51 protein-coding genes and 1 pseudogene (1 of these 52 running past the window's edge) are annotated in these 57671 nt (G+C 66.6%); 28 read left to right on the top strand and 24 right to left on the bottom strand.

Annotation, left to right across the window (positions count from 1 at the left end; genetic code table 11):
- Window positions 1-285, top strand: the 3' portion of a protein-coding gene (locus tag LJE61_RS10145) for a sigma factor-like helix-turn-helix DNA-binding protein (RefSeq protein WP_296914543.1). Its footprint begins 18 nt before the window's first position; only the last 285 of its 303 coding nucleotides appear in the window; its start codon lies off the left edge, out of view; its stop codon occupies window positions 283-285.
- A gap of 440 nt (window positions 286-725) precedes the next feature.
- A pseudogene (locus LJE61_RS15385) lies at window positions 726-2041 on the top strand (IS1634 family transposase).
- A 546-nt stretch (window positions 2042-2587) separates the two neighbouring features.
- Here the strand turns inward: LJE61_RS15385 and LJE61_RS10130 are convergent.
- From LJE61_RS10130 to LJE61_RS10080, 11 genes are all read right to left on the bottom strand, one after another.
- Window positions 2588-2977 carry a type II toxin-antitoxin system death-on-curing family toxin gene (locus LJE61_RS10130; protein WP_296914552.1) on the bottom strand — a complete coding sequence of 130 codons (390 nt, stop codon included), beginning with the start codon at window positions 2975-2977 and terminating at the stop codon, window positions 2588-2590.
- Window positions 2974-3201 carry an AbrB/MazE/SpoVT family DNA-binding domain-containing protein gene (locus LJE61_RS10125; RefSeq protein WP_296914555.1) on the bottom strand — a complete coding sequence of 76 codons (228 nt, stop codon included), beginning with the start codon at window positions 3199-3201 and terminating at the stop codon, window positions 2974-2976. The genes LJE61_RS10130 and LJE61_RS10125 overlap by 4 nt, the downstream gene beginning before the upstream one ends.
- 139 nt (window positions 3202-3340) lie before the next feature.
- The gene (locus tag LJE61_RS10120; RefSeq protein ID WP_296911540.1) at window positions 3341-3553 is read right to left on the bottom strand and encodes a hypothetical protein; all 213 of its coding nucleotides are present in this window, start codon (window positions 3551-3553) and stop codon (window positions 3341-3343) included.
- The gene (locus LJE61_RS10115) at window positions 3550-3684 is read right to left on the bottom strand and encodes a type II toxin-antitoxin system HigB family toxin (RefSeq protein ID WP_296911539.1); all 135 of its coding nucleotides are present in this window, start codon (window positions 3682-3684) and stop codon (window positions 3550-3552) included. The genes LJE61_RS10120 and LJE61_RS10115 overlap by 4 nt, the downstream gene beginning before the upstream one ends.
- 565 nt (window positions 3685-4249) lie before the next feature.
- Window positions 4250-6058 (bottom strand): ABC transporter ATP-binding protein, encoded by a 1809-nt coding sequence (locus LJE61_RS10110; RefSeq protein ID WP_296911538.1) that lies wholly within the window; start codon window positions 6056-6058, stop codon window positions 4250-4252.
- A gap of 637 nt (window positions 6059-6695) precedes the next feature.
- Complete coding sequence (locus tag LJE61_RS10105) at window positions 6696-8450, bottom strand: ABC transporter ATP-binding protein (RefSeq protein ID WP_296911537.1); 1755 nt, start codon at window positions 8448-8450, stop codon at window positions 6696-6698.
- Between the two features lie 312 nt (window positions 8451-8762).
- Window positions 8763-9344, bottom strand: coding sequence for a DUF2796 domain-containing protein (locus LJE61_RS10100; RefSeq protein WP_296911536.1), 582 nt, complete (start codon window positions 9342-9344; stop codon window positions 8763-8765).
- 475 nt (window positions 9345-9819) lie between these two features.
- On the bottom strand, window positions 9820-10272 hold the full coding sequence (locus tag LJE61_RS10095) for a transcriptional repressor (RefSeq protein WP_296911535.1): 453 nt from the start codon (window positions 10270-10272) through the stop codon (window positions 9820-9822).
- Between the two features lie 4 nt (window positions 10273-10276).
- Window positions 10277-11137, bottom strand: coding sequence for a metal ABC transporter permease (locus LJE61_RS10090; protein WP_296911533.1), 861 nt, complete (start codon window positions 11135-11137; stop codon window positions 10277-10279).
- Between the two features lie 3 nt (window positions 11138-11140).
- A complete protein-coding gene (locus LJE61_RS10085; RefSeq protein WP_296911531.1) occupies window positions 11141-11947 on the bottom strand; it encodes a metal ABC transporter ATP-binding protein in 807 nt (268 codons plus the stop codon).
- Window positions 11944-12792: a metal ABC transporter solute-binding protein, Zn/Mn family gene (locus LJE61_RS10080; protein WP_296911529.1), complete on the bottom strand. Its 849-nt coding sequence runs from the start codon at window positions 12790-12792 to the stop codon at window positions 11944-11946. The genes LJE61_RS10085 and LJE61_RS10080 overlap by 4 nt, the downstream gene beginning before the upstream one ends.
- A 428-nt stretch (window positions 12793-13220) precedes the next feature.
- Between LJE61_RS10080 and LJE61_RS10075 the strand changes: the two genes are divergently transcribed.
- Window positions 13221-13904 (top strand): hypothetical protein, encoded by a 684-nt coding sequence (locus tag LJE61_RS10075; RefSeq protein ID WP_296911527.1) that lies wholly within the window; start codon window positions 13221-13223, stop codon window positions 13902-13904.
- Window positions 13905-13918: 14 nt separating this feature from the next.
- On the opposite strand, the gene LJE61_RS10070 is transcribed toward LJE61_RS10075, so the two are convergent.
- Complete coding sequence (locus tag LJE61_RS10070; RefSeq protein WP_296918297.1) at window positions 13919-14515, bottom strand: TMEM165/GDT1 family protein; 597 nt, start codon at window positions 14513-14515, stop codon at window positions 13919-13921.
- A 606-nt stretch (window positions 14516-15121) separates the two neighbouring features.
- On the opposite strand from LJE61_RS10070, the gene LJE61_RS10065 reads away from it, so the two are divergent.
- From LJE61_RS10065 to LJE61_RS10050, 4 genes are all read left to right on the top strand, one after another.
- Window positions 15122-16222, top strand: coding sequence for a thioredoxin family protein (locus LJE61_RS10065; protein WP_296918295.1), 1101 nt, complete (start codon window positions 15122-15124; stop codon window positions 16220-16222).
- A gap of 383 nt (window positions 16223-16605) precedes the next feature.
- Window positions 16606-17346, top strand: coding sequence for a PilZ domain-containing protein (locus LJE61_RS10060; RefSeq protein WP_296911521.1), 741 nt, complete (start codon window positions 16606-16608; stop codon window positions 17344-17346).
- Between the two features lie 205 nt (window positions 17347-17551).
- Window positions 17552-17839: a hypothetical protein gene (locus LJE61_RS10055; protein WP_296911519.1), complete on the top strand. Its 288-nt coding sequence runs from the start codon at window positions 17552-17554 to the stop codon at window positions 17837-17839.
- 259 nt (window positions 17840-18098) lie between these two features.
- Window positions 18099-19439, top strand: coding sequence for an MFS transporter (locus tag LJE61_RS10050; protein ID WP_296911515.1), 1341 nt, complete (start codon window positions 18099-18101; stop codon window positions 19437-19439).
- 95 nt (window positions 19440-19534) lie between these two features.
- Here LJE61_RS10050 and LJE61_RS10045 read toward each other — a convergent pair whose 3' ends face one another.
- Both LJE61_RS10045 and LJE61_RS10040 read right to left on the bottom strand, forming a co-directional pair.
- Window positions 19535-20911: a four-carbon acid sugar kinase family protein gene (locus LJE61_RS10045; protein WP_296911512.1), complete on the bottom strand. Its 1377-nt coding sequence runs from the start codon at window positions 20909-20911 to the stop codon at window positions 19535-19537.
- Window positions 20912-20922: 11 nt separating this feature from the next.
- Complete coding sequence (locus tag LJE61_RS10040) at window positions 20923-23172, bottom strand: phosphoketolase family protein (protein ID WP_296918293.1); 2250 nt, start codon at window positions 23170-23172, stop codon at window positions 20923-20925.
- A gap of 548 nt (window positions 23173-23720) precedes the next feature.
- Here LJE61_RS10040 and LJE61_RS10035 point away from each other — a divergent pair.
- Window positions 23721-25019: a spore maturation protein gene (locus LJE61_RS10035; RefSeq protein ID WP_296911508.1), complete on the top strand. Its 1299-nt coding sequence runs from the start codon at window positions 23721-23723 to the stop codon at window positions 25017-25019.
- A 174-nt stretch (window positions 25020-25193) separates the two neighbouring features.
- Here the strand turns inward: LJE61_RS10035 and LJE61_RS10030 are convergent, their stop codons facing one another.
- The gene (locus LJE61_RS10030; RefSeq protein WP_296911506.1) at window positions 25194-25673 is read right to left on the bottom strand and encodes a ribonuclease toxin HepT-like protein; all 480 of its coding nucleotides are present in this window, start codon (window positions 25671-25673) and stop codon (window positions 25194-25196) included.
- A complete protein-coding gene (locus LJE61_RS10025; protein ID WP_296911504.1) occupies window positions 25663-26028 on the bottom strand; it encodes a nucleotidyltransferase family protein in 366 nt (121 codons plus the stop codon). Before LJE61_RS10025 ends, LJE61_RS10030 begins: the two co-directional genes overlap by 11 nt.
- Window positions 26029-26443: 415 nt before the next feature.
- Here LJE61_RS10025 and LJE61_RS10020 point away from each other — a divergent pair, with 415 nt between their 5' ends.
- The 9 genes from LJE61_RS10020 to fdxB all read left to right on the top strand — a co-directional run bounded on the left by LJE61_RS10020 (window position 26444) and on the right by fdxB (window position 32936).
- Entirely contained in the window at window positions 26444-26650 is a 207-nt protein-coding gene (locus LJE61_RS10020; protein WP_296911502.1) for a hypothetical protein, read from the top strand.
- Window positions 26651-26657: 7 nt separating this feature from the next.
- Window positions 26658-27446, top strand: a complete 789-nt coding sequence (locus tag LJE61_RS10015) for an IclR family transcriptional regulator (protein WP_296911500.1) — start codon at window positions 26658-26660, stop codon at window positions 27444-27446.
- Between the two features lie 260 nt (window positions 27447-27706).
- Window positions 27707-29191, top strand: a complete 1485-nt coding sequence (gene nifE, locus LJE61_RS10010) for a nitrogenase iron-molybdenum cofactor biosynthesis protein NifE (RefSeq protein ID WP_296911498.1) — start codon at window positions 27707-27709, stop codon at window positions 29189-29191.
- Window positions 29184-30575 carry a nitrogenase iron-molybdenum cofactor biosynthesis protein NifN gene (gene nifN, locus LJE61_RS10005; RefSeq protein WP_296918291.1) on the top strand — a complete coding sequence of 464 codons (1392 nt, stop codon included), beginning with the start codon at window positions 29184-29186 and terminating at the stop codon, window positions 30573-30575. The genes nifE and nifN overlap by 8 nt, the downstream gene beginning before the upstream one ends.
- A 178-nt stretch (window positions 30576-30753) precedes the next feature.
- Window positions 30754-31239, top strand: a complete 486-nt coding sequence (locus LJE61_RS10000; RefSeq protein WP_296911494.1) for a NifB/NifX family molybdenum-iron cluster-binding protein — start codon at window positions 30754-30756, stop codon at window positions 31237-31239.
- On the top strand, window positions 31236-31706 hold the full coding sequence (locus tag LJE61_RS09995; protein WP_296911492.1) for a SoxR reducing system RseC family protein: 471 nt from the start codon (window positions 31236-31238) through the stop codon (window positions 31704-31706). The genes LJE61_RS10000 and LJE61_RS09995 overlap by 4 nt, the downstream gene beginning before the upstream one ends.
- 192 nt (window positions 31707-31898) lie before the next feature.
- Window positions 31899-32372 carry a NifX-associated nitrogen fixation protein gene (locus LJE61_RS09990; protein WP_296911490.1) on the top strand — a complete coding sequence of 158 codons (474 nt, stop codon included), beginning with the start codon at window positions 31899-31901 and terminating at the stop codon, window positions 32370-32372.
- A gap of 5 nt (window positions 32373-32377) precedes the next feature.
- Window positions 32378-32596 (top strand): CCE_0567 family metalloprotein, encoded by a 219-nt coding sequence (locus LJE61_RS09985; protein ID WP_296911488.1) that lies wholly within the window; start codon window positions 32378-32380, stop codon window positions 32594-32596.
- Between the two features lie 25 nt (window positions 32597-32621).
- Window positions 32622-32936 carry a ferredoxin III, nif-specific gene (gene fdxB, locus LJE61_RS09980; protein WP_296911486.1) on the top strand — a complete coding sequence of 105 codons (315 nt, stop codon included), beginning with the start codon at window positions 32622-32624 and terminating at the stop codon, window positions 32934-32936.
- 88 nt (window positions 32937-33024) lie between these two features.
- Here the strand turns inward: fdxB and LJE61_RS09975 are convergent, their stop codons facing one another.
- Window positions 33025-33699: a YiaD family glycine zipper/OmpA-like lipoprotein gene (locus LJE61_RS09975; RefSeq protein ID WP_519972643.1), complete on the bottom strand. Its 675-nt coding sequence runs from the start codon at window positions 33697-33699 to the stop codon at window positions 33025-33027.
- A gap of 174 nt (window positions 33700-33873) precedes the next feature.
- On the opposite strand from LJE61_RS09975, the gene LJE61_RS09970 reads away from it, so the two are divergent.
- The 10 genes from LJE61_RS09970 (at window position 33874) to mfd (ending at window position 50102) form a co-directional block, all read left to right on the top strand.
- Window positions 33874-34455, top strand: coding sequence for a DUF2878 domain-containing protein (locus tag LJE61_RS09970; protein WP_296911482.1), 582 nt, complete (start codon window positions 33874-33876; stop codon window positions 34453-34455).
- Window positions 34456-34793: 338 nt separating this feature from the next.
- On the top strand, window positions 34794-35456 hold the full coding sequence (locus tag LJE61_RS09965; protein ID WP_296911480.1) for a DUF6134 family protein: 663 nt from the start codon (window positions 34794-34796) through the stop codon (window positions 35454-35456).
- Window positions 35453-35992 carry a lipocalin family protein gene (locus tag LJE61_RS09960; protein ID WP_296911477.1) on the top strand — a complete coding sequence of 180 codons (540 nt, stop codon included), beginning with the start codon at window positions 35453-35455 and terminating at the stop codon, window positions 35990-35992. Before LJE61_RS09965 ends, LJE61_RS09960 begins: the two co-directional genes overlap by 4 nt.
- A gap of 276 nt (window positions 35993-36268) precedes the next feature.
- Window positions 36269-38071 (top strand): thiol reductant ABC exporter subunit CydD, encoded by a 1803-nt coding sequence (cydD, locus tag LJE61_RS09955; protein ID WP_296911475.1) that lies wholly within the window; start codon window positions 36269-36271, stop codon window positions 38069-38071.
- Window positions 38068-39804 carry a thiol reductant ABC exporter subunit CydC gene (gene cydC, locus LJE61_RS09950; RefSeq protein ID WP_296911473.1) on the top strand — a complete coding sequence of 579 codons (1737 nt, stop codon included), beginning with the start codon at window positions 38068-38070 and terminating at the stop codon, window positions 39802-39804. The genes cydD and cydC overlap by 4 nt, the downstream gene beginning before the upstream one ends.
- Window positions 39805-40012: 208 nt before the next feature.
- Complete coding sequence (locus LJE61_RS09945) at window positions 40013-41824, top strand: alpha-amylase family protein (protein ID WP_296911471.1); 1812 nt, start codon at window positions 40013-40015, stop codon at window positions 41822-41824.
- The gene (locus LJE61_RS09940) at window positions 41821-42645 is read left to right on the top strand and encodes an HAD-IIB family hydrolase (protein ID WP_296911469.1); all 825 of its coding nucleotides are present in this window, start codon (window positions 41821-41823) and stop codon (window positions 42643-42645) included. Before LJE61_RS09945 ends, LJE61_RS09940 begins: the two co-directional genes overlap by 4 nt.
- A gap of 588 nt (window positions 42646-43233) precedes the next feature.
- Window positions 43234-45138: a PhoX family protein gene (locus LJE61_RS09935; RefSeq protein WP_296911467.1), complete on the top strand. Its 1905-nt coding sequence runs from the start codon at window positions 43234-43236 to the stop codon at window positions 45136-45138.
- Window positions 45139-45918: 780 nt separating this feature from the next.
- Window positions 45919-46476: a hypothetical protein gene (locus LJE61_RS09930; protein WP_296911465.1), complete on the top strand. Its 558-nt coding sequence runs from the start codon at window positions 45919-45921 to the stop codon at window positions 46474-46476.
- 143 nt (window positions 46477-46619) lie between these two features.
- Window positions 46620-50102, top strand: coding sequence for a transcription-repair coupling factor (gene mfd / locus LJE61_RS09925; protein WP_296911463.1), 3483 nt, complete (start codon window positions 46620-46622; stop codon window positions 50100-50102).
- Between the two features lie 21 nt (window positions 50103-50123).
- Here mfd and fur read toward each other — a convergent pair whose 3' ends face one another.
- On the bottom strand, window positions 50124-50546 hold the full coding sequence (gene fur, locus LJE61_RS09920) for a ferric iron uptake transcriptional regulator (protein WP_296911461.1): 423 nt from the start codon (window positions 50544-50546) through the stop codon (window positions 50124-50126).
- 142 nt (window positions 50547-50688) lie between these two features.
- On the opposite strand from fur, the gene LJE61_RS09915 reads away from it, so the two are divergent.
- Window positions 50689-51180, top strand: coding sequence for an outer membrane protein assembly factor BamE (locus tag LJE61_RS09915; RefSeq protein ID WP_296911459.1), 492 nt, complete (start codon window positions 50689-50691; stop codon window positions 51178-51180).
- 13 nt (window positions 51181-51193) lie between these two features.
- On the opposite strand, the gene LJE61_RS09910 is transcribed toward LJE61_RS09915, so the two are convergent.
- The 6 genes from LJE61_RS09910 to rlmE form a co-directional block, all read right to left on the bottom strand.
- Window positions 51194-51511: an RnfH family protein gene (locus LJE61_RS09910; RefSeq protein ID WP_296911457.1), complete on the bottom strand. Its 318-nt coding sequence runs from the start codon at window positions 51509-51511 to the stop codon at window positions 51194-51196.
- The gene (locus LJE61_RS09905) at window positions 51504-51938 is read right to left on the bottom strand and encodes a type II toxin-antitoxin system RatA family toxin (protein ID WP_296911454.1); all 435 of its coding nucleotides are present in this window, start codon (window positions 51936-51938) and stop codon (window positions 51504-51506) included. The genes LJE61_RS09910 and LJE61_RS09905 overlap by 8 nt, the downstream gene beginning before the upstream one ends.
- A 2-nt stretch (window positions 51939-51940) precedes the next feature.
- Window positions 51941-53326 carry a sodium-dependent transporter gene (locus tag LJE61_RS09900; RefSeq protein ID WP_296911452.1) on the bottom strand — a complete coding sequence of 462 codons (1386 nt, stop codon included), beginning with the start codon at window positions 53324-53326 and terminating at the stop codon, window positions 51941-51943.
- A 285-nt stretch (window positions 53327-53611) separates the two neighbouring features.
- Window positions 53612-54976, bottom strand: coding sequence for a phosphoglucosamine mutase (gene glmM / locus LJE61_RS09895; RefSeq protein WP_296911451.1), 1365 nt, complete (start codon window positions 54974-54976; stop codon window positions 53612-53614).
- A gap of 18 nt (window positions 54977-54994) precedes the next feature.
- Window positions 54995-56911, bottom strand: a complete 1917-nt coding sequence (gene ftsH / locus LJE61_RS09890) for an ATP-dependent zinc metalloprotease FtsH (RefSeq protein ID WP_296911449.1) — start codon at window positions 56909-56911, stop codon at window positions 54995-54997.
- Window positions 56912-56994: 83 nt separating this feature from the next.
- The gene (rlmE, locus tag LJE61_RS09885; RefSeq protein ID WP_296911446.1) at window positions 56995-57615 is read right to left on the bottom strand and encodes a 23S rRNA (uridine(2552)-2'-O)-methyltransferase RlmE; all 621 of its coding nucleotides are present in this window, start codon (window positions 57613-57615) and stop codon (window positions 56995-56997) included.
- Window positions 57616-57671: the final 56 nt, after the last annotated feature.

Raw genomic sequence — 57671 nt, 5'->3', positions numbered from 1 at the left:
GCATCCTCCCCTGCCGTACGGGGCCAAAGCCAAGCCAAATCGGCGAGTTGCGACTCACCAGCGCTTGGGTTCTCCGATCCTCGTCTCGACGATGAAGGCGAGCCGGCCCTTCCGGTGCAGGTGTTCTGCACGCTGGAGGAGGTCGCTGCCGAGATGGGAATTCGCCGCGAGCAGGTGAGAGTCATCGAGCAGCGGGCGTTACGCAAGTGCCGCGTCTACTGCGAGGCCCGCGGGCTGCGCCTGGAAGATCTTCTGGCGGTATTTCCACTCGGCGGGTGCCCATAGACCTTACGAGTCGCGACTGCTCTGCCTTGACTCGGGTGGTGCTAAGCGCGGCAACCGGTCGAAGGGAGACGCTCCAAGCCGCACCGGTCGTTGGCCGTGACGCGCACCGTTGCGCCCAAGGAGAATCAGCTGCCGCGGTTCCACTGTTCCATCTCCTTGCGGTTGCCTTTGTCCAAAAGAGCGCGCCGAACGAAGGCGGGCAGAATGCGGCGGCGTACCGGGGTCTGCGCCAACTCGGCATCCTGCCAATCCAGCTCCTCAACATGGGCCCATCTTTGTCATTTGGGCCGTCCGCTGAGCCCGAAATCCCCGAATTCTGCCAGCGCGGCCAGAACCGATACTCGACAAATCAATTTGTTGGCAACCGCGGGGCGCGTGTAGTGCCATAATAGCTTGGTATTGCCCCTTGCATTGCCCTGCGCGTCAGCTACGGGAGTGGCATGTTCATCCGCCGCACCACCATCAAGAGCCGGGAGAGCGGTGAGCGCTACTACAGCTACCGGCTCGTCGAATCGGTGCGGACCGCCAACGCCGGGCGCCAGTTCGCGGTGCCACGCGATCAATGGGGTGCGCTTGCGCAGCGCATCGAGGCCCTTCTGGGGGGGACAGCTCGACCTCATGGCCGATGGCTTGGAAGCGGCCTGGGAGGCGCTGGCAGCGGAGTTCGCGGCGCGCATCATTCGCCGCCGCGGGCAGACGCCCCCGCCCGGGAAGCCGCCCCCGGCGGGCGACTTCCAGCGGGTGGATCTCGATCGCGTGGAGCTCATCCGCCCGCGCAGCGGCGGCGCCGAGCATGTCGCCCTCGAAGCCCTGCGGCAACTGGCGCTCGATGCCAAGCTCTGCGCGCTGGGATTCAATCGCCACCGAGGAGAACATCGAGTGGCTCAAGACCCAAGGCTGTCCCTATCGCGTTGTCAGCCGTGAGCGCAACAAGCACTTCGACCCCGAACAGGCCACCGTGATCCGCGACGAGCCCGGCGTGCGCATCAGCGTCCAGCGGGTGATCGATGAGACGACCGGGGAGGGGCGTCTGTACTGTCATTCCACCGCCCGCGAAGGCAAGGAGCGGGGCATCGCCGAACGCTTCTGCACGCGCCTGGAGGCGGAGCTGCAATCCCTCGCCGAGGGGCTGCACCTGCCAGGCCGGGTCAAGGATTACGAGAAGGTCCTGGTGCGCATCGGGCGACTGCGCCAGCGCTATTCCCGCGTCGCCCGCTACGATGAGATCCGTCTCGAGAGAGACGAGGCCACTGGCCGCGCCAGCGCCCTGCAGTGGCAGCGTCTGGTCCCCACCGAGGGCATCCTCCCTGGGGTCTATTGCCTACGCACCGATCGCAAGGACTGGGATGCGTCCACGCTGTGGCACACCTAAACCATGCTCACCGACATCGAGGCGGTGTTCCGCTCCTTGAAATCCGAGCTGGGTCTACGCCCGGTCTACCAGCAGCTGAGCAAGCGCGTCGACGCACACCTGTTCATCTCGGTGCTGGCCTACCACCTGGTCCATCCCGTCCGCCTTCAGCTCAAGGGCAAGGGAATCCACTCCAGCCGGGAGCGCCTGCGCAACCAACTCGACGGCCAGGAGCGTGTCACCGTCGTGCTCCACCGCGAGGATGGCAAGATCTGCCATATCCGCAAGGCGACCCGTCCGGAGCCCGATCAAATAGCCATCTACGATGCGCTGGGCCTACCAGCTTTGCCTGGCAAGACCGAGAAGGCGCTGGTCGACCCCAGCGCGGGCGGTCCTCTTGCTTGAACAGCAGTGCAATCGCCGTTTCCCAATTCGCGTCGGGTATCGCAGGGGGCGGTGAGGCACGAACCGCACCATTGCCGGGTTCGGCGAGTCCTTCGGTGCGGCTCGCAGGCACACCGCACCCTACATTGATTTCCAGAGGCTCCTCGGCTTGCACGCCGTCGCTCAGATAGAAGGGCGCCTCGAGCACGGCGAGCCAAGGCCGGTTGTGCCGATTGAGACGCAAGACGGCCGGGGGTACCTGCTGTTCGCTTTCCAGCTCGAGCAGCAGGGGCTCGGACGGGTAACCGAGGGCCGCCAGAAGCTGCGAATGCCAACTCCAGAGGTCCGTGTCCTCGGCGCGGGCCCGAATCTCGGGGTCCGGATACTCCAACGCCTGGGTCTTGGCGCGGAAATAGAGATCGGACACGGCCTGGAGCCTGCGTGGCACGGACTGGGAGCCCTGGGCCTTCCAAGCCTTGACCTGATCCGCGATTTCATTGGCGAACTGCTCCGCGAGGTAGTGAGCGGCGCAGTATTCGCCGACGTTCTGAATGGCGTTGTCGAGGCTCAAGGTTTCACTGTCACGTTGTCCGCGAGCCAGCGCGCGAATGCCTGCTCGCTTAGGGCGCCCGACGCCAGATCGAGGACGGCCCGAGCGGTGGCAGCCTCGCTGCCGGTAAAGCGGCAACCGTTACGGACGAGAAAGATGTAGGCGAGCATGAAGCCAACCCGCTTGTTCCCGTCGATAAAGGGATGGTTGCGCACGACGCCGGCAGCATAGGCGGCAGCCAACTCGACGAGGCCGGGACTCCCGTAAGCTTGGAGCTGTCGCGGCCGCGCCATCGCCGATTCCAGCAGTCCCCGATCCCGAACACCGGACAATCCGCCGAAATCGGCCACCAGCCTTTCGTGCAAAAAGATTGGGAGGTCGTCGGAGAGCCAGACCGGCTCCGTCACTTGGCCAGCTCGCGCAGGGTATTGCGGTACTTTCTGATGCCCTCCTCCGCGATCTCCATCTGCCGCTCGAACTCGGGATCATAGGGGGTCAGTCGATAGCCGCCTTCCGGGGCCTCGGTCAAGATCAGCTTGTCGCCGTCACCAAGATGCATGCGATTGAGCATCTCCCGCGGCAGCCGCACGCCCAAGGAGTTGCCGACCTTGACGATTTTCAGTTGGACCATGCTGACCTCCAAGGTGGTTACTACTGTACCCACAAGCAGGATCGCATCTTCCGAGCCACTTGGCAAAGCCCCGAGACCGGCGCCGCCGCGCAACGCATCGGGGAGAGGCCATTGGTATGGCCTGCCCCGCTCGCCTTGCCTAACGCGCCCCCTCGATGTCGAGCACCAAGCGCGTCGCAGGCTCATCCGTCGCGCGGAGGTGTGCGTTCTTCCAGTTCTCCTCGCGATCGTGCAGATACTTCTGAAGCTCTTCGAGCCGGGTGCGCAGGCGGGTGGCGCGCTTGCCCTCAGGTGGCAGGTCCTTGAGCTGCTCCTCAATGCGCGCGCCCCAACGCCGGAACCACTGATTCAAACGACCAGGCGATACCTGTTTCCGCACAGATTGAAGACCATACGACCATCTTCAAGAATACTCGAACTACGAAAATCCGCCTTGACGTCAGCGGGGTCGCCCAATCGGCCTGGCGTGCGGCTCGTTACCACGCGAGGGCGGGTTCTCTTGCGTCCGTGAACGCGGGCTTTTCATCACAAGGCGCCTTCAGCACGGACAGAGCGATGACGCGCATGGGCCCAAGCTAGTCCCGCGATCGGACCGGGGCAAGCACCGGTGGATGATTCCGATTACCGTGACCATTGCTCCGGCGCCCCGGGACAGTGGGCGCGGAGCGCCGGAGCCATGCATCACACCGCGGAGCGGATGCGACGAGCGGCACCGGGGGACCGCGCTCCAACGCTCGGGAGAATGGGCGCGGAGCGCCGGATCGATGCGTCACACCGCAGAGCGGATGTGACGAGCCGCTCTCGCTGACCTTCTCCGCTGCCACGCTTCGGCGTGGGAGTGCCGTGCAGACGCTCTGCGTCCCGTTCCGCGGGTCTTGACGCGCCGCGTCGTCGCTTACCCCCGCGCGGAGTTGTGGGAGCAAGCGCTTGGGGGGTTGCTGGAGCTGTCGTCCGGTCTCGTCGACTCGCATGATTTCCCTGAGGCGGTGGGCGCCTGACCGGGGTCGGTCGCACCGCGAAGCGCGCCTCCCACAGCGGCCCCCCATGCCTAGCGGCCGTGGACGGCCTGGGCCATCCTGCGAAAGTCGGCGTTGCTGGCGGCGAGGCGCTCATAGTCGCCCTGCCCGGTCAGTTGCCCCTGGTCGAGCAGATAGATGCGGTCACACTCCCGCACCGTGGTGAGTCGATGGGCGATCAGGATGACGGTCTTGCGCCGGGCGAGGTTGCGCACGGCATCCATCACCGCTTGCTCCGTGAGGTTGTCGAGGGCGCTGGTGGCCTCGTCCAGGATCAACAGCTCCGGGTCGTGGTAGAGGGCGCGGGCGATGCCCACGCGCTGGCGCTGACCGCCGGAGAGGCGCACGCCGCGCTCGCCGACGGGGGTGTCGTAGCCCTGCGGCAGCGCTTGGTTGACGAGCTGGTGCAGATTGGCGATCCGCGCCGCGCGCTCGACCGCTTCGTTGTCGATCCGCTCCGGCGGGACTCCGAATGCGATGTTGGCGCGCACGCTGGCATCGGCAAGATAGATCTGCTGGGGGACGTAGCCGACGGTCGCCTGCCAGGCACGCAGGTTATCAGCGGTGATGGGGGTGTCGTCCACGGTGAGCGACCCGGCCTGCGGCGTCAGCAACCCGAGAATGACGTCCACCGTGGTGGTCTTGCCGGAGCCGGTCCTGCCGACCAGGCCCACCGTGGCGCGGGCGGGGATCTCGAGACTCAGATCGCGCAGGGCGGGCTGCGGGCTGTCGGGATAGCTGTAGGTGACCTGCTCGAGCCGGATGCGCTCTTTCAACCCAAGCGGCCGCGCGCGCTCCAGCGGCAGACCGGTGCCGTCCTCCGGGGCCAGGTCCGTCAGGTCACGGTGGAGGCTCTCCAACGCCGGGGCGGAAAACCGCAGGGTCACGAGCTGAGCATAGGCCCTCTGGAGGGCTGGCATCAGCCGGTAGGCGCCGAGGGCGTAGACGGCCAGCACCGGCAGGGCTTGATCCAAGCCGCCGGGACGTGTCATCAGATAGATCACCGCCAGCAGGAGTCCGCCGAAAGCCAGCGCCTCGAGCACGAAGCGCGGCATTTGACCGACAACGGACTGCATCGCCTTGGCCTGCGCGAAGCGCCGGGCGGGCTCCTCGAAGCGCACCAGGAGCGGGCCCTCCAGCCCGCCGACCTTGACGTCCTTGATGCTGCCGAAGGTCTCCTGGACAACCGCGTAACGTTCCCGATTGGCGGCCAACCGTTCAGCGCCGACGCGGTGCAGATGGCCGCGCAGAGCGGCGTAGATGAGCCCGTAGGCGCCGCCGACGCCGACCGCCACACCCAGAGCGAGGAGCGGATCCGCGAGGATCAGCAGGATGGTGACGGCGAGCACGACGGCGCCTTCCGAAATCAGGAGGATCGCGGGATACAGGGCGCCGCCGATGACCTGCTCGGTCTCCGAGAGGATGGTCTTGCCGAGGTCGGCGCTGTGGCGGCCCAGGAACCAGTCGTAGGGTTGGCGCAGGTAGTCGGCCATCAGCTTGCGGCCCAGGCTGTACTTGCGCATCTCGCCGAAGCGCACGCTCGCATAGGTGGTGAGCGCCCGGAAGGCCGTGGAGATCACCAGGGCCAGAAAGACGAGGACGCCGAGCAGCAGAAGAAAGGCTTGGGGGTCGGTGAAGCCGAGCCGGCCGTAGGCGGCGGCCAGGTAGGCGTTGGTTTCCACCACCGCGGGGTCGGCGACGACAGACATGAACGGCATCACCGAGGCGACACCGAGCATTTGCAGCAGGCCCATCACCAGGATCATGACCAGAAGGATCACGGCCTGCCGGCGTTCCGTGGCGTTGAGGAGCTGCCAGAGCCTTTGGTAGGTGACGAACATCGGGGCCTCGGTCCGTGAATCCTGGGTCTGCTCGGTTGAACCTGTTGCTTCGCCTGGTCCGGGGTGCTGTGTGGGCCGCACGCTCGCGCTGAGCGCGCTGATCCTGAAGATGGCCCATGCGGGCGGTCGCCATGCCCTGGACCTTTGGGGCACCCCTGGGCGTGTCGCGGATCTCGGGGCCGGAGATGCACAGAGCCCGCCGGGCTCGGGGTCGCACGTTGCCTGAATGCGTCTCGCGAAGCAACTCGCGGTGGCTCTTGCTAGATGAGGCCAAGACGGCATCGTCACCCGCAGCGCCGAGCGCCAGACCCAGGCGTCGCACCGCGGAGCCGGTGCGACGAGCGGGCGGGGCGGCATGGCGGGAGGGCGCTCCCAGGACCCAGCCTGCCGCTTGGGCCCCACTCCTGCGCTCCACCCCTCCGCCGCCCCCGCGTTCCGCCCCACCCCCTCGCTCCTAGGCTCCAGCGTGGGAGTGTCGGGCGGACGCTCCGCGTCCTCTGCACAGGACTTGAGGCAGAGCGCCCGACGCTGGCGTCGCACCGCGGAGCGGATGCGACGAGGGGCAGGGTGGGGGGAAACCGGCCGACGTCGCATCGCAGGTCGCCGGATGCGGCACGATGCGCTACACCTCTGCGCCCTAAGCGGGGTGGGCTTGGATCGGGTCGTCCTGCTCGCTCCCGCCCTCCAGCGTGGGAGCCGCGGGCGGGCGTTCGGACACCTTGCCTTGGGCCACGAGCAGCACGCGGTCGGCCAGGGCGAGGCTGGCGGGGCGGTGAGTGATGAGGATGACGGTGCGCTGCTCGAGGACCGAGCGGCAATCGTGGATGAAGGCGAGCTCGCCGTCTGGATCGAACATGGCGGTCGCCTCGTCGAGGACCAGGATCGGCGGGGCCTTGAGGAGGGCGCGGGCGAGTGCGATGCGCTGCCGCTGGCCGCCGGAGAGCCGGATGCCCTGGTCGCCGATGAGGGTGTCGTAACCCTGAGGCAGACGCCGGATGAAGGCATGGGCCTGCGCCGACCGCGCGGCGGCCGCAATCTCGTCCAGTGTGGCCTCGGGGCGGCCGTAGGCGATGTTCTCGCGGACCGTGCCGTTAAGCAGCAGCACCTGCTGGGCCACCAGGCCGATCTGACCGCGCAAGCTGGCGATGCTCACGCCGCGGATGTCGGTGCCGTCGATGAGGATCCGGCCGCGCTCGGGATCGGCGAAGCGCATCAGCAGATGGATCAGGGTGCTCTTGCCCGCGCCGTTCTCGCCGGTGAGGGCGACGGTTTCCCCTGGGCCGATCTCCAGGTCAACCCCCTCCAGGACCTTGGCCCGCCCCGGATAGCCGTAATGCACGGACTCGAGCCGGATCCTGCCGGCCACCGGCGGCAGCACGGGGGCACCGGCATCGTCCGGCTCGGGGCGCACGGCGAAGGCCTCGAGCAGGCGGCTGGCGGCCCCGCGGGCGGTCTGGACGCTGCCGTAGACCCCCGCGAGACCGCTGATGGGGCGCGTCAGCAACATGCCGTAGAGGAGCACGCTCACCAGGTCTGAGGGCCGGAGCGCGCCGGACTGCAACTGCAGGGTGCCGAGCGCGAGCAGCAGGAGCAGCCCCAGCCCCGCAAGCAGGTGGACCGCCGGGGAGAGAATCGACTCGATCAGCAGCTGACGCTTGGAGATCCGCATCAGTCTGGCGTTGCTGCGCTGGAACCGGTCCGACTCGTGCGCCTCGCGGGTGAATGACTTGATGGCGGGGAGCATCCCGATGTTTTCCTCGAGGGTGGCGAACATCTCGGCATGGGAGCGCACCCATTCGGAGGAGAGCGGTCGCAGGCGCCGCCCGATCAGCTTCATGGCGAGGAAGAAGAGCGGGACCAGGACACCCGCCAGGGCGGCGATCAGATGGCTGATCCGGAACAGGAAGTACAAGGCCCCGGCGAAGGTGATCAGCAGCGGCAGCAGGCTCACCAGGGTCCCGGTCACGAAGTTGCTGATGTGTGCCGCATCATTGCCCAGGAGGGCGAGCACCTCGCCGCGGCGCCGCTCGTGAAAGTAGCTCAGTGGAAGGGATTGCAGATGGTCGTAGAGGCGCGTGCGCAGGCCGGCGAGCATGGTCTCGCCAGTGCTGCCGAGCAGGTAGCGGTTGCCGAAGCTGAGCCCGCTCTGCGCCGCAAGCAGGACGGCCCAGAAGGTCAGGAGCGCCGCCAGACCGACCGGCAGGGAGGCCGGGGGATGCAGGAGCAACTCGGTGAAGCGGCCTGCGATCCAGGGATTGGCCAGGGCGATCGCGCTCTCGCCGATCAGCAGGGCCACGGCCAGCGCGAGCACCCGCCGGTGGGGCGTGACATAGGCAAGCAGCCGCGCGAACCGGGATCGTGCAAGCAGACGTCGGAGGGGTGCAGTGATCATGTTGGGCCGCGAGCAGGACCTCGACCGGGCGGAATCGACAGCGGATGGTCTCGACCTCGCCCCAGGGGCGGCAGGTCATGCGGGACGGGAGAGCCCGGTTTATCGGGCACTGTGGGATGGCATCCCCAAGGCGACAAGAACGTCCGGGCCGGACCGCAAGGCCGCGACCCATGTTGCCCGGGCCAGAGCCGGGAGGGGGATGCTGGAGCGGTCAAGCCAGAGCGAGGCGGCGGCGCCACGCTTGGCCCAGAACGCCCGACCCATGCTTCGCACCTCGGGGTGGTTGCGCCGACCTGGAGTCCTTGGCACGGTTCAGAGGGGGACAAAGCTCATCACGGCCTGGCGCGGGGTCAGCTCGGCACCGCCCTGCCCTTCGGCGGTGACGTAGTGCACCAGGACCCGCTCCAGGGCGGGGAAACCGGCGAACAGACCGAGCGCGGCCGAGCCCAGCTCGTCCGGACGCTCGCATTCGAAGCGATAGCTCACATGGAAGTCGCCGTGCGCGTCCCCGCCGTCGTGGCTTCCCTGATCATGCGCGTGCGCTTGCCCGGCCTGGGCGAAGTCGGCGTCGACCTCAGCCGTCTCGAGCCGGCAGCCGGCCTCGGTGTTGAAGCGGATCATCGCGTCCCCGGCCATCAGGTTCTCCTTGGCCAGGTTGAAGGTTTCGCGCTCGGCGTCGCTACGCGGTGCGCGCTCGAAGCCGATCAGCCCCGCCGCGGCGGCGATCAGCTCGACCACCACGCTGGAGCCCTCGGCCGCGACGTTGAGGTGTCCGATCCCGTGCACATGCGCGCCCTGCTGGCCGGGTCCGGCGCCTTCCGCCTGAGCGCTGGCGGCGCCGAGGGCGATGAGGATGCCGGCGATGGAGCCGACATTGAATTTGAGTCGGGTCATGATCGGTCTCTTGGTGTGCTGGTTGCCGGTTGTCGGGCCAGGCGGAGCGCCTTCGAGCCGCCAGCGATCGGCCGCACCTCTCCTAGCCTGGATGCGGCGCAGCGGAATCCAGGTCTCGGCTCGCGCGCACGCCCCAGGCTACCATGTCGCTGCCACGCTCCAGCCCACCATTTCGCTGGCACGCTCCAGCATGGGCGCGCCGGGCGGACGCGCCGCGTCCCGGCACGCCTATCGACGCAGAGCGCCCGCACCTGCCCCGACGCCGCAGCGTCGGAGCCAGAACTGCTCTCGGACTCAGCACCGGGCAGCACCGCCGCCCTTGGCGCAGAGCGCCCGACCCAGGCGTCGCACCGCGGAGCGGTTCGACGAGCGGTCCAGGCTTCGCCGCGGCGCCGGTCGTCGACCCACGGTTCACCTGGATTGCGCTCCGCTTCATCCGGGCGACGGACACCGGGATGGAGGCGCAACCGGGCCTTCACCTCCCCTTCTCCGCGCAACCGGCGCAGGTCCCGATCACCTCCACGACGCGCCGCTGGGCACGAAAGCCGGTTTCGCGGGCGGCGGTGCGCAGGCTGCGGGCGATCGCTTCGTCCTCGATCTCGGTTACCTCGCCGCAGGCGTTGCAGATGAGGAACTGGCTGGAATGCGGGTGCTCGGGGTGGTTGCAGCCGACGAAGGCGTGCAGGCTCTCGAGCTTGTGCACCAGCCCCTGCTCGAGCAGGAAGTCCAGCGCCCGGTAGACGGTGGGTGGAGCCAACGCCCGGGAGCCATCGCGCATGGCATCCAGGATCTCGTAGGCGCCCAGCGGGCGCGGCGAGGCGCAGAGGATCGACAGGACACGGCGCCGTTGGGCGGTGAGGCGCACGCCGCGGCCTTGACACAGCACCTCGGCGCGGTCGAGTACCTGGTTGACGGATGTCGCCTCCATCCAGCTATCTCCCCGGTTGGGCCGCAACCGCGCTTCGCCCCGCCCGCCGCCGGGTGAGGAGCCGGCTGAGAAACGCAGACACCAGATAGACGCTCCCGGCGAGCAGGATGATCGTCGGCCCCGCGGGCAGGTCCGGCCCGAAGGAGAGCGCCAGACCGGCGGAGGTGAAGACCCCGCCGAGCAGTGTCGCGACCACCATCATCTTACCCAATGAATGCACATAGTGACCGGCGATCGCCGCGGGAAGGGTCAGCAGCGCGATCACCAGGATCAGGCCGACAACCTGGATCAGCAGGACCACGGTGACCGCGACGAGGCAGAGCAGCAGCAGATAGAAGAAGGTGACGGGAACGCCGCGCAGCCGGGCGAACTCCTCGTCAAAGGTGACGGCGAGGAGCTGTCGGTAGAAGAGGAGCACGGTCAGCACCAGCAGGAGGTCCAGCCCGGCCATGACCCACAGCGCACGCCGCGGGACCAGCAGGATGTTGCCGAAGAGGAAGCTCATGAGGTCGGTCGAGTAGCCGGGCGTCTTGGCGATGAAGAGGATCCCGATGGCCATGCCGATCGCCCAGAGGGCGCCGATCAGGGTGTCTTCCTGGGCGTGCCAAGCGAGTCTCACGAGACCGATCAGCAAGGCCGCGAGGACCGCAGCGGCCAGTGCGCCGAGCAGCGGGTCGAAGCCGAAATAGAGCGCTGCGCCCATGCCGCCGAGCACCGAGTGGGCGATGCCGCCCGCCATGAAGGCGATGCGCTTGACCACCACGAAGGTGCCGATCACACCGCAGCCCAGGCTGGCCAGGACCCCGGCCAGCAGCGCCGTTTGCAGGAAAGGGTGTTGGCCGAGGGCCTGGATGAACTGCTGCATCGTTCAGTCCCGGTGGAGCGCCGTGCCCGGCCCGGTCGCGGCGTGCGCGACCTGCCGGACGTTGTCGCCATAGAGCTGGTGGATGAGGTCGCCGTCAACGACGTCGGTGCGGTGACACACCAGGGTGCGGTTCAGACAGGCGACGCGATCGACATAACCCGAGATGAAGGCGATGTCGTGCGAGACGACCAGGATGGTCAGGCGCGCGTTGAACCGGGCCAGCAGGTCGAAGATGTCGCTCTCGATGCGCTGGTCGATGTTGGCCGTGGGCTCGTCCAGGATCAGGATCAGTGGCTCGGCGACGAGGGCACGCGCGAGCAGGACCCGCTGCAGCTGTCCTCCCGAGAGGGTGCCGATGCACCGCCCCGCGAGGTCCAGGGCCTCGACCTCGGCGAGCGCGCGGCGCGCGGCAGCGCGGTCCGCCGCCCGGTACCAGCCGAGCACCGGGCCGAGCCCGAGCCGGCCCGTCAGCACCACCTGCTCGACCGAGATCGGGAAGTCGCGCGGGAAGGTCGGGAACTGGGGAACATAGCCGACCCGCCGCACCCCCTGGGGGGGTGGCCGCCCGAGCACCCGGATGCGCCCGCGCGTCGGCTGGAGGAGTCCGAGCACCAGCTTGAGCAGCGTGCTCTTGCCCCCGGCATTGGGGCCGACCAGACCGACGAACTCGCCGGCCCGGATCTCCAGATTCACGCGCTCCAGGACCGGTGCCTCACCATAGGAGAAGCTCACGTCCTCGATCCGGATCACCGGGTCCGCGAGCCGCTCCGGCGCGGGCATCGCGGGCGACGCCGGGCGTGCGGCCGTCATGGGTGACCGGCCTCGGCGATCAGCTCGGCGACGCGCCGCATGTTCGCGAAGTAATCTCCCGCCAAGGGGTCAATTGCGGCGACCCGTCCGTCGATCGCCTGCGCCACCCGCTCGGCAGAGGCCGGATTGATCTGCGGCTGCACCAGGACGACCCGGATCCCGTCACGGCGGGCCTGATCGATCAATTCGGCCAGGGCACGCGCCCCTGGCTCCTTGCCTTCCTTCTCGATCACAACCTGCTCCAGGCCATAGTCCTGGGCGAAATAGCCCCAGGCGGGGTGATAGACGAGAAAGCGGCGCCTCTGCAGCCCCGCCAGTCGGTCGCGAATCGCGGCGTCGAGGGCGTCCAGATCGGCAGCGAGGCTTTGGTAGTTGGCCGCGAAGTCGGCGGCGTGATCGGGTGCCAGCTCGCTCAGGACATTGCGGATCCGCGCACCCATGATCTTCACCACCCTGGGGCTGGTCCAGATGTGCGGGTCCAGCTCGCCGCGGTCATGTCCATGGCCGCCGGGGCGCAGCGCGATCCCCTCGCGTGCATCGAGCACGCGCATGCCCGGATTCGCCGCCCGGAGGCGCGTCATCCAGGCGTCCTCGAAACCGAGGCCGATGCGTACATAGAGTTCGGCCCCGGCGAGCGCCGCGATCTGGCGCGCGGTCGGCTCGAAGGCGTGGGGATTCTGCCCGGGCCGGACCATCGCCCGCACACGGACATGGTCGCCCCCGACGCGCGACACGAAGGTCTCCTGAGGGACCACGCTGACGAAGACCGAGAGCGGGCCGGCGGCCGCCGCCAGGCCCGGAAACAGCACCAGCAGGAACAAGATCAAGGGTCGGCGAAGCAGCATGGGTGGAGCGCCCGCTCGGACCGCGCGTCCGCGCGTGTTTGTGTTTGGATCAGATATGTTTGGATACGATATAACGTCCCGCCCGCGGTTGCCAGCTTCCGGTCTCGCTCCCCCTCCCCTCCTCGCTGCCACGCTCCGGCGTGGGAGTGTCGTGCGGGCGCTCAGCGTCCGGTGCGCGGCGGTCGAGGCGCACGATCGGCCCCGACTCCGACACCGGGGCAGCGCCGCCAGGGCCAGCGGCGGCGGGGCTTGGGAGCCGGCGCCGGGCGGCGGCAACGCAGGGGCGCGGAGCGCCCGACCCCCGCGTCGCACCGCGGAGCGGATGGGCCCAGGGGCGCAACGGGTTGGCAGTTCACGTATGATCGCGGGGCCGTCCCCATCAGCCCGAGCCCTTGCCAACCCAACCGGTCCCGGTCGCCAGCCCCGTCATGTCCATCTCCTCACAACTGCTGTGGGCAGTCGGCCTGAGCCTCTATGTGCTCGCCGTCCTGCTCCTGACACGGATCCCCTACGCCGCCATGGTCGCCCGCGGGATGGAGCCGATCCGCGCGGTCTACTACACCCGCAAGATCGTGCACATGCTCGCCGGCGGCGTGGGCTCTGTGATGGTCCCCTTGGTCTTCAGCGACCCCTGGTACCCGCTGGTCTGCGGGCTTCTGCTCACCCTGCTGACCTATGGCGCCCATGCGACCGGGCTGCGGTTCTATTGGTTCCAGACGGCTGAAAACCGCAACGACGTCAAGTTCGCGCTGATGTGGGCGGTCTCCGTATCCCTCCTCTGGTGGGTGCTCGACAACCCCTGGCTCGCGATCCTCCCGGCGCTCTACATGGCGTTCGGCGACGGGGTCACCGGGGTCGCGCGCAACCTGCTGGTGCGCCGCCGCTCAAAAAGTCCGATCGGCAACCTCTTCATGCTCATCGTGTGCGCGCCCCTGGGCTGGATCATCGGCGGGCTCGCCGAGCCCGCGATCCCGATCTGGGGCCTGATCTCGGCGGTCGTGGCGACCTGGGTCGAGCGCTACGAATTCGGCCCGATCGACGACAACGTGCTGATCACGGTCGCGGCGTCCACGGTGCTCCTGCTCGGGACCTGGCTGGGCCCAATGGCCTGACCGGGTGCCGCGGATCAGAACACCCGGCTGAGCGCGAACCCGGCAAGCAGGAGAAAGAGCGCACCGCTCAGCTGATGGAGCCGCCGCAGCGGCATGACCTGCAGCAGTCGACACCCGACCCAGACCCCGAGCGCAGAGGTCAGTGCCAGGGCGAGGGTGGCGCCGAGCCAGATGGCGAGGGGCGGCAGGGCGGCCGCGAGACCGGCAACCGCGAGCTGGGTCTTGTCCCCCATCTCGGCCAGCAGGATCATCGAGAAGGCCGCCAAGAGGATGCCGCGGTGGCTCCAGCTCGGTCCGGATGCCTCCCCTTCGCCCTCGCCGGAGCGCAGCGCCATGACCCCGAAGACGGCGAAGAGGGCGGCCGCAAGGCCTGCCACGACCCGTTCCGGCACCCACTGCGCCAGCGCTGCCCCGAAGACCACGGCGAGCGTGTTCAGGACCATGAAGGCGGCCACCGCCCCGAGCAGCACCGGCCATCGCCGGTGACGGGCGGACAGGGTCATGCAGACCAGCTGGGACTTGTCGCCGAGCTCTGCGAGCAGGATCACGCCAAAGGTCGTCGCGGTGGCCGACAGCGCATGGGGCGCGGGCAGGAGGGCGATCTCGGTCACGGCCTGATCAGGCCCGGAGTGCCCTCGACGCCTCGCGACGGGGCCAGAGCGGCGGCCGGCGCAGGGACGTTCGGTCCGGCGAGGCGACGGCGACTGAGTGGCCGTGGCGATGGTTCGGGCGGGGTCCTGGCGTGTACACGGAGAATATCGAGTCGTGGCAGGCGGCGACGGTCGAAAAGACGGCCCGGCCATCGGCCTGGGGCGGCGTGCACGGGCGCGTCGAGCCAGCCGCATGAACCTAGCGGGCGGCCGCCCCGCTGTCAACACCTCCCTGCGCCCCCTGCGGGACAGCGGCGCTTGTCCCGCAGGGGGCGGCTTTGCAGGAAGCCGGGCGGCCGGTTAGGATCGTCGCGCCACTGCATAGCGGAGGAGTCATGTCCGATGATGGCTGTCACACCCCGACCCATTGAGGAAGCGCTGAAGCATTCAGCGCCTGCCGCGAGGGGCAGGATGCCCCGCCAGTGTCAGTCGCGTCAGCGGCTGACAGTGAAGGAAAGCGGAAACCGCGTTTTCGCTCTCCGTACCGATGGTCGGCCAGGATGGCCGATCCATCAGTCTATAAAGCTCAGGATGCCCCGCCAGTGTCAGCCGCGTCAGCGGCTGACAGTGAAGGAAAGCGGAAACCGCGCTTTCGCTGTCCGTGCTGATTGGCGGCCGGGATGGCCGGCCAATCAGCGTCTCCTCGAAAGATTTGCGCTGCTCGGCGCGCTGCTCTTCGCCTGCGCGGCGCAGCCCGCCCTGGCCGAGGGGCAGGCCGCGCCCGGCGAGGTGACGGGCGCCAAGCTGCTCAGTCACCCAGGCTGGTTCAAGGAGAGCTTTCTCGACCTCACCGAGGACGTCAGCGAGGCAGCGGACGAGGGCAAGCACGTCATCCTCTTCATGGAGATGAACGGCTGCCCCTACTGCTACAAGATGGTCCAGGAAAACTTCGCCAACGCGCCTTACCGGGACTTCATCCAGGCGCATTTCGACGTCATCGCCCTGAACACCAAGGGCGATCGCGAGGTGGCGGTGACCGAGGAGATGTCGATGACCGAGAAGGAGGTCGCCGATGTCTATCAGGTGCGCTTCACCCCGACGCTGATCTTTCTCGATGAATCAAACAAACCGGTGGCGCGCGTGAGCGGCTATCGCAATCCCGATGACTTCAAGGTCGTCCTGGACTATGTGCAGAACAAGGCCTACCGGCACCAGAGCCTGAACGACTTCGCCGCGGCCAGACTGGCGGCAGCCGTCTACAGCTTCCGCGAGCATCCGATGATCCGGTCCGTAGACGACCTCAGCGGCGTGGTCGATCGCCCGCTCGCGGTCCTGTTCGAGGATGCCGCCTGCGTCGCCTGCGATGCCCTGCACGACGGCCACCTGGCCGACCCGGAGGTCAGGCGGATCCTGGGCGGACTCACGCTGGTCCGGCTCGACACCGACTCCGAGACGCCCATTGTCGACCCCATGGGCAACCAGACCACACCGAAGGCATTGGCCGAGGCGCTCGGCATCCAGTACCGGCCGAGTATCGTCCTGTTCGACCGCGGCCGCGAGATCACGCGGATCGAGAGCATGCTCTACCGCTACCATTTCGCGGGCGTCCTGGAGTATGTCGCCGGCCGCCACTACGAGCGCTATCCGGACAGCCCCTTCGACTACATCGACGTCAAGACGGCCGAATTGACGGCCGCGGGCAAAGACGTCGCGATTGCCGACGAGTGAGGCGGCCGGAGAGCGGGTGCGGCCGCTCCGCGACGCGCGCGGGGCCGGATGTGACGAAATGTGTCAGAATCGGTCGAGTCGTTGGCATCGAGGCGACGCTGAGCGGCCGGCGATCGCATACGATGGATCGCACAGCCATGTTTTAAAAGCTATATATTTTTTTGGCGCGCGTCGTGCATCTAAGTGAACGGGCGCCGAGGGGCTCAGGACCGCTCGCCAGGCCGGATCCACCGGCGGATAGGGACGGCGCGGCACGGCCAGTCTGGCGATCGACCCTGGCTCCGGCCCGACTCACGGACGAACCTCTCATCAAGGACGGCCCGCTGATTGAATCCAGGGACGGATTCAGTCAGCATCTATCTGTCGAATGACGGGGTACCAGGATGGCGACACCGAGCCCAGATCAATCCAGCCAAGACCGGCGCTCCCACCGGCGACTCGGCACCGGCATCCAGATCCGCGTGGCCCTGCCCGGGTCCGCCGAGTCCATCGCCGCCGAGAACCGCGACATCTCCTGGGGCGGCGCACAGTTCCTGACCTCGGATCCCGCGATCCTGGATGCGGAGCAGGTCACCCTGACCTTTCCTTGGGGGACCAGCCGTTCGTTTTCCGCCGATGCGCAGGTGGTCCGACGCGAGACACTCGAGGATGGAAGCATCCGGGTAGGCGTCCGCTTCTGCGGCCTCTCGACGCAGAGTCATCGGCGCCTCGAGAAGCTGCTCCATTTGCTTGCGAAGACCGATCCGGAGGCCCAAAGGGTGCAGGAGACGGTTGAGAAGGCGCCGCTGGTGAAGGTGCTGGAGGTCCTCTTCACCGAGATCGACGAGGTCCGCCACGTCCTGAAGCAGATCCGTGACGGACGGCTCTCGGTGACGGTGTTCGGGGCCTATCAGACCGGTCAGAGCATTGTCTTTTCGATCGCCGGCACGAAAGATTTTCCGAACCTTCGACTGCGGGCGCGTGTCAATGCGCAGGAACCCGTGCATGTCGCCAGCAGTGACTGGGCTGATCTGGTCAGCCTGGACCTGCGCTTCGAGCACTCGCTCGATGATCTCGCGCGCTATGTCGGCCGCCGTCTGCTGGCGCTTCCGACGGGGCCTCGGCTGGCCGACGCGACGGCATGATCGGCCCAGCGACTGCACGCGGGTGGGAACGAGGTGGACACTGGTTCGTTGGCCATCCTGGCCAGCATCAGCGCGCCTTCCGAGCGACGCGACCCTCGGAAGGCTCGGTTTTCGGGCATTGAGGTGCCTGAACACGCCGGGGCCTCCCGCCCCGGACGGGCAACGCTGAATACGTCAGCGCTTCCCTAGCGGATCCACCTTCCACATGGGCCGCCAGCACGGAGAGGATGCCGACATGGTCTCGGTTCTAGAAACCAGGTTTCCACATTTGATCGAGCGAATCGAGGCATGCTGGGGCGACCCGGATCGATTCGAGGGCATCTTCTCGGAGCTGCTCCTAGACAAACGCGGCGGCCGCAGCGGCTGGCCACTCGATGCCTGGGTGGAGCTGAATCTCCTCCAGGAGGTGCACGACGCGGCCTATGGCCTCTCCAAGCGGCGTCCCGATCCGGCGGGCGGTCTCTTCGGGCAGAACTGGTCCTTCGCCGGTTGACCGCAGGGACAGAGGTCGTACCGGCGTCTCGCGGCACCCGTGCCCGCCGGCGCGGGATCCTCACCTCCTCGGTCCTTCTCTACCTGGCACTGGCGGCACGCCCCGACTGGAGTTCGGACCGGCCGCTGCGAGACCTCATCGACGAACCTGCGCTGATCTGCCTGCTGCTCTGCGTCGCGGTGCCCGCGTACCTCTGGCGCTCGCCTCTCGTCGCGGATGTCCTGCGGGACTGTGCGGATCACATCTGGCGGGATCGAACATGACGACACGCGTGCGTGCATCGAGGCGCGAGATTTTCGGTTGGGCGATGTACGACTTCGCCAACCAGGCCTACACCCTGCTCATCATCACGGTCGTCTTCGGTGACCTCTTCACGCGGGTCATCGTCGGGGATGCCCCAGACTACCGGGTCGGCAATCTCCTGTGGAGCCTCGCCCTCTCGACCAGCTATCTGCTGGTCGTGGTCTGCTCGCCGGTGGCCGGGGCGATCATGGATTACACCGCGAGCAAGAAGCGCTTCCTGTTCGCAAGCTATCTGCTCACCGTGCTCGGCACCGCCGCGCTCTATTTCGCCGCCCCCGGCTATGCATGGATCGCCGTGGTGTTCCTGATCGTCTCGAATTTCGGCTTCTCCATCGGCGAGGCCTTCATCGCGAGCTTTCTGCCCGGACTCGGGCCGCCGGAGGACCTGGGCAAGATCTCCGGGTTCGGCTGGGCGCTCGGCTATGTCGGGGGCATGGTCTCGGCCGTCTTCGTGCTCCTCGTGCTCGGCGAGGTCAGCGCGGAGAACTTCGATCACATCCGCTGGGTGGGGCCCTGGGCCGCCGCCTTCGTCCTGGTCGCGGCCATTCCGACCTTTCTCTGGGTGCGCGAGCCCGGGCGGCCGCGCACCCTCCCTCCCGGCATCGGCTATCTGGGCATGGGGCTCGCCCGCGTGCGCCAGACCCTGGCGCACCTGCGCACGCATCGCGACCTCGCGATCCTGCTGGTGTCGGTCTTCTTTTCCATGAGCGGGATCTATATCGTCATCTCCTACGCCTTCATCTACGGCGCCCAGGTGATCGGCTGGGACGAATCGGTGCGGACCCTGATGTTCGTGCTGGTGCAGATCACCGCAGCGGTGGGCGCGTTCGGGTTCGGCTTCATCCAGGATCGGCTGGGCGCACTGCGCACCTACGCGATCACCCTGGTGATGTGGATGGTGGCGATCGCGCTCATCTACCTGACACCGATCCTGAGCGATCTGGCCCGCGACGGCCTGGGCCTCGACTGGCCGGCCCAGTACATCTTCCTGGTCGTCGGCTGCGTGGCCGGGCTGAGCCTCGGCGCCTGTCAGTCCGCCACGCGGGCCCTGGTCGGCCTGTTCTCGCCATTGTCACGCGCGGCCGAGCTCTTCGGCTTCTGGGGTCTGGCGCTGAAGCTGGCCGGAATGTTCGGCTTGCTCGCCATCGGGCTCCTGCAGGCCCTGGTCGGGCTGCAGACGGCGATCCTCTTCTGTGTGCTGCTGTTCGCCACGGCACTGGTCGTGGCCTTCGGGGTGAACGAGAGACGCGGCCGCGCGATCGCCGAGGCGCACGACGCCGGACAGGTCGTCTGGTAGGCCGCGTGGCCTGCTTGTGATCGTCTTCGCCGGAAACGGATCGTGGCTTCGGCATCTCCTGGACCCGACGCATCGGGCGATGGCGGTCAGCCCTGTCAGTCGTCCCGAGGGGCGTCAATCGATGGGTCGCCCGGGGATCCCTGTGCCTCCCCCGCGAGGATCCGATAGACCTCGGCGAGGGCCTCGTCGCCGCCGACATTGCCCGGAAAGATGACCACCGGCAGGCCGGGGAAGCGCGGGTGGTCGTCCGGACAGCGGACCACCGAGCAGCCGGCGCGGATCTGGCCGAGGACGCGCGCGGTGCGCAGGGCCAGGCCCTCGCTGAGGGTGTCGTTGGAGGTGATGCCGCCCTTGCTGACGAGGAAGCCGATCTCCTGCGGCAGGTTCCGCACGATCCTGACCAGGAAACGGGAGACGCACTCACCGAAGGCAAGCCGCTCGGCCGCGCTGGGGAACCGGCGCTCCCCCCGACTGGTGAAGAGGACGGCGCCCCGATCGGCGTGCTGGGCGGTCTCGAGCCGGGCGAGCAGGTCCTGCAGCAGGGCATCCTCGTCGGCGAGCAGACGATCCAGCTCGATCTCGATCGGGATCACGTCCGTCTCCGCGACGAGATGCCGGAGCTGCCGGGTCGACTTCTCGACATGGGATCCCATCAGGACGACCCCGGGGCGCGCATGACGGACATAGGTCGACATAGCGGCGGGCGGCACCGGTTGGGGCGGGAGACCCGCCAGCGCGGTCAGAAGGCTTGCGGCGCTGCGGAACAGAAACCGCTTGCCCTCCCCCGTCGCGTCCAGGACCTGGCGGGCAAAGCCGTCGAGGTCCGACTGGCGCTCGGCGTCCACCACACAGCAGGCATTGCCCTCCAGGGCGCGCAGGCGCGCGCCGAGATCGCCTCGGACGGCCCCCAGCCCGAAGCGCTCCACCGACCGTGCCAGGATGCGCCCGCCGGTCTTCTCCTCCACATAGTCGGGCAGGAAGGCATGCCGGAAGCCGAACACCGAGTCGCGTGCGAACTCGGTCTCGTTGACCGGCACGGGCACGCCCTCGACCATCAGATAATGCACCGCGTCGCGGGTGATGCGTCCGCCCTCGAAGAAGGCCGGAACCAGGAAGTGGGCATCGAAGGGGCCCAGCTCCTCGGCGATGACATCGGTCTCCACCGGATAGTGGCCGCGCAGGGTGGAGTCCGAGCGGCTGACGATCAGCGGCCGGATCAGCTCACCGTCGGCCGCGAGCCGCTCAAGTGCGGCACGCAGATGGACGCAGATCTCGCGCGTCACCCGCGCCGCATCCGCCGCGCTCATGCCGCGGGTGTTGCTCAGCACGAAGCAGAGCGGGGAGGCGTCGGTCAGGGCCTCGACCAGCGTCTCGGGGTCCCAGCGCGTCAGCAGGAGACAGCCGTGGACGGTCTGGGACCCCGTGGGATCGTCGTCGATGGCGATGACCTTGGTGGTCGGCATCGGGGACATGACCGGCGTCCTCATCCGTCGGCGCTGCCCAGCGCCGACCGGCCCGCGGCGAGCAGGTCGCGGGCACGCTGCTCCAGGGCCTCGGCGGTGATGCCATTGTAGGCCATGATCTCCGCGGGGCTGGCGGTGGTCTCGCCGCGCTGCCAGCCGATGAGGTCGCGCGCGGGGGCCCGGCTGCGCAGGAGTACCGGCTCCAGTGCCAGCGTCCCGCCGCCGCTCACCCCGATCAGGGCATCGCCGTCGAAGAGGGCCCGGAAGTCGGCATCCCCCATGAAGCGGTCGTCGGGCTCGGCGGCGTGGCGCCAGGCGACATCGCCGGGGCGATAGAGTCGGCGCGGGTTGACCACGGCGACGACGCGCACCCGGTAACCGGCGGCCTCCAGTCGTTCCTTTGCCGCGAGCACGGGCAGCACGACCATGTCCCCGGTCACGGCAAAGACCAGTGTGCCCGCCGCCCCATGTCCCGAGTCGGCGAGCGCGATGGCGCCCGCCTCGACGGCCTCGCGCGCCTGCTCGGGGGTCGAGTAGACCGGCAGCGCCGACTTGGAGGCGATGATGCTGATGCACTTGTTGGACTGCCCCGCCGCCCAGGCATAGGCCGCCTGGATCTGATTGGCGTCGGCAGGATAGAGCAGATAGACATTGCCGTTGCGGATCTGACCGCCGATGTAGTTCTCGATCTCGGGGCGCTGATGGGTCCAGCCGTTGCGGCCCTGCTCCAGCGCGCCGGCGGTGAACATGGAGATCACGGCCGGGGTCTTGCGTCTGAGCTCGGCCATCGCCTGGCCGACGGTCTGCACGATCGGCCAGCCGTTGATGGCGAAGCTCTCGTAGGACAACCACAGGGACCGCCCGCCGAACAACGCCAGACCGGCGGCGAAGCCGGCGCAGGCGTCCTCGCTCAGGGGCTCGTAGACCTGGCCCGAGGGGGACTGGTTGTAGACCCCGTCCTCGGTCGGATGGCGGATCTTCAGGGCCTCGTTGATGACCTTCATGTTGGAGGCCTCGTTGCCGTCGGCGTTGGCCACCACAAAGAGCGGGTCGCGCCGCCCGAGCTCAGCGACCATCTCGGCCATGGCGCTCGCCGGCACCGCCTGCTCACCCACTGCGAAGTCGCGGGTCGGCAGCGCCCCGATGTCGCCGGGGAGGCGCTCGGACTCGGTGACGGCGGTCTCCCCGGCCGGCCCGCCGCCGGCCCGCCGCATGTTGGCACGCACCAGCGCCCAAGCCTCAGGGGCCAGGGCACCCCGCTCCAAGGCGGCCGCGATGTTGGGCTTGGTCGCGTTGTCGCCGGGGTAGAGGTTGTGCGACTTGGCGCCCTGGGCGTGCACCCCTGCCCCTTTCAGCTGCTTGACGATGAAGGCGGTCAGGGTACCGCCGAGCGAGGAGGTCTCCGCCTCCTGCAGCCCCTCGAGCACCGCGCGGGTAAAGGCGAGACGCGCGGACTCACCGAACAGCGTGCTGTCGACATAGTCCCCCGTCTGCCCGGCGTCGTCATAGGCCTTGGCGTCGACCAGGATGACCCGCTCGAAGTCGTGCGCACGCCAGTAGTCGAGCATCCGGGCGTTGTCCATCAGCGAGACCATGGAGTGGTGCTCCTGGCTGAAGCCGTTCCAGATCAGCACCGGCAGGAAATTGGTCACCTCGGGATAGGCGGTGTGAAAATGCTTGAAGGCCGAGAGGATGTAGGGCTCGCCCAGCCCGCCGTCGCCGATGGTCACGGGAAAGAGCGTCTCGCGGTGCAGATAGGCAGCGGCCATCGCGAAGTGCTGGCCTTGACCAAGGGGTCCGGCCGGGGCGAGCAGACCGGGAATGGCGCCCGAGAGGTGCCCGAGCAGCCCCTCGCGCTCGCGGAAGCGCGTCTGCAGCTGGTGCATGTCGGTGATGCCCATCGCCTCCAGCGAGCCGTCTAGAAACATGGCGCTGTAGAAGCCGGGCGCGTGGTGGCCGACCTCGGTCAGGATATTGGTGTGGCCGAGCATGACCAGCGCGGCATAGGCATCGGCCGAGCTGGCGAAGCCCCCCGGGTGCCCGGACGCCTTGGAGGCACAGAGCTGGAGCGTGGTATAGCGCAGCGCATCCGCGATCAGACGGGTCTGATAGACCGCCGTCGCGTCGATCGCCTCGATTCGATGGGCACCCTCGGCGATCGCCGGGCGCGCGCCGAGCCGGTCGAAGTCGGGCGGCAGGCTGCCGAAATGGAGCACCCCGTTGCAGAATCCGGGTGCGGTCTCGAGGGGCGGGGTGGCGCTTGCGGTCATGGGGCTCTCTCCTCTGCTCTCGCCGACGGTGTCGTCGACCGTGGGCCGGGGGTCCGGCGTTGGGGCGAGAATAGGCACGAGCCGGTATTTTCGCAATAGAGAACCTATTTCGCCATACGTAATATTTTCCTCCCCGCGCTCGAGCGCGCTCCAATTCAGACGCTTCCCGGCCGGTTTTCGGCATCGCGACGGCGATATTGGATTTCGCGATCCGGGGTCCTCGACGTCCCATGACCTTGCATCCCGATCGGATGACGGACGCGTCGTCCGTTGCGACACTTGAGGCGACGCCGATTGATTGGCCGCGCCGGCCAACAATCGGCACGACACAGCAAGACGCGTTGTCGCTGCTCCTTCCGATGCGGTCGTTGAGGCGACCGAGCACGGCGGCACCTGCGCGTTGCGCGGGAGGCGCCGATTGGTTCGGACCGAGCTGCACGGCACCGGCTGCGAGGTACCATTGCAGCCGCAGCTTCCGCGGTGGCCGCAAGATCGTACGAGGTCGATCGCGAATAAGCGCTATGCAGAGCATCCTGGAGCCGGTCTAGATGAACGCCATCTTTTTCGGGATCGTCCTGATCGCCTTCCTCACCACGGCCTGGCGCGAGCTGAGCGCGCCACCGGTCGGGGACGAGCCGACCGCGATGGCAGTGCTGTCGAGCGAGATGCTGGGGGCGGCGAGCGGCGCGGTGGAGCTGGCGCTCGGCCTGGTCGGCGCCATGACGCTGTTTCTCGGTCTGATGAAGGTCGCGGAGGCAGGCGGCCTGCTCACCGTCATCGCGCGCCTGATCCGTCCGCTGATGACCCGCCTGTTCCCCGAGGTCCCCCCGGACCATCCTGCGATGGGTGCGATGATCCTCAACCTGTCGGCCAACTCGCTGGGTCTGGGCAATGCGGCCACACCCTTCGGCATCCGCGCAATGCAGGAGCTGGACAGGCTCAATCCCCGGCCGGGCACGGCGACCGACGCGATGGCCCTGTTTCTCGCCATCAACACCTCGGGCGTCACCTTGCTGCCGACCGGCGTGATCGCCCTGCGTGCCGCAGCCGGCTCGGACGATCCGGCCGCGATCCTGCCGACCACCCTGTTCGCGACCCTGTGTGCCACTGCGGCGGCGATCCTCGCCGCCCGTCTCTATCAACGCCTGGCACCGCTCGGACCGCCGGGTCGGGTCGCGGCTGCGCCGCAGCGGCCCGACGAACAGGAAGCCTCGGCAGGCACCGATCTGACGGCAGACGCGGGGGCCTACCCGGTGTGGGTGTCGATTCTGGCGCTGGGGGCGGTCGTCGCCCTGATCCCGGCCGCGATCCTCTGGGGTGAGCGCGTCTCGCCCTGGATCATCCCCTCCCTGATGCTGGGGTTCCTCCTCTTCGGGGCGCTGCGCGGCGTGCGGGTCTACGAGATGTTCGTCGAGGGCGCGCAAGAGGGTTTCCAGGTCGCCCTGCGGATCATCCCCTACCTGGTGGCGATCCTCGTGGCGGTCGGCATGTTCCGCGCGAGCGGCGCGATGGACGTCATGGTCGGCCTGCTCGGCGGCCTCACGGGCCGCCTCGGACTGCCGGCCGAGGCCCTGCCAATGGCGCTCCTGCGCCCGCTCTCGGGCTCCGGCGCCTATGGCATCCTGGCCTCCATCATCAACGACCCGGCGATCGGACCGGACAGCTATGTCGGCCTTCTGGTGTCCACGCTTCAAGGCTCGACCGAGACCACCTTCTATGTCCTGGCGGTCTATTTCGGCGCCGTGCGGGTCCGGCGGATTCGCCACACCCTGGGTGCGGCCCTCACCGCCGATCTGGTGGCGGTGATCGCGGCCGTGGCGGCGTGCGGGTTCCTGTTCGCAGGGTGAGGGTCCCGAGGAGCGCCGACGTCCGCCCGCGGTTGGCGCAACACCGTGAGGGGCGCTGCCGGGGGCGCGGGACATCCTTGGCCGAACGCGACGGACCCACGAGCGGCTCGGATCGGCATGAGCCGTTGCGGCTCGGCCCGCATATGAGGGGTCACCCGCCCTTGGGCAGGTGCCCTACTCCAATGCATCCAAAGACGCCAGAAAGGCCTTCACCTGCTGCCGCAGCAGGCCGAGCGTGGTTTCGAAACGCAGCGCAACCAGTCGCTCGCGCTCCCAATCGAGCTCGAACGAGTAGGCGTTGCGGAACACATGGCGAAAGCCGCGAAAATCCTGCAAGAGGCGGTACAGCTCGTCATCGATGACCGCCGGCCGGTACCCCTCGACACGGAGCTTCATGCGGCGCAGCAAGTCGGCATGCCAGGTGTCGGTGCCGACGTCATTCTCGAAAAAGGCCGCGATGCGCCGAAACATGTTCTCGCAGCCGTTGTAAAAATTGTGCAGCAAATACCCGATTGCCCCACGGTCGTACACGGAAATCTCGGCAGGCGGCAAGTCCAGTTTTTCACGCGCAGTGGCAAAGACCTGCGCCAGCTGCTCGAGCTTGGCCAACTCGTCTTCGATGTCGGCGCGCAGCAGTGCGATGTTAGGCGGCATAGATCACCCTGCCCCGGTCAATCGCCTTGGCGACAAAACGGGCATCATCGGACTCGGTGTGGAGGTCGATCGGGCGCCCGAAGGTCTCTTCCAAATCGCGGCGTAATGCCCAATAATCGGTCCGAGCAGTTCCCAACACCACCAAATCGATGTCGGAGCACGGGTGTGCCCGACCTTCGACCAATGAGCCGAACGCGATCGCTTGCGTCGCGTGGTAGCGTCGAAACACGGGCGCACCGTCTTGCTCCAGTTCGGCCAGCAGACGGGCGGCCAGCTGCTCGGAAGCGCTCTGCTGCTCGGCCCAGCGCGCCTTGAGTGCGCTGTAGTCGAATCGTTGCCGGGCATCGGATTTCATCGGTGAGACGGGCTATTTGCGGTTAGGGGCAAGCTCGCAGCGGTGAAGGCCTTCGGGCAGCGACGGGGCCGCCGGCATGCGCCCTGCCGAAGCACGCGCGAGGCCGCCGAGGGGTGACTCGTCGCGAGGCACCCTTGCGGGGCCCAGTCGGCAGGGATTTGGTCGTCATCCGTGAAACCCTCCCAACGCTCGATCACCGACTCGATGATGCTAGACGCAGAGGGTTGTGTCCAGCATCCTGCAGCGTTTCCAGTCCGGCGCACGAGACCCGGGCTGGTGATGCCAGGAGGCCCATCGATCAGCCTCGCCCGGGAACCCGAGCGCGACCGGCTGACTCGGGCCATCGGGCTTGTCGCGTGCGCATCAGTCAGGGTCTACAATCCGGCGACGCGCCCAAGCAGCTCAGACCCATCCCATGACTCGGAAGACCCTGCCCATCGGCATCCGGCCCCGTCGGGGGAGCCGCGACGGTGACCGACACGGTGGCGACAAGCTGATCGCCCGCCTCACGGGCGATGCGGTGAAGGACCGCGTCGATGGCCGGCCCATCCCGCCGATCGGCATGCAGCGCGGCCACGCGCGCCGAGCGGCCGGGGCGTTCGCGGGCGACAGACCGGATTGAGCCGACCATGACCGATCAAGCCGAACCGGCTCATATGCAGGCTCACATCCAGGTGATCGACCGGGCGGCCGCCCTGCTCGACGCCATCGCCCGGTATCCCGAGTCCGTCAGCCTCAAGATCCTGGCCGCGGAGACCGGCCTGCATGCCTCGACCGCCCACCGCATCCTGGCCTCGCTGATCCAGAACCGCTTCGTCGAGAAGGACCCGGCCGGGCGTTACCGTCTGGGCCTGCGACTCCTCCAGCTGGGCGTGCGGCTGCACGCCAACGTGGACGTGCGCGCGATCGCTCGGCCGGTGATGGAGGCGTTGCGCGACCGGCTGGGCGAGACCGTGAACCTGACGATTCGCGAGGGCGACGCGGTGGTCTACATCGAGAAGGCGACACCGAACCGCATGATCCACGTGCAGCAGCTGGTGGGCTCGCGCGCGCCCCTGCATGTCACCGCGGTCGGCAAGCTGATGCTCGGCGCGGCCGGTGAGGAGGCGACCCGGGCCTATGCCGGACGGACCAACCTGCCCGCCTATACCCGCAACACCATCACCACCCTGCCCCGTCTGTTGGCCGAGTGCAGCCAGGCGCTGGCGCAGGGCTACGCGCTCGACAACGAGGAGGCCGAGCTCGATGTGGGCTGCATCGGCGTCCTGCTCTACGACAGCACCGGCAATGTCAGCGCAGGCCTCTCCGTCTCCGCCCCCATCGAACGGCGCCGGCTGGAGTGGGCCGCCGACCTGATGGCCGCGGCCGACGAAATCTCCGCCCAGCTCGGCCACCAGCCGCCAACCCGTCACCGGTAGAACACAATCGCTCCGCGCATTGCGCGTCAGCGGGCTCGCTCCCTGCGCGCTCCGGCGCGATTGTGTCGCGCGGACGCGGTGCGCCCGGGCTTACTCCGAGGCTGGAGCCTCGGAGCCGGCGGCGATGCGTGCGGGGATTTCGGACATTGGAGTTGTGGGAAAGGCGACAGGGTGATGACATAACCTCTTAAACACAGACAGATAGGTACTGGCATAGGGTCTGCTTGGGGGACTGCATCGCGAACGCCTTCGGAGTCTTCATGAAGCAGAAAGAGATCGCCGCGTTGCTCGACGAGCCGGCCTGCGCGCACAACCACAAGGCCAAGTCGGGCTGTGCCAAGCTCCAGCCGGGGGCGACGGCGGGCGGCTGCTCGTTCGACGGGGCCCAGATCGCGCTCCTGCCGATCGCGGATGTCGCGCACATCGTGCACGGGTCCATCGCGTGCGCGGGAAACTCTTGGGATAACCGGGGGACGCGGTCGAGCGGTCCGGGCCTGTTCAAGATCGGGATGACGACCGATCTGACCGAGCAGGACATCATCATGGGCCGCAGCGAGAAGCGGCTGTTCCACGGAATCAAGCAGGCGATCGACAGCTATCGGCCGGCCGCGGTCTTCGTCTACAACACCTGTGTGCCGGCCCTCACCGGTGACGACGTCGGCGCGGTCTGCCGCGAGGCCCAGCGGCGCTGGGGCACACCCGTCGTGGCGGTGGACTCGGCGGGCTTCTACGGCACCAAGAACCTCGGCAACCGAATCGCTGGCGAGACCATGGTCGGGCAGGTCTGCGGCACCCGCGAGCCGGATCCCGTCCCACCGGGGATCGAGCGCCCGGGCTTCAGGATCCATGACGTCAACCTGATCGCCGAGTACAACATCGCGGGCGAGCTCTGGCACGTCCTCCCGCTGCTGGATGAGCTGGGTCTGCGGGTCCTCTGCAGCCTGTCGGGCGATGCACGCTTCCGCGAGGTGCAGACCATGCACCGTGCGGAGGTCAACATGATGGTCTGCTCCAAGGCCATGATCAACGTCGCGCGCAAGCTCAACGAGGCCTACGGGACGCCCTGGTTCGAAGGGAGCTTCTATGGGATCCAAGATGTGTCGCAGGCCCTGCGCGACTTCGCGCGGCTGATCGGTGATCCGGACCTCACCCGACGCACCGAGGACCTCGTGTCCCGCGAAGAGGCGAAGGCCCAGGCCGCCCTCGAGCCCTACCGGGCGCGTCTCACGGGCCGCAAGGTCCTGCTCTACACCGGCGGGGTCAAGTCCTGGTCGATCATCTCGGCCCTTCAGGACCTCGGCATGGGCGTCGTTGCGACCGGGACCCGCAAGTCCACCGAGGACGACAAGGCACGCATCCGCGAGCTGATGGGCCAGGACGCGGTGATGATCGAGGATGGCAATCCACGCCGCCTGATCGACCTGGTGCGAGAGAACGAGGTCGACATCCTGATCGCCGGCGGACGCAACATGTACACGGCGCTCAAGGCGCGTATCCCCTTCCTGGACATCAATCAGGAGCGTGAATTCGGCTATGCCGGCTACACCGGTATGCTCGAGCTCGCCCGGCAGCTCTGCCTGACCGTGGAGAGTCCGATCTGGGACGCGGTGCGGCGACCGCCGCCTTGGGCGGGCCCGGAAGCGGCCGACGAGCCGACCCGCTCGCCCCTCGCACCCCTCGCGCTCGCCGTACCCGAGACCGGCTCAGCACCGGCTCATGCCGTCGGGGAGCCGGGCCATGCCTGAGATCCTCAAGCGCAACAAGGCCCTGTCGGTCAGCCCGCTCAAGGCCAGCTCGACCGTCGGCGCGGCGCTCGCCTTCCTCGGCTTCCACCGGGCCATCCCGATGCTGCACGGCTCGCAGGGCTGCACCGCCTTCGGCAAGATCTTCTTCGTGCGGCACTTTCGCGAGCCGATCCCGCTGCAGACCACAGCGATCGATCAGGTCAGCGCCATCATGGGCAGCCAGGATCTGGTCGTCGAGGGCCTCAGGACACTCTGCGAGAAGAGCGCCCCGGACCTCATCGGCGTGCCCACCACCGGCCTGGTCGAGACGCAGGGCGCAGACGTGGAGATGGCCGTCGGGGCCTTCCGTCAGGCCTGGCCGCGATTCGCGGGCACCGCGGTGGTGCCGGTCTCGACGCCCGACTTCGCCGGCTGCATGGAATCCGGCTACGCCCACGCGACCCGCGCCATCATCGAGACCCTCGTCCCCACCCGCACCGAATCCGGCACCCAGCCGGGGCGCCGCGCCCGTCAGGTGAACGTCCTGGCCGGTGCGCACCTGACCCCGGGCGACCTGGAGGACCTCAAGGACCTGATCGAGGCCTTCGGCCTGTCCCCCGTGGTCGTGCCGGACCTGTCCGACTCGCTCGACGGCCATCTGCCAGAGACCGACTACAGCCCCCTGACCGTCGGCGGCACCCGTGTCGGCGACCTCGCCACCCTGGGCGATGCCGCGGCGACCCTGGCGATCGGCGCCTCGATGGATACGGCCGCCGACGCCCTGGCGGCGCGCACCGGGGTACCCGACCATCGCTTCCCCCATCTGATGGGGCTCGCCGCGGTCGACGCGCTGGTGACGACCCTCGCGCGGGTGGCGGGGCGGCCGGTTCCGGCCAGGATCGAGCGCCAACGCGCCCAGCTCCAGGACGCCATGCTCGACTGCCACTTCATGCTGGGCATGTCCCGCGTCGCGCTCGCCGCGGAGCCCGACCTGTTGGTCGGGTTCAGCCAAATGCTGGAGGGGGTCGGGGCGGAGGTGGTCGCGGCCGTCTCCCCGGCCAATACCCCGGCCCTGCAGAACGTCGCCGCCCGCCAGGTCAAGATCGGCGACCTGGAAGACCTGGAGCTGTCCGCCCGCGCGGGCGACGCCGAGGTCCTGATCGCCAACTCGCATGCGGTCCCGAGCGCCGAGCGCCTCAGCATCCCGCTGTTGCGCGCCGGCTTCCCCCAGTACGACCGGGTCGGGGGCTATCGACGCACCTGGATCGGCTACCGCGGCACCCGCGCCGCGCTCTTTGACCTGGCCAACCTGCTGCTCGGCCAGGAGCGCGGCGAGATCCATCCCTATCGATCCAAGCTCAAGCAGTGGCCGGAGAACGAACGGGCTGACCCGCGCCCACACTGAGGCGCGACGAGTGAAGGTGAGCCCGGCCTCTGCGTAAACAACGACCCCGGAGAGATGCGGTTTAGATGATGCCCTTATTCAAGCGCGTTCACCATGCGCCACATGGTCTGCAATCGGGTCACGGCCTGTCAAGACACGGGGCTCGACACCGGACGCGGCTTCAGCACCGGAGGCTCTGATGGCACTGGAACGACGATTGACACTCCTGGGTAGGAGCGGCGAGGCGGCAGCGATGCAGACCCGGATCAAGGCCGCCTTCGCCAGCTCGGACATGAGGCAGATCGATCAGCATTTCGGCGCGGCCGAGTCCTTCGTCGTCCATACGATCGAGCCCCAGGGGCACCAGCTCGTCGAGGTCATCCAGTTTGCACGGTGCGACATGAACGGCAACGAGAACAAGCTGGGCGCCAGGATCGCGGCGCTGCAGGGGTGCGTCGTCGTCTACTGCGAGGCGGTCGGCGCCTCAGCCGTCAGCCAGCTGCGCGCGCAGGGGATCCAGCCGATCAAGGTCAGCCCCGGCACCTCGGTCAACCGCTTGATCCGCGATCTACAGCAGGATCTGCGGGACGGGCCGAGCGCCTGGCTCGCGCGGGCCATCGCCGGCCGCGAGCCGAATCGCGATCGCCGTTTCGACGCGATGGAGGCGGAGGGTTGGCACGAATGATCGAGACGCCGGCGACCGTGGTCGAGCTTGGCGTGGGTTGCGCCTGGGTGGAGACCGTCCGACAGACCGCGTGCGGGCACTGCGAGAGTGCCGGGAGCTGCGGGACATCCGTCCTCGCCAAGCTGTTCGGCGGATCGCGAAGCCGGCTGCAGATCGCTGACACGCAAGGGCTTTGCGTCGGCGAGCGGATCGTGATCGGGATCCCGGACGCGACGCTGGTGCGAGCCTCGCTGGTCGCCTACCTGGTCCCTCTGGTCGTCCTGGTTGCCTGCGCGGCCCTGGCCACGGCGCTCGGCGCGAACGAGGAAACGGTGGCCCTGGGCGGACTCACCGGCCTGGGCATCGGACTCTGGCTGAGCGGTCGACTGACCGGCGGTCGCTCGACGCGCGCGCGCTATCGCCCGGTCCTGGTGCGCCGCGGTGCGGCTGTACTGGGGTCCGCTGACCGAAGGTCGGGGCTTGTTTGAGCCGCAACGGGGCGCACGACGCCCGGGATTGCCCTGATCGGGCTAGCGGCCCCCGTCAACCGGCGACCCGCTCACGACGACCCGACAAGAGACCGGTTCTGGGAGCGCTCTGTTGCGCCTTCGTGGCTCAAACAGGACCTTGTCAACACCGGGCGTCCGCAGCGGACGCCTCATCCAAAAGAGAGCATCAACATGACTGAGACGCTTGCCGCGACCGCCGATGACCAGGGACTGATGCAGTCCGATTTCGTCGTCGAGATGGTGCGCCAGACGCGCGCAATCGACCCCTACGGCGCCTATGACGGACTCTCCGACGCGGAGATCCTGGAGCCCTTCATCCTCACCAAAGAGAAACGGCAGGAGATCCCCCTGGTGGGCGATCCGGACGAGACCGTCGTCGCCCGGGTCAAGGCCTTCTACAACGCGATCTCGGCCATGATCGAGTCCGAATGCGGACTCATGGCCGTCCCGCTCGTGCATCTGACGCACGAGGGCTTCGGACGCGCCCTGATCACGGTCGGCAAGCTGGTGGTGATGGACCGAACACTGCGCGATGTGCACAGGTTCGGTTTCCCGACGCTCTCCAAGATGAAGGACGAGGCGGACAAGATCCTGTCGATCGCGCTCGAGCTGATCGGCGAGCACTCAAGGGTCGCGGGGCTCTGACCGCGATGACACCAGACGAAATCAGGGCCTTGGAGAAGGCCGTCGGCAAGGCGAAACGGATCGCCAGCGAGCGGGCCGGTGAGCTGCACGACCTGGTCGAGGATCGCCTGCCCGCGGCCTACCAGGAGATCCCCGCCATCGCCCAGGCCGCCTACGACGCGTGTCACGCCTGGGCCGAGGCAAATGCCAGACTCAAGGCGGCCCAGGCCGCCAACGACGCATAACCGGACCTACGATGGAGAGGCTCACATGAGTGTGATCACCGGCATCACCCGCGGCGGCGGCGAATGGACGCCCGCGTTCGTGATCGACATCAACCAAAATCACTGCATCGGCTGCGGTCGCTGCTACAAGGTCTGCCCCCGCGACGTCTTCGAGCTGGTCGACCGCGACGACCTCGACCTGGACGCGCTCGAGGACGAGGGTGACGACGACGACTTCGACGAGGCGCCAGGGATGGTGATGAACCTCAAGGATGCGCTCGACTGCATCGGCTGTCAGGCCTGCTCGCGGGTTTGCCCGAAGAAGTGTCTGTCCCACCAGCCGCTGGCCGCGGCGGCGTAGCGGAGGGCTGGCCCGTGCGTCGGGACCCGGAGCGTGGCTCGGCGCACTGCGGCCGACGCCGCTTGCGCCGAGCCCGCGGCCGAAGTGATCAGGCGGTGATCGGGATGATGACGATGTCGACGCGGCGATTGAGGCGGCGGCCCTCGTCCGTCTCGTTCGAGGCGATCGGCTGGGACTTCCCGTAGCCGCGGGCGCTGATGCGTTCCGGAATGACCCCGTCGGACTCCATATAGGCCTGCACCGCGCCGGCGCGCCGCTCGGAGAGCAGCTGATTGTGCTCGGCCGAGCCGGTGCTGTCGGTGTGGCCGGAGATCGCGAGCTCGGTCTTGCCGTACTTGCGGACGATGCCCGAGATGGTATCCATCGTGCTGTAGAAACCTGGCTGGATCTGCGCGGAATCCACCCCGAAGGCCGTCGCGCCCGTCATGCGGACCAACAATTGGTTGTTCTGCAACGGCTCGACGACGACCAGGCCGCTCGCAATCTCACTGGCCAGCGCCTTCTCGAAATCGCGGCGCTGCTCCTGCATGTACGCGCCCACCATGCCCCCGGCGAGCGCCCCGCCCACCGCCCCGATCAGGGCACCACGCCCCGCATTGGCGCCGAGCGAGCCGATCAGCGCCCCGGCGGCCGCGCCCGTGGCAGTGCCGATTGCCGCGCCGGCGCCGGTCTCGGTCATCCCGGACCCATCCGCCGCGCAGCCCACGACCAGGACGGCGGCGGTCGCGGAAGCGGCAAAGCGATTCAAAACACCTGATGTCATCGGCGATCTCCTTGTGGGCATGATGAGCGTAAGCCGAACGTTCAGCGGGCCGATCATACCAGAGGCGCGCCGGATGCACGCGTATGCAAGCAGTGCGCGGACCTCCTCCGGGGTGTCTTGTGTCCCTGGAATTGGACATCACCTTTGCTGTATCCGAGAGTCGACCCGCCACACATGAACGACACCATCAGACTCGTCTGCAACCTCATCGCCTTCCAGATCGGCTGGCTCGCCTGCGTGCTGGGCGGAGCCCATGACCTGCCTTGGCTCGGGGTGGGCGTCGTGGCGCTGGTCGCCGCCCTGCACCTCCGGCTGTCGAGCGACTGGGCACGAGAGGCCGCCCTTTTGGTGATCGTCGGCATCATCGGCGCGCTCTGGGACGGACTGCTGGTGCGCTTCGGTTTCCTCGAGTACCCGTCGGGGATGATCCTGCCCTGGCTGGCGCCGGTGTGGATCATTGCGATGTGGGTCTCCTTTGCCACCACCCTCAATGTCGCCCTCGCCTGGTTGAAGGGGCGATGGTATCTGGCGACCCTCTTCGGGGCGGTCGGCGGGCCGCTCGCCTATTACGCCGGTGCAAAGCTGGGAGGCGTGCGTTTTCCGGATCTGCTCGTGAGCATGGCCGTCCTTGCCGGCGGCTGGTCCTTCCTCATGCCCCTCGGCGCATGGATCGCGCGACAATTCAACGGCTCAGGTTTCCCCAAACCCGCTTCATCGCCGCAGCGAATCCTGGCCGGGAGCCGCCCGCATGTCTGATCTCGAGCTCTATCTGCTCGCGGCGGCCGGGGGCTGGTGGACCATCGTCTCGCCGGTCCTGGTGACCTTACCTGCTGCTGCGGGCCTCGGGGATCGCCCTGAAGGAGTCAGGCTGTTCAGCAGCTTCGCCCGGCGGACCGTGACGACATGCAGCTCACCAACGCCTTCTTCCCGTGGCCGCCGCAGCAGGCGAGGCGATGCTGATCCGTGGCCATCCGGGCCATCATCATCTCGCCTTCCGCGAGACGCGACGCTCGGAAGGCGCCATGGCCGGACACCGAGGTGCCTGAACAGGCCGTGGCCTCCGGCCCCGAACAACCCGAAAACCGGAAATTGAGATGACCAAGCGAAGACGAGGTTTCCTGATCGCCACCGCGGCGGCATGGCTGATCGGCATCGCCCCCGCCGGATCGAGCACCGGCGAGCCGGAGACGCTGCGCTTCAAGGTCTTCCTGGACGAGGACCCGATCGGCGAGCACAGTTTCGATATCCGCTCGCTCGGCGACACCGCGCAGGTGCTGAGTCGGGCCAGCTTCGAGATCGACTTCTGGATCTTCACCGCCTATCGATACCGGCATCAGAGCCAGGAGACCTGGCGCAACGGATGCCTGGAGAAGATCATTGCCAGCACCGACGACAACGGCAAAGACTATCGCGTCCGCGGCGAAGGTCTAGGCGAGGCGCTTGCCCTGACCGTCAACGGCGAATCGCGGCGCCTGTCCGGCTGTGTCATGACCTTTGCCTATTGGGATCGCGACTTCCTGCGGCAGGATCGGCTCCTCAACCCCCAGACCGGAGAGCTGATCCCGGTCGAGGTCATGGCCCAAGGGACGGAGGCTGTCTCCTTCGGAGCTGAAGAGGTTACGGCCACCCGGTACAAGCTCAGCACCGACGCGCTGGACCTGATCCTCTGGTACTCTGACGAGTACGGCTGGATCGGACTGGAAAGCGATACCGGCAAGGGCAAGACCCTGCGTTACCAGCGGATCGCGCCGACATGAAGCCGATCGCCCGAATCCTGCTCACAACGCTGGTGCTCGCATTCGCGAGCGGCTGCACCGAAGAAGGAGGCGCGCCCATGGACACCGTCAAACAGGTCGACCTCGAGCGCTTCATGGGAGATTGGTATGTGATCGCCAACATTCCGACCGTTGTGGAGAAGGGGGCCCACAACGCCGTCGAGTCGTACGCCCTGAACCCGGACGGCACCATCGCCACTACCTTCACCTTCAACAAGGACGGCTTCGACGGCCCCGTGAAGACCCACAGACCGACGGGGTTCATCCGTGACACCACCACCAACGCGCTCTGGTGGATGCAGTTCGTCTGGCCATTCAAGGCGGATTTTCGGATCGTCTGGCTGGAGCCTGATTACAGCATCACCGTGATTGCCCGTGCCAAGCGCGACTACCTGTGGATCATGGCCCGTGAGCCCGCGATCCCGCAGGCCAAGTACGAAGAGATACTCGCCTTCGTCGGCGGGCTCGGGTATGACACCAGCAGGATCCAGAAGGTCCCACAGCGACAGGCCGGGTGACCAGACCAGCAACGGGCCGGACCGTCGCAACGACTGTGCTCGTTCCCGGGGCCCAACCGGCCCCGGAAGGCTTGCCGACCCGCCCCGCGGCGTACGCTGACCCGGCTGGCGCCGCGGGCCGTGCCAGCGACGCCGGATGGCCGCTGGAACCGGACACCCAGGCTGGGACACTGACCTCCCTCACGCCCCGGCTGTTTTTTCGTTGCCGGGCTGGCACCCGCTTCCTTATCCTCACGCGACTCGGGTCATCCGACCGACCGCTCGGCAGATCGCACCATGTCCGTCAATGCGTGGCTCAAGTCCCATCGGCCGCTTGCCGGAACCGCACTGACGCGCACCATCGGGCTCGGCGTGGCGCACGGGCTGCTGGCCATCGCCCAGGCCTGGCTCCTGGCCCTGATCCTGAACGCAGTGATCTTCCAAGGGGCCGGTCTCACCGAGGTCGGCCATCTGATGGGGCTGCTGCTCGCACTGTTCATGCTTCGCGCGGTGACCGTCTGGCAAGGCGAGCGGGCGGCCTTCGAGGCCGCCGCAGGCGTCCGCAACGGCCTGCGAGACCGGATCTATCGCCAGCTGCAGCGTCTCGGTCCGCGCTATCTGGCCAACGAGCGCAGCGGCGCCCTCGTGGAGACGTTGACCAAGGGCATCGACGACCTGGAGGGATACTATGCCCGCTTCCTGCCGGCGATGACCCTCACCATGATCCTGCCCCTGGCGATCCTGATCGTGGTCTTCCCGGCAGACTGGGTCGCCGGGGTGGTCATGCTGGTGACCGCACCCCTGATCCCGCTCTTCATGATCATCATCGGCTCGAGTGCGCAGGCCAAGAACCAGCGCCAGTGGAAGCAGCTCACCCGCATGAGCTCGCACTTCCTCGATGTCATCCAGGGTCTGACGACGCTCAAGCTCTTTGGGGCGAGCCGTCGGGAGGCCGAGGTCGTGGAGCGCATCTCCAACGAGTATCGCAGCAGCACGATGCAGGTCCTGCGGGTCGCCTTTCTCTCATCGGCCGTCCTCGAATTCTTTGCCGCCATCGGGATCGCCATCATCGCCGTCTTCATCGGCTTTCGACTCTACGGGCTGGTGATGCCCATGCCGGAATGGCTGACGGCCCTCCCCAAGATCAGCTATCTGCAGGGCCTCTTCATCCTCATGCTGGCACCAGAGTTCTATGCTCCGCTGCGCAACATGGGCACCCAGTACCACGCCCGCATGGCGGCGGCCGCCGCGGCCGAGCAGATGATGCGCGTCCTCGATGCCGAGCCCGAGCAGACCTCACCCGGCCGAGAGCCACTGAGGGCCCCGCGGCCCTTCGGGATGCGTTTCGAGGACGTGCATTTCAGCTATGAAGCGGGCCGGGATGCGCTGCGCGGCGTCGACTTCGAGGTACCCGCCGGCCGCCGGGTCGCGCTGGTCGGGAGCAGCGGGGCTGGCAAGACCACCGTGATCAACCTGGTGCTCGGGTTCCTGGCGCCGACCTCCGGACGGATCCTGATCGGCGATCAGGCCCTCGCCGAGCTCGACTTGGAGGACTGGCGCCGGCATCTCGCCTGGGTCCCCCAGCAGCCGCGGCTCTTTCAGGGGACCATCGGGGACAACATCCGTCTCGGTCGCCCGGACGCGGATCTGGAGGCGGTGCGCGCGGCGGCGCGGCGGGCGCGTGCCGACGGCTTCATCGAGGCCATGGCCGACGGCTACGACAGCCTGGTCGCCGAGCGTGGCGCCGGTCTGTCGGGCGGTCAGATCCAGCGCGTCGCACTTGCCCGCGCCTTCCTGCGCGACGCCCCACTGGTGATCCTGGACGAGGCGACGGCCAACCTGGATCCCGAGAGCGAGCGTCTGGTCCAGGAAGGCATCGAGGAGCTGGCACGCGACCGCACGCTGCTGGTGGTGGCGCACCGGCTGGCCACGGTGCGCCGCGCGGACCGCATCCTGGTGCTGGACGACGGCCGGGTCGCGGAGTCGGGCACGCACGAAACGCTGGCGGCCGCGGGCGGGATCTATGCGCGCATGATCGCCGCCTACGGACAGGGAACACCGTGGCAGAGCGGTCTTCGGAGCCGGGGGGACAGCCCATGAAGGACCTGCACCGCCTCTGGAGCCTGCTCCGGCCCTATCGGGGCTGGATGCTGGGCGGCACGCTGATCGCGCTGATCACACTCCTGGCGAACGTGACACTCATGGCCCTGGCGGGCTGGTTCATCACCGCCATGGCGGTTGCGGGCGCGGCCGGGGTCGCGCTCAACTACTTCGCCCCCGCCGCCCTGATCCGGCTCAGCGCCATCCTGCGCACGGCGGGCCGATACAGCGAGCGGCTGGCCAACCACGAGGCCACCTTCCGGCTGATCGCCGGGCTGCGGGTCTGGTTCTATCGCCATCTCGAGCCACTCGCCCCCGCGCGCCTGCAGCAGTTCCACAGCGGCGACCTCCTCAGCCGCATCCGCGCCGACATCGATGCGCTGGACAACCTCTATGTCCGCGTGCTGGTGCCCGTGGCCGTCGCCGCGATCAGCGCCCTGCTGTTCTTCATCTTCCTGCTGCTGCATGACCCGCTCCTCGGCCTGTTCGGGCTCGGCTTCCTGCTGCTGGCCGGGGTCGCCCTGCCGATCTGGTCGCAGGCGCGCGGTCAGGCCCCCGGACGGCGACTCGCCGAGGACGAGGCGGAGCTGCGCGCAGCCGTCATCGATGGTGTCCAGGGCATGGCCGAGCTGACAGTCTACGGGGCCAACGAGCGTCAGGCCAGGCGCATCGATGGGCTGGGACGGGGGTTGATCGGCGATCAGGCCAGACTGAGCGGCGACCATGGCCTGACTCAGGCAGCGGTCGGCTTGAGCGCCAACCTGAGCCTCTGGGTCCTGCTGTGGCTGGGGATCCCCATGGTGCACGACGGGGGCAGCTTGATGCCCCCGCAGTTGGCGATGCTTGCCCTCTTCACACTCGCGAGCTTCGAGGCCGTCGCGCCCCTGCCCCAGGCCTTTCAGCTCCTCGGGCGCACCCTGGCGGCGGCCCGGCGGCTGTTTGCGATCGTCGACACCAAGCCCGCGGTGAACGAGCCCGCCGCCCCATCGCCGCGACCGGAGCACTTCGACATCGGGCTCCGGGGCGTCACCTTCAGCTATCCCGAGGCCGCCACACCCGCCCTGACCGACATCCATCTCGAGATCCCGGAGGGCACCCGTGCAGCGGTCGTCGGCGCCACCGGCTCCGGCAAGAGCACGCTCTTCAACCTGCTGCTGCGTTTCTGGGAGCCGGATGCCGGAGAGATCCGGATCGGCGGTCATCCCATCGCCAGCTTCCACGGAGATGACCTGCGCGCTCACATCGCCGTGGTCAGCCAGCAGACCCATCTCTTCGACACCACCATCCGCGAGAACCTGCTCCTCGCCTCGCCCGACGCCGCACAGGACGCCCTCGAGTCCGCCTGCCGCGTCGCCCAGATACATGACTTCATCAGCGAGTTGCCAGAGGGCTACGACACCTGGGTGGGTGAGACCGGCGTGCGCCTGTCGGGCGGTCAGGCCCGCCGCATCGCCGTCGCCCGGGCGCTTCTGAAGGACGCCCCCATTCTGCTCCTGGATGAGCCCACCGAGGGCCTCGACGCGGAGACCGAGCGGAGCCTCATGCAGGCCCTGGACCGACTCATGGCCGGACGCACCGTGCTGCTCATCACCCACCGCCCCGCCGGGCTGGACTGGGTCGACCGCGTCCTGGTGCTCGACCGGGGGCGCGAGGTCGCGCATGGGGACTCCAGGGTGATCCCGGAGGCAACGCAGGCACCCTTGCTGCGGGATGATGCGGGGGCCGTGGCTTGATCGCCGAGACCCTGCCCCGCGCTGGCCCGCCGGCTTCCGGACCTTGACAAAGCCCGTTTCGCTTGACGAGACTCGCGTCTCAATCCAGCCCTCGAGTCAGGTTCCATCGGCCCGTCCTGAGACTATGCGCACGATGAGGTTTGCCCGCACGGACTATGGGTTCAGGTACGCGCATCGACGACGTGCAGCAAGCGAAGACAGATCTGTTATGAGCAAACATCCGGACTTCATCACGCAAACGCTTCCTAAAGGTGTGATGCTGAACGCCTATCCTGACAGCATCGGCCGCAATCTGGCAGATACGGTGAACCTGCTCAAGCGGCCTGAGCTGAAGGATGCCTTTTCGCTGTTCTACATCCTCCCCACCTTTTTCAACAGCGATTTGGATCGCGGCTTCTCGATCGTCGATTACGACATCAACGAAGAGCTCGTGAGTCCGCAGGATGTGGAGGACCTGACCGCGCTCGGTATCACGTTCAAGCTTGACCTGGTGCTCAACCACCTGTCCGTGCGCTCTCCGCAGTTCCAGGATCTGTTGCTGCGCGGCGACGACTCGCCCTACAAGGACTTCTTCCTCGACTGGAACGAGTTCTGGCTCGAGCACGGCACCATGGGCCCGGGGGGCACGGTGACGCCCGCTGAGGAGCATCTCGAGAAGCTCTTTATGAGGAAGCCCGGCTTGCCGATCCTCAAGGTGTGCTTTCCGGACGGCTCCCATCGGCTCTACTGGAACACCTTCTATCAGGAAGTGAGGTTCGTTGAGATCGCGCCCCATGACTTCGTGGGCATCAAAGGGCTCCATTTAGAGCAGGCAACGACCATTGCAGCGACCGTCCAAGCCGCGATCGACGCTCAGGCCGACCTCGAGCAATTGGATCTTGGGGACCTTTCGCAGCACAAGGACGAGGTGCTTGCGGTCATCTGTCAAAAACGCGAGTACCTCGGCCAGATGGACTTGAATGCAGGCTCTGAGCTGGTCTGGGAGTTCTACGAGGACGTGCTGAGGAAGCTGCGCGACTACGGCGCAAAGATCATCCGCCTGGACGCCTTCGCCTACCTGCACAAGCAGCCGGGCGAGGCCAATTTCTTCAACCGGCCTGGCACCTGGAACTATCTGAAGCGGTTGCGGGGGCTGGCCGAGGAGTACGACCTGATCATCTTCCCCGAGGTCCATGCCGAATATGGCAGTGGCATTCACGAGGAGGTGGCACAACAAGGTTACCCGATCTACGACTTCTTCTTCCCGGGGCTCGTGATCGATGCCTTGGACCGCGGTACCAACGAGGCCTTGCTCCGATGGATTGCCGAGATCAAGTCCAAGGGCCTCCAGACCATCAACATGCTCGGCTGCCACGACGGGATCCCGGTGCTCGACCTGAGGGGCAAGCAGCTCAACGGGTCCTCCCGACCGGGGCTGCTGGAGGATGCGCACATCGAAGCGACGATGGAGCGGATCATCAGCCGGGGCGGCAGGGTCAAGAATCTGTTCGGGCACGACGGCAAGCAGATTGCCTATTATCAGGTGAACGCGACCTTCTTCAGTGCACTGGGAGAGGACGAGCGCAAGCTGCTGCTGGCCCGAGCCATTCAGATGTTCATGCCCGGTGTTCCCCAAGTCTGGTACCTGGACCTGTTCGCCGGCAAGAACGACTATGAAGCGGCGGACCGGGGCGGGGTCGCGGGACACAAGGAGATCAACCGGACGACACTCAGTCTGGAGGACGTCGAAGCGGGACTCAGGCGCTCCATCGTCCGAGACCAGCTCGACCTGATCCGTCTGCGCAATACGTCGCCGGCGTTCGCAGGCGAGATGAAGGTCCTCGAGAGCGAACCCCACCTGCTGCATATCTCCTGGGAGCACCCGCAAGCCACTGCGACCCTGAAGGCCGATCTGCGGACCTACCGCTTCACGGTCACTGCGGATGACGCCTCGGCCGAAATCGATCCGATGCCCATCGAGGACCTCGTTGCCGGGCCCGGACCGACCCTCGACGACGGACCCTGCGGGGTACCCGCATGAGAATCCTCGCGACCGATCTGGACCGGACACTGCTGCCCAACGGCCGCTGGACAGCGGACGCCGGGGCCATCGACCTGTTCAACGAGCTCACGGACAGGCATGGCGTGCTCGTGGTCTATGTGACCGGGCGTAACCTGAACCTGGCCGAGCGCGCCATCGGGGAATACGGCATCCGCCATCCCCACGTGCTGATCGGCGACGTCGGCACCTCGATCCGCAGGTATACCCCAGGCGGCTGGGAGCCTTATCAGGGTTGGGACGCCCACGTGCAGCGGACCAGCCCCAGGTGGGATCCGGACGCGGTCCGCCGCGCGGTCGCCGGGATCGAGGGACTCACCGAGCAGGAGCGCGAGCACTGTGGCCCGTTCAAGCAGAGCTACTATGTCGAGCACGACCGCAATGAGGCAGTGCTGAAGGCGGTCAACGAGCGGGTCAAAGGCAGGCTCGACGAGGTGATCGTCTACAGCTTCGACTCCCAATCCGGCCAGGGCCTCCTCGATTTTCTGCCGCAAAGCGCAACCAAGCAGACCGCGCTTGAGTATGTCGCCGCCGACATGGGAGCGAACAAGGCGGATGTCGTCTTCTGCGGCGACAGCGGCAACGATGTCTTCCCGCTCACGGCCGGTTTCTCCGGCGTCCTGGTGCGCAACGCTGACGACCAGCTCGTCGCGAGCGTCAGGGAGGCGGCCGATGCCAACCCTGAACTCAAGGTCTACTTCGCACAGGGCGGCTTCAAAGGACTGAATGGTTTCTATACCAGCGGCGTCATCGAGGGCGCCTATCACTACGGCATCTTCCGGGACGACGCGGCTGCCGGCTGAAAACGGCGCGACGGTGCCGCGCCGAAGCCTCCTGCAACGGGGTCACGCCCACCTGCAACGGTGTTTCGAGTAGACCGGGCTCTCCCCCGACGGCAGGGCGACGTTTGTCTCCCCTGTTTGCCGCCTGATGTCCCGGCGGTGCCACATGATCTCGCCCGTGATCCGAGCTCAACGCCGCGAGACGGTCGTGGCTTCGGCGGCGCCCGGCCCGGATTGACGCCCGTCTGAGCGCAGCTTGAAGCCGCGCCGATCTCGCTCTGCGGCTCAAACCGGCTGACGGTCCTGACCGCACCGACAGCTCTGGTCCGGTCCGCCGACCCCCGCTCTTCCGGGCGCGCCCGCCCGTTCCCCACCCATTGGCGCACCACATCAACGGCATCCCCAACGTCGGCTCAGCCGCGCTTGCGGTCCTCTGCCTTCCCAACCTTCAGTGCGCAGTGGCCCGTTCCCGCATCGAAACGCAACGGTCACCCATGCTTCATTCCTTGGTCACCATCAAACGTTAAGTTTCCGCTGGCGGCAGGGGGCCACGCCGCTGTCGCCATCTGGACCATCGCAGCTCTCCATTCACTTCCAGGAGTCGAACGTATGCCGCTTTCCCGCAAGCAGTTCGCCACGCTCGTGTACGCCTTTCTGGCCGCAGCGACAGTTCCCGCTCTTGCCGATTCACTTGAGTTCAAAGAAGTACCCGTTCCGGTGTTGGACGAAGAAGGTAGCGATGCCGAAAAACGCGCCATCGTGGCCACTGACACTGCCTGGCTAAGAGGCAACAAGATCGAGATCGGATTCAAAACGTTGATGCGGAGCGGACAAGGCTTTGCCATTCACGAGGAGATCACCGAACCTCAGCTTCCTTTCGGAACTCTGGTTGATAACAAGGGCAAGCCGATTCCGGCGGCCGGAGCAACGAATGACGGCGCCACGCCAAGCGCCGATGACAATAATCCCTTCCTCTCAAATGACAACGATTTCAACTCTCTCATCCCGCATGGCGAGAAGCTGTTTATGGTCTCACATTTCGAGTCGAGGCCAGGCGGCATGTATGTCTCTGAGCTCGATCAAGACCCCGAAGATGGCGAGCTGACGGCGTTGTGGACGCGTCCAATTGACTTTTCAGCGGTGCGCGGCGGATGGGTGCACTGCGCCGGAAGCGTCACACCCTGGAACACCCATTTGGGCAGTGAGGAATACGAGCCAGACGCGCGTTTGGTAGACCCGATGACAGGCAACAAGGTCGATGGTGAAGGTGAGCCTGATCATTACTACCACGCGATGGCCGACTACTTTCAGGGCGACCGCACCCGAGTAAACCCATACGATTACGGTTACCCGGTGGAAGTGAGTATCAAGACCGAAAAAGGTGACACGGAGGTAACGAAGCACTACGCGATGGGCCGCACCGCACTAGAGCTCGCCTATGTCATGCCTGACAGAAGGACCGCCTACTTGACGGACGATGGGCGTATGGTGGGCCTTTTCATGTTCGTTGCAGATCAAGAAAATGACCTCAGCTCGGGCAAACTCTATGCTGCCCGCTGGGAACAGAAAAGTCCGGACGGGTGGTTGCTCGGAAAAGCTCATCTGCGCTGGATCGATCTCGGGCATGCCAAGGACTCGGAAATCGCGGCCCATCTCGCAGGTCCGGAAAAGCTGAGGTTCGAAGATATCTTCAACGCTGAGGTACCCAATTCTGACGGCAGCTGCCGCGAGGGTTACTCGCTGGTGGCCAAGGGTCACGAACAGACGGCGGGAAATACGTATGCTGAGTGCCTGAAGCTCAGACCGGGTATGAGGAAAGCAGCCTCGCGTTTGGAAACCCGCCGCTACGCTGCAATGGTGGGAGCGACCACAGAGTTCACGAAGGAAGAGGGCATCACATATGATCCCGACACGCATCGCCTGTATATCGCCATGAGCGATGTCACGGACGGTATGTTGAACAATGACGAAGCGGAACAATACAATGGCGTTCCAGCTGGACCGAATCACGTTCGAGTCGAAGAGAATCGTTGCGGCGCCGTCTATGCGGCTGATACAAAGGGTTGGCAAAAAGACGCCAGCGGTAGGCCGATCCGCAGCTCTTATGTAGCCGTAAACATGTACCCGTTGCTGGCCGGAAATCCAAACGTGGATTACGACGGCACCCCCTACGAAGGCAATGAATGCAGCGTTAACGGCATCTCTAACCCGGATAATATCAGCTACCTGCCGGGCTATCATACGCTGATAATCGGCGAGGATACGGATCGTCACCAGAATGACATGGTCTGGTCGTATAACACGAAGAAGGGACAATTAACACGCATTCAAACGACGCCTTACGGCTCGGAGACCACGTCGGTCTACTGGCATCCGAATATCAACGGTTTTGGTTACCTGATGAGCGTTGTGCAACATCCCTTTGGTGAGTCTGATGAAGAGCAGTACATCACCGGCTCTTCGGCAGATCGCGGTTACTCGGGATACATCGGAGCCTTCCCGGCGCTCCGTTAACTGGTTCGATTTTGTCGTTGAACAGCCCCGCTTCGTGCGGGGTTTTTTGCTTTGCCCCAGATGCTTTCTATGCTTCATTGGGCGCCAAAATGGCTGAACTGCTCGCCGCTTGAAACGCATGTTCACTGAAAGACTGTTTTCAGTATACAGCGGAAGTCTGGCACCCTGGCCTCGATTGCCTGTTCTTGGCTGGTGAGAGTCAATGGAGGCTGCACTTCTTGGGTTGCTTCCGCTGCCACACGGGCAGGGTGGTTGCGTCCACTCTTTTGCGGCGTCAGCTCATCCCGTTTCCGCAGTCCAGAAAATTGAGCGAGATCTGGTGGCGGTCTGCGACCAGGGTTGCCTGCGGCCCCCGTTCGGTGCGGAACGTCCCGCCGGGGGCTCCTCATGCTGCGACAGGCTCGGAAGCCCGCTCGAAGTCGATTAGAATACCCTAATGCTGAGACCTGAGACGCGGGTGGCGGCCCGAACCCTGCTCGCGGTCTCATTTGGATCCCGCATCCGGGCTGCAGCGCGGGGGCGGTGAGCTTGCGTTGCGACCGGACCGACTGTCCGGGCGGGCCGGCCGACGGGCGGTATCTGAATGACTCCGTTTTCGCTAGGATGGTCCAGCGTCACCCCACTGCGGAGATGGTTTCCCGTCCCGCCTGACGCACCGGCGTGTCCTTCCGCTGCCGATCCGGGAGTCGGGCGGTGATCCGGTGGAGCCAGAACCCGAGTCGTCGGGAGCCCGAACCCCTCGGCAGCCGCGTGCCGAAAACAAGGTCACTGGAGGAGACCGTGAACGCTAGCCTGAAAGACCCACTGACCTTGCGCGTCGTCGTCCTCGTGGGCGCCGTGCTGCTCTGTAACGGTCCCGGTCACGCACGCGAGCCCTGGAGCGCTCGCCTGGAGCGCGGCGGAACGGTGGAGGTCGATCCCCGGACCAATCGGCCCGTCCTGATCGAGAACGGCCGCGAGACGCAACTCTGGGACGGTGTCCATCGCTTGGACGACGGGTCGGTGATCCGGATTGAGAGCGGGCGGATCGTGCCGACGACCGATATGCTTGGGGGCGGCAGCCCGCCGAGCGAAGCGGCCGAGCCCGAGGGTCCAGATCAGGACGGTCAACCCGCCGACGCACTCGTGGACGGCACCTCGCCCTGCGAGCGTCTGGTCCTCAAGGTCTGTGGGGCAGCGCGTGCCTGCTGGCGCGAGGTCGCCTGCGAGGCCGCGCGCCAGCTCCGTGAAATGGAGCGGGAGGAATGGCTCAAGGGCGCAGATCCCAAGGTAATCACCGAGAGCGGGAAACAGTGTCGCGAAGCCATGGACAACACCTTCTTTGCGCCGTGCGATTAGCCCACGAGGAAGGTCAGGCGCGGGGATGACCCGGAGACGCCGACAGACCGCGGGCGCAGGCGGTTGTGCCGGCGGGCGCGCCCATGGCAGGGACGGGGGCAAGCGCTGTGCGATCATCGCGGCCTGGTGAGGTATTGACGTCCATGCATCCGGACGCCCGGAAAGACACGCACTCGCCGCTCAGACCACCGCTGCCGCGCCGACCCGGTGAACGCCTCTTGTGGGGGCGACTCTACGGTGCGGGGGCGGCGCTCGCGATCGCCAATGCCGCCCAGCAGCATCAGGGGCTGATCCTGGCCGTGGTGGCCGATGTCCAGGCGGCCGCCAGTCTGCGCGCGGAGCTCGGTTTTTTTCTTGCCGGATGCGAGCTGCCCCTGCTCGGTTTCCCGGACTGGGAGACCCTGCCCTACGATGTCTTCTCGCCGCTTCCGGAGCTGGTCTCCGAGCGGCTGCTGACCTTGCGTCGCCTGCCCGAGCTGCGAAAAGGCGTCCTGGTCGTCCCGGCCGGCACCCTGATGCAGCGGCTACCCCCGCGCGAGTATGTGGACGGACAGTCCCTGGTGCTGGCGATTGGTGACCGCCTTGATCTGGATGCGACCCGCCGCCGTCTGGAGCGCGCGGGTTATTCATGCGTCTCACAGGTCATCGGACACGGCGAGTACGCGGTCCGCGGCTCTTTGCTCGACGTCTTTCCGATGGGCAGCGAGGTCCCGCTGCGGATCGATCTCTTCGATCAGGAGGTGGAGACCATCCGCACCTTCGACCCGGAGACGCAGCGCTCGCACGACAAGGTCGAGCGCGTCCGACTGCTGCCAGCCCGGGAGTTTCCGCTAACGGACGCGGCAATCGCCGCGTTTCGCCAGCGCTATCGGGCGAGCTTCGAGGGTGACCCCCAGGCAAGCCTCATCTATCGGGAGGTATCCGAAGGACGCACGCCTGGCGGGCTGGAATACTATCTGCCACTCTTTTTCGAAGCGACCGCAACCCTGTTCGACTATCTGCCGGCGGAGGTGCTGGCGATCGAGTCCGAGACCTGCCGTGAGAGCGCCGCCACACTCATGGCGAGCGTCGCGCAGCGTTTCGAGCAACGGCGTCACGACATCGAGCGCCCCCTCCTGCCGCCGAGCCGGCTCTATCTCCATCCCGATGAGATCGCCGCCGCCTTGAACCGTCTGTCCGGCGTCCTCTACCAGTCACCGGAGGTCGCGGCCCGGCGCAAGGGTTATGCGGCGGTCCACAACTTCGCGACCACGACCCTGCCGCCGCTCGGGATCCAGGCGCGCGCGGCGCGGCCTGCGCAGGCGCTGCAGGACTTCATCGCTTCCCGCGGGCGACGCGTGCTGCTTGTCGCCGAGAGCACCGGACGGCGCGAGATGCTCGCCCAGCATCTGATGGGCTTCAATATCCACGCTCGACAGGTCGACGGCTGGCGTACCTTCATCGACGCCGAAGTCAGCCTCGCCCTGACGGTCGCGCCCCTCGAGCAAGGCCTGGTGATCGAGGACCAGGCGATCGCCCTGGTCACCGAGACGCAGCTCTACGGCGAGCGGGTGCGCCAGGAGCGCCGGCGCCGGGCGCGCGAGCGTGACAGCGATGCCATCGTCCGCAACCTCACCGAGCTGACCGAAGGTTCGCCGGTCGTCCACGAGGAACATGGCGTCGGACGCTATCTGGGCCTGCAGACCCTCGATGTCGGGGGCCTGAGAACGGAGTTCCTGGCACTGGAGTATGCCAACGGCGACAAGCTCTATGTCCCGGTGAGCTCGCTGCATCTGATCTCGCGCTACACGGGGGCCGGGCCCGAGAACGCGCCTCTCCACCGCCTCGGCGGAGATCAATGGGACCGGATCAAGCGCAAGGCGGCGCAAAAGGCCCACGACGTCGCTGCCGAGCTGCTCGATATCTATGCGCGAAGGGCGGCGCGCCAGGGTGTCGCCTTCCCGGCACCTGGGGACGATTACGCGGCCTTCGCTGCCGCCTTTCCGTTTGAGGAGACACCGGACCAGCTCCGCGCCATCGAGGGCGTGCTCGCCGATATGGCGGACCCCAGGCCCATGGATCGGGTCGTCTGCGGCGATGTCGGCTTCGGCAAGACCGAGGTCGCCATGCGCGCCGCCTTCGTGGCAGTGCAGGGCGGCAGGCAGGTCGCGGTGCTGGTGCCCACGACACTGCTCGCGCAGCAGCACTTCGAGAGCTTCTCCGACCGGTTCGCCGACTGGCCGGTGAAGATCGAAAGCCTGTCGCGGTTTCGCACTGCGAAGGAGCAAAAAAAGATCCTGGAGGGCCTGGCCGACGGGACGGTCGACATCCTGGTCGGCACCCACAAGCTGCTGCAGCCCACGATCCGCTTCAAGAATCTGGGCCTCGCGATCATCGACGAGGAGCACCGCTTCGGGGTGCGCCACAAGGAACAGCTCAAGAACCTGCGCAGCGAGGTGGATGTCCTGACCCTCACGGCGACGCCGATCCCCCGAACCCTGAACATGGCGATGTCCGGGCTGCGCGATCTCTCCATCATCGCCACCCCGCCCGTGGAGCGCCACCCCATCAAGACCTTCGTCAGCCCCTGGAACGACAGCCTGATCCAGGAGGCCGTCCTGCGCGAGCTCAAGCGCGGCGGTCAGGTCTATTTCCTCCACAACGAGGTGGAGACCATCGAGAATCAGGCACAGAAGCTGGAGGCGCTAATCCCCGAGGCACGGGTCCAGGTGGCACACGGACAGATGCGCGAGCGCGACCTCGAGCGGGTCATGCGTGACTTCTATCACCAGCGGTTCAACCTGCTCGTCTGTACCACCATCATCGAGAGCGGCATCGACGTCCCGAGCGCCAATACCATCGTCATCAACCGCGCCGACAAGCTCGGGCTCGCCCAGCTTCACCAGCTGCGCGGGCGCGTCGGCCGCTCGCATCACCGCGCCTATGCCTACCTGATCACGCCTCCCACCAAGGCGATGACTGCGGATGCCAAGAAGCGGCTGGAGGCGATCGAGTCCATGGAGGACCTGGGAGCGGGATTCACCTTGGCGACCCATGACCTTGAGATCCGAGGGGCAGGCGAGCTGCTCGGCGACGAGCAGTCCGGCCAGATCCACGAGGTCGGGTTCGCACTCTACATGGACCTTTTGGAGCGCGCCGTCTCGGCCCTGAAGGCAGGTCGCACCCCCGAGCTCGATCGCCCGCTGAGCCATGGCGCGGAGATCGATCTGGGGCTCCCGGCGTTGCTGCCTAACGATTATCTGCCGGACGTGCACGCGCGCCTGGTCATGTACAAGCGCATCGCCAACGCAGCGAGCCGCGACGAGCTGCGAGAGCTCCATGTGGAGATGATCGATCGCTTTGGCCTCTTACCCGAGCCAGCCAAGAACCTGCTGGAGATCACCGACCTCAAGCTGCGGGTGCAGCCCTACGGCATCCAAAAGATCGAGGCCGGACCCGGCGGCGGGCGCATCTTCTTCGCCGAGACACCGAGCATCGATCCGGGGCACCTGATTCGCTTGATCCAGCAGCGGCCCGAGGAATTCAAGCTCGACGGAAGCGACAAGCTGCGGTTCTTCCGCGATCTGTCCGAGCCGCAGCGACGCCTGCGACAGGTCAATGAGGTGGTTGCTCAGTTGACCGGGTAGGCCGGCAGGGCCTGTGCGCGATCACGGCTCTTTGGTCTGCGCGCACTCCGCGCAGACCCCATAGATGACCAGGGAGTGATCCTCGATCCGGAAATGACGCTCGTCAGCGATCTTGGCCTGGCGTTCCTCGATGAGCGGATCGCAGAACTCGACGACCTTGCCGCATCGGACGCAGACGAGGTGGTCGTGATGATCGCCGCTGTTGAGCTCGAAGACGGATTGCCCGGTCTCGAAGTGGCGCCGGCAGACGAGCCCGGCTCCCTCGAACTGGGTCAACACGCGATACACGGTCGCCAGGCCAATCTCCTCGCCGTGACTGAGAAGCTCTTTGTAGACGTCCTCGGCGCTCATATGACGCTTGCCGGAGCGTTCCAGCACGCTCAGGATGGCGATCCTGGGTGCCGTGACCTTGAGGCCCGCCTGCTTGATCTGCTCGCTTTCCAAGTCCGATCTCCCCCGCCGTAGGCTGGCCCGACACAGCCGATCGGTCTGCCCGGCTCATCTTTTTGATTCGTCGCCCCGATGCTCAGACCCGGGGCCTGCTGTATCATGCGAAGGCTAAACGCAAACGTGCCGCCTTCAACAGATGCCAACGCTACTTCAAGTCCTGCTCCTCGGTTGGCTGGTCGTATCCGGCACCGCCGGGTGCTCCTGGGGCAAGAAGCCCGACCAATATCGGGGCTCGGTCCTGGAGCAACTCCCCTTCGTCTACAAGATGACGGTGCAACAGGGAAATATCATCACCGAAGAGATGGTCGATGGTCTGGAGCTTGGGATGACCAAGCGGCAGGTCCAGTTTTTGCTGGGGACGCCCGTGCTCACGGACTTTTTCCGAACGGACCGCTGGGACTACACCTACACGATCCAGCGCGGACACCAGCCGATGGAGATCCGGTACCTGACGCTGCATTTTTCGGAGGACAGCCTCGCTCGCATCGAGGGGGACATCCGCCCGGATCCAGCCCGCACCCAGGGACGAGAGCCTGCTGAAATGGTGGTCTCAGTGCCGGATCACGAGGAACGGAAGGGGTTCATCAAGCGCAGTCTGGAGGCCGTCGGATTGGAACGCAAGGATTAGGGCCTGTGGACAATCATCGCTCTGCTGAGTCACCGCCCTTGCGCATCGGTTTGCCCTCTGCCGCCCGCCGCTTTCGCGCCTCCTTGGGATCGGCGATCAAGGGGCGATAGATCTCGACCCGGTCACCGTCCGCCAAGACTTGGTCGAGCTTCGCCAGTTTCCCGAAGATGCCCACCTGATTGACCGCCAGGTCGATCTCGGGACATTGCGAGAGGATCCCCGACCGCTCGATCGCCTCGCGCACCAGGGTCCCGACCCGCGCCTCGAGAGAACGTGAGAACTGCTCGCTCGGCCCGACATAGGCGACGGACACCCGCAGGTACTCAGTCACGATACACCTCGTCGGCACGGCGGCAAAAGGCATCCACCAGTGTGTTGGCGATCTGATGGAACACGGCACCGAAGGCCTTGTCGATCAGGTGGCCGGAAAACTCGAACTCCAGCTCCAGCTCGACCTTGGAGGCGTCCTCCCGCAATGGGACAAAACGCCAGGCGCCCACCAGCTTGCGGAAGGGCCCATCGAGCAGATCGATGTTCATCCGCCGATCACGCTCGAACCGGTTGCAGGTGCTGAAGGTTTGACGGATCCCCATCCGGGCAACCTCGATCTGGCCGCAGATCTTCTCATCGGTCTCCGAGATGACCCGGGTCTTATGGCACCAGGGCAGAAACTTCGGATAGGACCCCACGTCGTAGACCAGATCGAACATCTGCGACGCCGAGTATGGCACCAGGGCGCTTTTTCTAACGATCGCCACAACTAACCCAAACCGGTCAACTTCAGAGCGCCGATGGCATTCAGCAACACGATGGCGACGGCAATGGGGGCGACGTAGCGAATCAGCAACCGCCAGATTCGGTAGGCCAGGCCTTCACCCAGTTGCAGCTCGTCGACGGAGGAGGAGCGAGACAACAGCCAACCGGCAAAGACCGCAATCAGCACGCCCCCTAAGGGCAGCAGGATATTGGCCGTCAGATAATCGAACAGGTCGAGAAACCCCTTGCCGAAGATCTTGATCTCCGACCAGGCGTTCAGCGACAGCAGACAGACGATGCCGAGGAGCCAGACCGTGATCCCCGCAAGGACGGAGGCACGTACCCGACTGAAGCTGAGATTCTCGACCAACCAGGCCACCAGCGGCTCCAGGAGCGAGATCGCCGAGGTCCAGGCGGCAAACAGCAGGAGTACGAAAAAAAGCGCCCCAAACAAGGCACCACCCGGCATCTCGCCGAAGGCGATCGGCAGCGTCTGGAAGATCAAGCCGGGACCGCTGTCGGGCGCCAGACCGTTGGCGAAGACGATCGGAAAGATCGCCAGTCCCGCGAGGATGGCGACCAGGGTGTCCAACCCGGCGACGATCAAGGTATTGTGGGCAATCGAGGCATCCCCCTTGAGGTAGGATCCGTAGATCATGATGGCGCCCATCCCGAGACTCAGACTGAAGAAGGCCTGCCCCATCGCGCTCAGAATCGCCTCGCCGGCCTTGCCCTGGAGCTCGGCGAAGTCCGGCGCGAACAGGTAGGTGACCGCCCCGCCGAAATCGCCTGCCTGGATCCCATAGCCGACCATCGCCAGCAGCAGGAGAAACAAGGCGGGCATCAGGAAACGGACGGCCTTCTCCAGCCCGGCAGCAACCCCGCGGGCAACCACGAGCACGACCATCACCATGAAGATGGTGTGCCAGGCAAGGAGGCGCTCGGGGTCGCCGACCAAGCCGTTGAACATGTCTCCGGCAGCGGTGACGTCGATCCCCCTGAACCAACCACCCGCGGCTCGGAACGCATAGGCCATGGTCCAGCCGGCGATCACGCTATAGAAGGAGAGGATGAGGAAGCCGGAGATGATCCCCATCCAGCCGAGCAATTGCCAGGCGCTCGATCGACCCTCCTCGCGGGCCAGCGTCCGCATGGTGTTGATGGGGCTCTGACGACCGCGCCGACCGAGCATGATCTCGGCCATCATGATCGGGAGACCGATCATGCCGACACACAGGAGATAGACCAGGACAAAGGCCCCGCCGCCGTACTCTCCCGCCGTATACGGGAAGCGCCAGATGTTACCGAGACCCACGGCCGACCCGCTGGCGGCCAAGATAAAGGCCAGCCGGGTCGACCACATGCCATGGATCGAGTTGGTCGCCATCACCTGTGGCTCCTATAGAAAACGAGGCGATCTGCGCGCCTTGTGGGTGAACGAGGCTCCCGTGGGAAGGGAGCCGGTCGCTGGGTCAACCCGAGTCAGCGCGCTCAGAAATACCAGGCCTGGCGGCTCCCATGCGGGGTCATGAGCCGGCCCGTGCTTGCTCGCCCGAGGAGCGATCAGCACAAAAAAGCCCAGGCCGATGCCCAGGCGCGCGTCATTCTCCGGCAATTGGGGCTGCCGCTCCCCAATGGCGGCCGAGCGGACACGGGCCGCCCGGCGCGGCCGTGATCAAGACACCGGCTCGCCCAGCGGGCTCGCGATCTGCTCGCGAACCACCTCGGCAAGCCACTCGCCGAGCCGCCTGACCTCGCCCTCATCGACGCCCTCAACCATGACGCGGACCAACGGCTCGGTCCCGGAGGTCCGCAGCAGGAGGCGCCCCCGACCGGCGAGCTCGCACTCCGCGGCGGCCACCGCATCGCGCACCGCGGGCAGGCTCACCACGTCCCGGCGCTCACCCGTCCGCACGTTGATCAGGACCTGCGGATAGCACTCGACTTCGGCACAGATCGCATCCAGACTGGTCTCCAGACGCTTCAGCCCGGCCAGGACCTGTAGGGCGGCGACGATCCCGTCTCCGGTGCTGGTGCGGTCTCGGCAAATGATGTGCCCTGACGGCTCACCGCCGAGAATGCCGTCGACCCGTTTCAGGTGCTCCATGATGTAACGGTCGCCGACGTTGGCTCGGACAAAACCGATACCCAGGCGCCCGAGCGCGTGCTCGAAACCCAGATTGCTCATCAAGGTCCCGACCACCTCTCCCCGCATCGCACCTCCGGCCGAACGGTCTTTGGCGATGACGTACAGCAGTCGATCGCCGTCGACCAGGCGCCCCGTCGAGTCGACCATCAGCACCCGATCGCCGTCGCCGTCGAAGGCAATGCCCAGGTCCGCCTTTTCGCCCACGACCGCCTGTCGGAGCGCATCCGGCTGGGTCGAGCCGACCGCGCGGTTGATGTTGAAGCCATCCGGCTCGGTACCGAGCCGGACCACCTCCGCGCCGAGCTCCTCGAACACATAGGGGGCGGTGTTGTAAGTCGCGCCATTGGCGCAATCGACCACGACCTTCAGTCCGCGAAAGTTCATGGAGGACGGAATCGTGCTCTTGCAGAACTCGATGTAGCGCCCGTTCGCGTCCTCGACGCGACGTACCTTGCCGAGCGCAGCGGACTCTACGGTGCGCAGGGGCTGCTCGAGCTCGGCCTCGATCGCTTCCTCGACCTCGTCCGGCAGCTTGTCACCGTCCGGTGAGAAGAACTTGATGCCGTTGTCTTGATAGGGGTTGTGGGACGCCGTGATCACGATGCCGGCCGAGGCGCGAAAGGTCCGAGTCAGATAGGCCACCCCGGGCGTCGTCATCGGACCCAGCAGCCGGATGTTGACACCGGCTGCGACCAGTCCGGCCTCCAGGGCCGATTCGAACATATAGCCGGAGATACGGGTGTCCTTTCCAATCAGCACCTTGCCGCCATTGCCCTTGGCGAGCACACGCCCGGCGGCCCAACCGAGCTTCAAGACAAAATCGGGGGTGATCATGCCCTCACCGACCCGCCCGCGGATGCCGTCGGTGCCAAAATAGCGACGGGTCGACATCAGTCGCCTCCTTGTTCGTCAGTGCTCGCCGGCAGGCCGGCCGACCGGTCCCTCAGCGGGTCTGGCTTCGGTGCCGACCGGGCCCGCGCGTCCGGCGCGACGCCCGCCCTGCTCCTCATCTTCCCAGTCCCGCGGCGGCCGGGGCGAGCGACCGGCCATGATGTCGTCGATCTGGCCCGCGTCGATGGTCTCGTACTTGATCAGCGCCTCGGCCATCGCATGCAGCTTATCCATGTTGGCGAGCAGGAGACCCCGGGCGCGCTCGTAGTTGCGCTCGATGACGTTGCGGATCTCCTCATCGATCAGATGGGTCGTCTCATCCGACACGCTCTTGTGCTGCGTCACCGAGTGGCCGAGGAACACCTCCTGCTCCTCCTCGCTGTAGGTGAGCGGACCCAGCTTGTCTGATAGCCCCCACTTGGTCACCATGTTGCGCGCGATCTCGGTTGCCCGATGGATATCGTTCTGCGCGCCCGTGGTCACGCTCTCGGGACCGAAGATCAGCTCTTCCGCGAGACGCCCGCCGAAGAGGCTCGAGATGCTGCTCTCCAGGCGCTGCTTGCTGTAGCTGAAGCGGTCGTCTTCGGGGAGGAAGAGCGTCACCCCCAATGCGCGGCCGCGCGGGATGATACTCACCTTGTGCACCGGGTCGTGCTCGGGGACGAGGCGGCCGACGATCGCGTGACCCGACTCATGGTAGGCGGTCAGTCGCTTCTCGTCGTCGGACATCACCATGGAGCGGCGCTCGGCACCCATCATGATCTTGTCCTTGGCCTTCTCCATGTCGTCCATGTCGACCATCTTCTTGTTGGCGCGCGCGGCGAAGAGTGCCGCTTCGTTCACCAGATTGGCCAGATCCGCGCCGGAAAATCCCGGAGTCCCCCGGGCGATAACCGACGCCTTGACGTCCTCCGCGGCCGGGATCTTGCGCATGTGCACCTTCAGGATCTGCTCGCGGCCACGCACATCCGGGAGCGGAACGACCACCTGTCGATCGAAACGGCCGGGGCGCAGGAGCGCTGGGTCGAGCACATCGGGACGGTTGGTCGCCGCGATCACGATGACACCCTCGTTGCCCTCGAAGCCGTCCATCTCGACCAGGAGCTGATTCAGGGTCTGCTCGCGCTCGTCGTGACCGCCCCCGAGGCCGGCGCCCCGATGCCGACCCACGGCGTCGATCTCGTCGATGAAGATGATGCAGGGCGCATGCTTCTTCGCCTGCTCGAACATGTCGCGCACGCGCGAGGCGCCGACCCCGACGAACATCTCGACGAAGTCAGAGCCCGAGATGGTGAAGAAAGGAACCTTGGCCTCACCGGCGATGGCGCGGGCGAGCAAGGTCTTACCCGTGCCAGGCGGGCCCACCATGAGGACGCCCTTGGGGATCTTGCCGCCCAGTTTCTGGAACTTCGTGGGATCGCGCAGGAAATCGACCATCTCGGAGACCTCGTCCTTGGCCTCCTCGGCACCGGCGACGTCCTGGAAGGTGACCTTGACCTGGTCTTCAGAGAGCATCCGCGCGCGGCTCTTGCCGAACGACATGGCACCACGGCCGCCGGCACCCCCCTGCATCTGCCGCATGAAGAAGATCCAGATAGCGATCAGGATCAACAGCGGGAACCAGTTGATCAGGACCTGCATCAGGATCGACTGTTGCTCGGGGGGCGCGGCCTTGATCTCCACGTCGTGGTTCAGGAGGTCACCCACGAGTCCGTCATCGCCGGGGCTGAAGGTCGTGAAACGCTGCCCGGCGACGGTGACCCCCTCGATCGTGCGGTCCTGAATCGTCACCTCCTTGACCTCGCCCTGCCTCACCTGCTCGATGAAATCCGAATAGGTGAGGGTGCGTGGAGCCGTCGGCACGGTGGTGAAATTATTGAACACGGACATCAGCACGATGGCGATGACCACCCACAAAAGTATGTTTTTCGCCATGTCACTCACGGCTATTTGCCCCTGTTGAAGGTGTACCGACTCACGGGCGTCCCCATCAGACGCTCGAAGCTAGCACCGAAGCGCTAAGGATGAAAGCCCTTAGCAACCAGGTAAAGCTCCCGGCTCTCGCGCCGCGAGGATCTCGGCTTGCGGCTCGACACCCGGGAGAAGCTCGACCGCATCTCGGAGAGCACCGCATCGAACCCCTCGCCCTGAAACAGTTTGACGACCAGCCCCCCCCCGGGTTTCAGACACTCCCGTGCCAGGTCCAAGGTGAGCTCGGCCAGATAGACCGCACGGGGCTGGTCCACGGCCGTCACACCCGAGATGTTGGGGGCCATATCCGAGAGAACCAGATCGAGCAGCCGGTCTCCCAGGACACGGCGCAGCCGCTCGAGCACATCGGGGTCGCGGAAGTCTCCCTGCAGCAGGGTCACGCCGGGAAGGGGATCCACCGGGAGCAGATCCAGCGCCACCACCTGCCCGCGCGGCCCGACCAGACCGACCGCGATCTGCGACCAGCTGCCGGGCGCCGCGCCCAGGTCCACGACTCGCATTCCAGGCCTGAGGATCTGGTCCTTGGCCTGGATCTCGAGAAGCTTGTAGGCGGCTCGGGACCGATATCCCTCCTGCTGGGCGCGTTTCACGAACGGGTCGCTCAGGTGACGGTCGAGCCATTGGCGGCTGGAAGGTGTCCTCCCCATGAGGCGAGCACTCCTACAAGGCGGTTTTGACGCGGCCCCAGCCGATGCTGCGTAGA

Source organism: Thiocapsa sp. (assembly GCF_022340925.1).
In the GTDB taxonomy this organism is placed as follows: Bacteria; Pseudomonadota; Gammaproteobacteria; order Chromatiales; family Chromatiaceae; genus Thiocapsa.
This window is presented reverse-complemented; position numbering and strand designations above follow the sequence as displayed.

Bases quoted from the DNA above. Each gene is read 5' to 3' on its own strand.
- LJE61_RS10000 (WP_296911494.1), top strand. From the start codon at position 30,754: ATGGCACTGGAACGACGATTGACACTCCTGGGTAGGAGCGGCGAGGCG.
- LJE61_RS10090 (WP_296911533.1), bottom strand. From the start codon at position 11,137: ATGCAGCAGTTCATCCAGGCCCTCGGCCAACACCCTTTCCTGCAAACG.
- LJE61_RS10100 (WP_296911536.1), bottom strand. From the start codon at position 9,344: ATGACCCGACTCAAATTCAATGTCGGCTCCATCGCCGGCATCCTCATC.
- LJE61_RS09965 (WP_296911480.1), top strand. From the start codon at position 34,794: ATGACCAAGCGAAGACGAGGTTTCCTGATCGCCACCGCGGCGGCATGG.
- LJE61_RS10075 (WP_296911527.1), top strand. From the start codon at position 13,221: ATGTCCATCTCCTCACAACTGCTGTGGGCAGTCGGCCTGAGCCTCTAT.
- cydD (WP_296911475.1), top strand. From the start codon at position 36,269: ATGTCCGTCAATGCGTGGCTCAAGTCCCATCGGCCGCTTGCCGGAACC.
- LJE61_RS10095 (WP_296911535.1), bottom strand. From the start codon at position 10,272: ATGGAGGCGACATCCGTCAACCAGGTACTCGACCGCGCCGAGGTGCTG.
- ftsH (WP_296911449.1), bottom strand. From the start codon at position 56,911: ATGGCGAAAAACATACTTTTGTGGGTGGTCATCGCCATCGTGCTGATG.
- LJE61_RS09985 (WP_296911488.1), top strand. From the start codon at position 32,378: ATGACACCAGACGAAATCAGGGCCTTGGAGAAGGCCGTCGGCAAGGCG.
- LJE61_RS09995 (WP_296911492.1), top strand. From the start codon at position 31,236: ATGATCGAGACGCCGGCGACCGTGGTCGAGCTTGGCGTGGGTTGCGCC.
- LJE61_RS10020 (WP_296911502.1), top strand. From the start codon at position 26,444: ATGACTCGGAAGACCCTGCCCATCGGCATCCGGCCCCGTCGGGGGAGC.
- LJE61_RS09940 (WP_296911469.1), top strand. From the start codon at position 41,821: ATGAGAATCCTCGCGACCGATCTGGACCGGACACTGCTGCCCAACGGC.
- LJE61_RS10025 (WP_296911504.1), bottom strand. From the start codon at position 26,028: ATGAAATCCGATGCCCGGCAACGATTCGACTACAGCGCACTCAAGGCG.
- LJE61_RS10080 (WP_296911529.1), bottom strand. From the start codon at position 12,792: ATGCTGCTTCGCCGACCCTTGATCTTGTTCCTGCTGGTGCTGTTTCCG.
- LJE61_RS10030 (WP_296911506.1), bottom strand. From the start codon at position 25,673: ATGCCGCCTAACATCGCACTGCTGCGCGCCGACATCGAAGACGAGTTG.
- LJE61_RS09960 (WP_296911477.1), top strand. From the start codon at position 35,453: ATGAAGCCGATCGCCCGAATCCTGCTCACAACGCTGGTGCTCGCATTC.
- LJE61_RS10040 (WP_296918293.1), bottom strand. From the start codon at position 23,172: ATGACCGCAAGCGCCACCCCGCCCCTCGAGACCGCACCCGGATTCTGC.
- LJE61_RS09935 (WP_296911467.1), top strand. From the start codon at position 43,234: ATGCCGCTTTCCCGCAAGCAGTTCGCCACGCTCGTGTACGCCTTTCTG.
- LJE61_RS09945 (WP_296911471.1), top strand. From the start codon at position 40,013: ATGAGCAAACATCCGGACTTCATCACGCAAACGCTTCCTAAAGGTGTG.
- fdxB (WP_296911486.1), top strand. From the start codon at position 32,622: ATGAGTGTGATCACCGGCATCACCCGCGGCGGCGGCGAATGGACGCCC.
- LJE61_RS10110 (WP_296911538.1), bottom strand. From the start codon at position 6,058: ATGTTCGTCACCTACCAAAGGCTCTGGCAGCTCCTCAACGCCACGGAA.
- LJE61_RS10085 (WP_296911531.1), bottom strand. From the start codon at position 11,947: ATGACGGCCGCACGCCCGGCGTCGCCCGCGATGCCCGCGCCGGAGCGG.
- LJE61_RS10125 (WP_296914555.1), bottom strand. From the start codon at position 3,201: ATGGTCCAACTGAAAATCGTCAAGGTCGGCAACTCCTTGGGCGTGCGG.
- LJE61_RS10045 (WP_296911512.1), bottom strand. From the start codon at position 20,911: ATGTCCCCGATGCCGACCACCAAGGTCATCGCCATCGACGACGATCCC.
- nifE (WP_296911498.1), top strand. From the start codon at position 27,707: ATGAAGCAGAAAGAGATCGCCGCGTTGCTCGACGAGCCGGCCTGCGCG.
- LJE61_RS09970 (WP_296911482.1), top strand. From the start codon at position 33,874: ATGAACGACACCATCAGACTCGTCTGCAACCTCATCGCCTTCCAGATC.
- LJE61_RS10105 (WP_296911537.1), bottom strand. From the start codon at position 8,450: ATGATCACTGCACCCCTCCGACGTCTGCTTGCACGATCCCGGTTCGCG.
- LJE61_RS10060 (WP_296911521.1), top strand. From the start codon at position 16,606: ATGGCGACACCGAGCCCAGATCAATCCAGCCAAGACCGGCGCTCCCAC.
- LJE61_RS10055 (WP_296911519.1), top strand. From the start codon at position 17,552: ATGGGCCGCCAGCACGGAGAGGATGCCGACATGGTCTCGGTTCTAGAA.
- LJE61_RS09975 (WP_519972643.1), bottom strand. From the start codon at position 33,699: ATGACATCAGGTGTTTTGAATCGCTTTGCCGCTTCCGCGACCGCCGCC.
- LJE61_RS10035 (WP_296911508.1), top strand. From the start codon at position 23,721: ATGAACGCCATCTTTTTCGGGATCGTCCTGATCGCCTTCCTCACCACG.
- nifN (WP_296918291.1), top strand. From the start codon at position 29,184: ATGCCTGAGATCCTCAAGCGCAACAAGGCCCTGTCGGTCAGCCCGCTC.
- LJE61_RS10015 (WP_296911500.1), top strand. From the start codon at position 26,658: ATGACCGATCAAGCCGAACCGGCTCATATGCAGGCTCACATCCAGGTG.
- LJE61_RS09915 (WP_296911459.1), top strand. From the start codon at position 50,689: ATGCCAACGCTACTTCAAGTCCTGCTCCTCGGTTGGCTGGTCGTATCC.
- cydC (WP_296911473.1), top strand. From the start codon at position 38,068: ATGAAGGACCTGCACCGCCTCTGGAGCCTGCTCCGGCCCTATCGGGGC.
- LJE61_RS09990 (WP_296911490.1), top strand. From the start codon at position 31,899: ATGACTGAGACGCTTGCCGCGACCGCCGATGACCAGGGACTGATGCAG.
- glmM (WP_296911451.1), bottom strand. From the start codon at position 54,976: ATGTCGACCCGTCGCTATTTTGGCACCGACGGCATCCGCGGGCGGGTC.
- LJE61_RS10050 (WP_296911515.1), top strand. From the start codon at position 18,099: ATGACGACACGCGTGCGTGCATCGAGGCGCGAGATTTTCGGTTGGGCG.
- mfd (WP_296911463.1), top strand. From the start codon at position 46,620: ATGCATCCGGACGCCCGGAAAGACACGCACTCGCCGCTCAGACCACCG.
- rlmE (WP_296911446.1), bottom strand. From the start codon at position 57,615: ATGGGGAGGACACCTTCCAGCCGCCAATGGCTCGACCGTCACCTGAGC.